Origin of the sequence: Amycolatopsis sp. NPDC026612 (genome assembly GCF_040638285.1) — a bacterium.
Taxonomy (GTDB): domain Bacteria; phylum Actinomycetota; class Actinomycetes; order Mycobacteriales; family Pseudonocardiaceae; genus Amycolatopsis.
The window spans coordinates 1-51,319 of the sequence record NZ_JBEZYB010000001.1; the positions used below are offsets into that span (position 1 = coordinate 1).

69 protein-coding genes and 1 tRNA gene (1 of these 70 cut by a window edge) are annotated in these 51,319 nt (G+C 69.6%); 28 read left to right on the forward strand and 42 right to left on the reverse strand.

Going from position 1 to position 51,319, the window contains the following annotated elements; genetic code table 11:
• Positions 1–131: 131 nt before the first annotated feature.
• Together AB0F15_RS00005 and AB0F15_RS00010 are read right to left on the reverse strand one after the other, a co-directional pair.
• Complete coding sequence (locus AB0F15_RS00005; protein WP_360262773.1) at positions 132–770, reverse strand: nitroreductase family protein; 639 nt, start codon at positions 768–770, stop codon at positions 132–134.
• Positions 771–788: 18 nt separating this feature from the next.
• Positions 789–1,766 (reverse strand): aldo/keto reductase, encoded by a 978-nt coding sequence (locus AB0F15_RS00010; protein ID WP_360262776.1) that lies wholly within the window; start codon positions 1,764–1,766, stop codon positions 789–791.
• 42 nt (positions 1,767–1,808) lie between these two features.
• On the opposite strand from AB0F15_RS00010, the gene AB0F15_RS00015 reads away from it, so the two are divergent.
• Complete coding sequence (locus AB0F15_RS00015) at positions 1,809–2,294, forward strand: MarR family transcriptional regulator (RefSeq protein ID WP_360262778.1); 486 nt, start codon at positions 1,809–1,811, stop codon at positions 2,292–2,294.
• Here AB0F15_RS00015 and AB0F15_RS00020 read toward each other — a convergent pair whose 3' ends face one another.
• From AB0F15_RS00020 to AB0F15_RS00030, 3 genes are read right to left on the reverse strand one after another with little or no spacing between them, the layout of a single operon-like run.
• Positions 2,295–2,714 (reverse strand): ATP-binding protein, encoded by a 420-nt coding sequence (locus AB0F15_RS00020; protein WP_360262780.1) that lies wholly within the window; start codon positions 2,712–2,714, stop codon positions 2,295–2,297.
• A 58-nt stretch (positions 2,715–2,772) separates the two neighbouring features.
• Positions 2,773–3,555 (reverse strand): SigB/SigF/SigG family RNA polymerase sigma factor, encoded by a 783-nt coding sequence (locus tag AB0F15_RS00025; RefSeq protein WP_360262782.1) that lies wholly within the window; start codon positions 3,553–3,555, stop codon positions 2,773–2,775.
• Positions 3,552–3,968, reverse strand: a complete 417-nt coding sequence (locus tag AB0F15_RS00030) for an anti-sigma factor (protein ID WP_360262784.1) — start codon at positions 3,966–3,968, stop codon at positions 3,552–3,554. Before AB0F15_RS00030 ends, AB0F15_RS00025 begins: the two co-directional genes overlap by 4 nt.
• A 163-nt stretch (positions 3,969–4,131) precedes the next feature.
• Here AB0F15_RS00030 and AB0F15_RS00035 point away from each other — a divergent pair, with 163 nt between their 5' ends.
• The 3 genes from AB0F15_RS00035 (at position 4,132) to AB0F15_RS00045 (ending at position 5,872) form a co-directional block, all read left to right on the forward strand.
• Positions 4,132–4,440, forward strand: a complete 309-nt coding sequence (locus tag AB0F15_RS00035) for a WhiB family transcriptional regulator (RefSeq protein WP_360262786.1) — start codon at positions 4,132–4,134, stop codon at positions 4,438–4,440.
• Positions 4,441–4,670: 230 nt separating this feature from the next.
• On the forward strand, positions 4,671–5,024 hold the full coding sequence (locus AB0F15_RS00040) for an STAS domain-containing protein (protein WP_360262788.1): 354 nt from the start codon (positions 4,671–4,673) through the stop codon (positions 5,022–5,024).
• 59 nt (positions 5,025–5,083) lie between these two features.
• The gene (locus tag AB0F15_RS00045) at positions 5,084–5,872 is read left to right on the forward strand and encodes a metal-dependent hydrolase (RefSeq protein ID WP_360263818.1); all 789 of its coding nucleotides are present in this window, start codon (positions 5,084–5,086) and stop codon (positions 5,870–5,872) included.
• Here AB0F15_RS00045 and AB0F15_RS00050 read toward each other — a convergent pair.
• Complete coding sequence (locus tag AB0F15_RS00050; RefSeq protein WP_360262790.1) at positions 5,835–6,608, reverse strand: nuclear transport factor 2 family protein; 774 nt, start codon at positions 6,606–6,608, stop codon at positions 5,835–5,837. The genes AB0F15_RS00045 and AB0F15_RS00050 overlap by 38 nt on opposite strands.
• Positions 6,609–6,703: 95 nt before the next feature.
• Here AB0F15_RS00050 and AB0F15_RS00055 point away from each other — a divergent pair, with 95 nt between their 5' ends.
• The 3 genes from AB0F15_RS00055 to AB0F15_RS00065 all read left to right on the forward strand — a co-directional run bounded on the left by AB0F15_RS00055 (position 6,704) and on the right by AB0F15_RS00065 (position 8,181).
• Entirely contained in the window at positions 6,704–7,261 is a 558-nt protein-coding gene (locus tag AB0F15_RS00055) for a TetR/AcrR family transcriptional regulator (protein ID WP_360262792.1), read from the forward strand.
• 65 nt (positions 7,262–7,326) lie between these two features.
• Entirely contained in the window at positions 7,327–7,659 is a 333-nt protein-coding gene (locus tag AB0F15_RS00060) for a hypothetical protein (RefSeq protein ID WP_360262794.1), read from the forward strand.
• Between the two features lie 39 nt (positions 7,660–7,698).
• Positions 7,699–8,181: a hypothetical protein gene (locus AB0F15_RS00065; protein WP_360262796.1), complete on the forward strand. Its 483-nt coding sequence runs from the start codon at positions 7,699–7,701 to the stop codon at positions 8,179–8,181.
• On the opposite strand, the gene AB0F15_RS00070 is transcribed toward AB0F15_RS00065, so the two are convergent.
• Positions 8,178–9,812 (reverse strand): ABC transporter permease, encoded by a 1,635-nt coding sequence (locus tag AB0F15_RS00070; protein ID WP_360262798.1) that lies wholly within the window; start codon positions 9,810–9,812, stop codon positions 8,178–8,180. The two genes, AB0F15_RS00065 and AB0F15_RS00070, sit on opposite strands and share 4 nt — an antisense overlap.
• On the reverse strand, positions 9,809–10,705 hold the full coding sequence (locus AB0F15_RS00075; RefSeq protein WP_360262800.1) for an ABC transporter ATP-binding protein: 897 nt from the start codon (positions 10,703–10,705) through the stop codon (positions 9,809–9,811). Before AB0F15_RS00075 ends, AB0F15_RS00070 begins: the two co-directional genes overlap by 4 nt.
• Positions 10,706–10,798: 93 nt before the next feature.
• Here AB0F15_RS00075 and AB0F15_RS00080 point away from each other — a divergent pair, with 93 nt between their 5' ends.
• Positions 10,799–11,287 carry a MarR family transcriptional regulator gene (locus AB0F15_RS00080; protein WP_360262802.1) on the forward strand — a complete coding sequence of 163 codons (489 nt, stop codon included), beginning with the start codon at positions 10,799–10,801 and terminating at the stop codon, positions 11,285–11,287.
• On the opposite strand, the gene AB0F15_RS00085 is transcribed toward AB0F15_RS00080, so the two are convergent.
• The gene (locus AB0F15_RS00085) at positions 11,284–11,847 is read right to left on the reverse strand and encodes a TetR/AcrR family transcriptional regulator (RefSeq protein WP_360262804.1); all 564 of its coding nucleotides are present in this window, start codon (positions 11,845–11,847) and stop codon (positions 11,284–11,286) included. The two genes, AB0F15_RS00080 and AB0F15_RS00085, sit on opposite strands and share 4 nt — an antisense overlap.
• Positions 11,848–11,905: 58 nt before the next feature.
• Here AB0F15_RS00085 and AB0F15_RS00090 point away from each other — a divergent pair, with 58 nt between their 5' ends.
• The 4 genes from AB0F15_RS00090 (at position 11,906) to AB0F15_RS00105 (ending at position 14,662) form a co-directional block, all read left to right on the forward strand.
• Entirely contained in the window at positions 11,906–12,427 is a 522-nt protein-coding gene (locus tag AB0F15_RS00090; RefSeq protein ID WP_360262807.1) for an NAD(P)-binding oxidoreductase, read from the forward strand.
• A gap of 63 nt (positions 12,428–12,490) precedes the next feature.
• Positions 12,491–13,156, forward strand: coding sequence for an SGNH/GDSL hydrolase family protein (locus AB0F15_RS00095; protein ID WP_360262809.1), 666 nt, complete (start codon positions 12,491–12,493; stop codon positions 13,154–13,156).
• 421 nt (positions 13,157–13,577) lie between these two features.
• Positions 13,578–14,183 (forward strand): sigma-70 family RNA polymerase sigma factor, encoded by a 606-nt coding sequence (locus AB0F15_RS00100; RefSeq protein WP_360262811.1) that lies wholly within the window; start codon positions 13,578–13,580, stop codon positions 14,181–14,183.
• On the forward strand, positions 14,180–14,662 hold the full coding sequence (locus tag AB0F15_RS00105; protein WP_360262813.1) for a carboxypeptidase regulatory-like domain-containing protein: 483 nt from the start codon (positions 14,180–14,182) through the stop codon (positions 14,660–14,662). Before AB0F15_RS00100 ends, AB0F15_RS00105 begins: the two co-directional genes overlap by 4 nt.
• On the opposite strand, the gene AB0F15_RS00110 is transcribed toward AB0F15_RS00105, so the two are convergent.
• Together AB0F15_RS00110 and AB0F15_RS00115 are read right to left on the reverse strand one after the other, a co-directional pair.
• Positions 14,659–15,426: a polysaccharide deacetylase family protein gene (locus AB0F15_RS00110; protein WP_360262815.1), complete on the reverse strand. Its 768-nt coding sequence runs from the start codon at positions 15,424–15,426 to the stop codon at positions 14,659–14,661. The genes AB0F15_RS00105 and AB0F15_RS00110 overlap by 4 nt on opposite strands.
• Positions 15,427–15,532: 106 nt before the next feature.
• The gene (locus tag AB0F15_RS00115) at positions 15,533–15,982 is read right to left on the reverse strand and encodes an SRPBCC family protein (RefSeq protein ID WP_360262817.1); all 450 of its coding nucleotides are present in this window, start codon (positions 15,980–15,982) and stop codon (positions 15,533–15,535) included.
• A 68-nt stretch (positions 15,983–16,050) separates the two neighbouring features.
• Here AB0F15_RS00115 and AB0F15_RS00120 point away from each other — a divergent pair, with 68 nt between their 5' ends.
• Complete coding sequence (locus AB0F15_RS00120) at positions 16,051–18,018, forward strand: FUSC family protein (RefSeq protein WP_360262819.1); 1,968 nt, start codon at positions 16,051–16,053, stop codon at positions 18,016–18,018.
• A 23-nt stretch (positions 18,019–18,041) separates the two neighbouring features.
• Positions 18,042–18,251, forward strand: coding sequence for an antitoxin (locus tag AB0F15_RS00125; RefSeq protein ID WP_360262821.1), 210 nt, complete (start codon positions 18,042–18,044; stop codon positions 18,249–18,251).
• On the opposite strand, the gene AB0F15_RS00130 is transcribed toward AB0F15_RS00125, so the two are convergent.
• The 3 genes from AB0F15_RS00130 to AB0F15_RS00140 are packed head-to-tail and all read right to left on the reverse strand — an operon-like array spanning position 18,252 to position 21,809.
• Positions 18,252–19,220 carry a prephenate dehydrogenase gene (locus AB0F15_RS00130; RefSeq protein WP_360262823.1) on the reverse strand — a complete coding sequence of 323 codons (969 nt, stop codon included), beginning with the start codon at positions 19,218–19,220 and terminating at the stop codon, positions 18,252–18,254.
• Positions 19,221–19,254: 34 nt separating this feature from the next.
• Positions 19,255–21,267 (reverse strand): NADPH-dependent 2,4-dienoyl-CoA reductase, encoded by a 2,013-nt coding sequence (locus AB0F15_RS00135; protein WP_360262825.1) that lies wholly within the window; start codon positions 21,265–21,267, stop codon positions 19,255–19,257.
• On the reverse strand, positions 21,267–21,809 hold the full coding sequence (locus AB0F15_RS00140; protein ID WP_360262827.1) for a PadR family transcriptional regulator: 543 nt from the start codon (positions 21,807–21,809) through the stop codon (positions 21,267–21,269). Before AB0F15_RS00140 ends, AB0F15_RS00135 begins: the two co-directional genes overlap by 1 nt.
• Positions 21,810–21,924: 115 nt before the next feature.
• On the opposite strand from AB0F15_RS00140, the gene AB0F15_RS00145 reads away from it, so the two are divergent.
• Positions 21,925–22,863: a patatin family protein gene (locus tag AB0F15_RS00145; RefSeq protein WP_360262829.1), complete on the forward strand. Its 939-nt coding sequence runs from the start codon at positions 21,925–21,927 to the stop codon at positions 22,861–22,863.
• Here AB0F15_RS00145 and AB0F15_RS00150 read toward each other — a convergent pair.
• A complete protein-coding gene (locus AB0F15_RS00150) occupies positions 22,860–23,702 on the reverse strand; it encodes an SAM-dependent methyltransferase (protein WP_360263820.1) in 843 nt (280 codons plus the stop codon). The two genes, AB0F15_RS00145 and AB0F15_RS00150, sit on opposite strands and share 4 nt — an antisense overlap.
• A 37-nt stretch (positions 23,703–23,739) precedes the next feature.
• Positions 23,740–24,189 carry a MarR family transcriptional regulator gene (locus tag AB0F15_RS00155; RefSeq protein WP_360262831.1) on the reverse strand — a complete coding sequence of 150 codons (450 nt, stop codon included), beginning with the start codon at positions 24,187–24,189 and terminating at the stop codon, positions 23,740–23,742.
• A gap of 152 nt (positions 24,190–24,341) precedes the next feature.
• Here AB0F15_RS00155 and AB0F15_RS00160 point away from each other — a divergent pair, with 152 nt between their 5' ends.
• Positions 24,342–25,304, forward strand: a complete 963-nt coding sequence (locus AB0F15_RS00160; RefSeq protein ID WP_360262833.1) for an alpha/beta hydrolase — start codon at positions 24,342–24,344, stop codon at positions 25,302–25,304.
• A gap of 144 nt (positions 25,305–25,448) precedes the next feature.
• Positions 25,449–26,657, forward strand: a complete 1,209-nt coding sequence (locus AB0F15_RS00165; protein ID WP_360262835.1) for an alpha/beta hydrolase-fold protein — start codon at positions 25,449–25,451, stop codon at positions 26,655–26,657.
• Positions 26,658–26,662: 5 nt separating this feature from the next.
• Here AB0F15_RS00165 and AB0F15_RS00170 read toward each other — a convergent pair whose 3' ends face one another.
• A complete protein-coding gene (locus AB0F15_RS00170) occupies positions 26,663–27,541 on the reverse strand; it encodes a hypothetical protein (RefSeq protein WP_360262837.1) in 879 nt (292 codons plus the stop codon).
• A gap of 190 nt (positions 27,542–27,731) precedes the next feature.
• Here AB0F15_RS00170 and AB0F15_RS00175 point away from each other — a divergent pair, with 190 nt between their 5' ends.
• Positions 27,732–28,364, forward strand: coding sequence for a DUF4383 domain-containing protein (locus AB0F15_RS00175; protein ID WP_360262839.1), 633 nt, complete (start codon positions 27,732–27,734; stop codon positions 28,362–28,364).
• 15 nt (positions 28,365–28,379) lie between these two features.
• Here the strand turns inward: AB0F15_RS00175 and AB0F15_RS00180 are convergent, their stop codons facing one another.
• Both AB0F15_RS00180 and AB0F15_RS00185 read right to left on the reverse strand, forming a co-directional pair.
• Entirely contained in the window at positions 28,380–29,381 is a 1,002-nt protein-coding gene (locus AB0F15_RS00180) for an SCO0930 family lipoprotein (protein ID WP_360262842.1), read from the reverse strand.
• 263 nt (positions 29,382–29,644) lie between these two features.
• Positions 29,645–31,222 (reverse strand): adenylosuccinate lyase family protein, encoded by a 1,578-nt coding sequence (locus AB0F15_RS00185; protein ID WP_360262844.1) that lies wholly within the window; start codon positions 31,220–31,222, stop codon positions 29,645–29,647.
• A 69-nt stretch (positions 31,223–31,291) separates the two neighbouring features.
• Here AB0F15_RS00185 and AB0F15_RS00190 point away from each other — a divergent pair, with 69 nt between their 5' ends.
• Positions 31,292–31,933, forward strand: coding sequence for a TMEM175 family protein (locus tag AB0F15_RS00190; protein WP_360262847.1), 642 nt, complete (start codon positions 31,292–31,294; stop codon positions 31,931–31,933).
• A gap of 4 nt (positions 31,934–31,937) precedes the next feature.
• Here AB0F15_RS00190 and AB0F15_RS00195 read toward each other — a convergent pair whose 3' ends face one another.
• Positions 31,938–32,480, reverse strand: coding sequence for a DinB family protein (locus tag AB0F15_RS00195; protein WP_360262849.1), 543 nt, complete (start codon positions 32,478–32,480; stop codon positions 31,938–31,940).
• A 212-nt stretch (positions 32,481–32,692) separates the two neighbouring features.
• Between AB0F15_RS00195 and AB0F15_RS00200 the strand changes: the two genes are divergently transcribed.
• Positions 32,693–33,541 (forward strand): hypothetical protein, encoded by an 849-nt coding sequence (locus tag AB0F15_RS00200; protein WP_360262851.1) that lies wholly within the window; start codon positions 32,693–32,695, stop codon positions 33,539–33,541.
• A gap of 51 nt (positions 33,542–33,592) precedes the next feature.
• Here AB0F15_RS00200 and AB0F15_RS00205 read toward each other — a convergent pair whose 3' ends face one another.
• Complete coding sequence (locus AB0F15_RS00205) at positions 33,593–33,979, reverse strand: hypothetical protein (RefSeq protein ID WP_360262853.1); 387 nt, start codon at positions 33,977–33,979, stop codon at positions 33,593–33,595.
• A 205-nt stretch (positions 33,980–34,184) separates the two neighbouring features.
• On the opposite strand from AB0F15_RS00205, the gene AB0F15_RS00210 reads away from it, so the two are divergent.
• Positions 34,185–34,257 (forward strand) — tRNA-Lys (locus AB0F15_RS00210).
• A 66-nt stretch (positions 34,258–34,323) separates the two neighbouring features.
• On the opposite strand, the gene AB0F15_RS00215 is transcribed toward AB0F15_RS00210, so the two are convergent.
• The 18 genes from AB0F15_RS00215 to AB0F15_RS00300 form a co-directional block, all read right to left on the reverse strand.
• Positions 34,324–35,514 carry a site-specific integrase gene (locus AB0F15_RS00215; protein WP_360262855.1) on the reverse strand — a complete coding sequence of 397 codons (1,191 nt, stop codon included), beginning with the start codon at positions 35,512–35,514 and terminating at the stop codon, positions 34,324–34,326.
• Positions 35,514–35,690: a helix-turn-helix domain-containing protein gene (locus AB0F15_RS00220; protein WP_360262857.1), complete on the reverse strand. Its 177-nt coding sequence runs from the start codon at positions 35,688–35,690 to the stop codon at positions 35,514–35,516. The genes AB0F15_RS00215 and AB0F15_RS00220 overlap by 1 nt, the downstream gene beginning before the upstream one ends.
• Positions 35,687–37,042, reverse strand: coding sequence for a replication initiator (locus tag AB0F15_RS00225; RefSeq protein WP_360262859.1), 1,356 nt, complete (start codon positions 37,040–37,042; stop codon positions 35,687–35,689). Before AB0F15_RS00225 ends, AB0F15_RS00220 begins: the two co-directional genes overlap by 4 nt.
• 94 nt (positions 37,043–37,136) lie before the next feature.
• The gene (locus AB0F15_RS00230) at positions 37,137–37,796 is read right to left on the reverse strand and encodes a DUF2637 domain-containing protein (protein WP_360262861.1); all 660 of its coding nucleotides are present in this window, start codon (positions 37,794–37,796) and stop codon (positions 37,137–37,139) included.
• Positions 37,797–37,819: 23 nt separating this feature from the next.
• The gene (locus tag AB0F15_RS00235) at positions 37,820–38,038 is read right to left on the reverse strand and encodes a hypothetical protein (protein WP_360262863.1); all 219 of its coding nucleotides are present in this window, start codon (positions 38,036–38,038) and stop codon (positions 37,820–37,822) included.
• A 148-nt stretch (positions 38,039–38,186) separates the two neighbouring features.
• Positions 38,187–38,405, reverse strand: coding sequence for a hypothetical protein (locus AB0F15_RS00240; RefSeq protein WP_360262865.1), 219 nt, complete (start codon positions 38,403–38,405; stop codon positions 38,187–38,189).
• Positions 38,405–38,662 (reverse strand): hypothetical protein, encoded by a 258-nt coding sequence (locus tag AB0F15_RS00245; RefSeq protein ID WP_360262867.1) that lies wholly within the window; start codon positions 38,660–38,662, stop codon positions 38,405–38,407. The genes AB0F15_RS00240 and AB0F15_RS00245 overlap by 1 nt, the downstream gene beginning before the upstream one ends.
• A gap of 82 nt (positions 38,663–38,744) precedes the next feature.
• A complete protein-coding gene (locus AB0F15_RS00250; RefSeq protein ID WP_360262869.1) occupies positions 38,745–39,005 on the reverse strand; it encodes a hypothetical protein in 261 nt (86 codons plus the stop codon).
• Between the two features lie 6 nt (positions 39,006–39,011).
• Positions 39,012–39,245 (reverse strand): hypothetical protein, encoded by a 234-nt coding sequence (locus AB0F15_RS00255; protein ID WP_360262871.1) that lies wholly within the window; start codon positions 39,243–39,245, stop codon positions 39,012–39,014.
• A complete protein-coding gene (locus tag AB0F15_RS00260) occupies positions 39,242–39,661 on the reverse strand; it encodes a hypothetical protein (RefSeq protein WP_360262873.1) in 420 nt (139 codons plus the stop codon). The genes AB0F15_RS00255 and AB0F15_RS00260 overlap by 4 nt, the downstream gene beginning before the upstream one ends.
• A gap of 22 nt (positions 39,662–39,683) precedes the next feature.
• Entirely contained in the window at positions 39,684–41,135 is a 1,452-nt protein-coding gene (locus AB0F15_RS00265; RefSeq protein ID WP_360262876.1) for an FtsK/SpoIIIE domain-containing protein, read from the reverse strand.
• A gap of 127 nt (positions 41,136–41,262) precedes the next feature.
• Positions 41,263–41,475 carry a hypothetical protein gene (locus AB0F15_RS00270; protein WP_360262878.1) on the reverse strand — a complete coding sequence of 71 codons (213 nt, stop codon included), beginning with the start codon at positions 41,473–41,475 and terminating at the stop codon, positions 41,263–41,265.
• A gap of 32 nt (positions 41,476–41,507) precedes the next feature.
• Entirely contained in the window at positions 41,508–41,675 is a 168-nt protein-coding gene (locus AB0F15_RS00275; RefSeq protein WP_360262880.1) for a hypothetical protein, read from the reverse strand.
• Positions 41,675–41,950: a hypothetical protein gene (locus AB0F15_RS00280; protein WP_360262882.1), complete on the reverse strand. Its 276-nt coding sequence runs from the start codon at positions 41,948–41,950 to the stop codon at positions 41,675–41,677. Before AB0F15_RS00280 ends, AB0F15_RS00275 begins: the two co-directional genes overlap by 1 nt.
• Complete coding sequence (locus AB0F15_RS00285; protein ID WP_360262884.1) at positions 41,950–42,345, reverse strand: hypothetical protein; 396 nt, start codon at positions 42,343–42,345, stop codon at positions 41,950–41,952. Before AB0F15_RS00285 ends, AB0F15_RS00280 begins: the two co-directional genes overlap by 1 nt.
• A complete protein-coding gene (locus AB0F15_RS00290) occupies positions 42,345–42,491 on the reverse strand; it encodes a hypothetical protein (RefSeq protein ID WP_360262886.1) in 147 nt (48 codons plus the stop codon). The genes AB0F15_RS00285 and AB0F15_RS00290 overlap by 1 nt, the downstream gene beginning before the upstream one ends.
• 175 nt (positions 42,492–42,666) lie before the next feature.
• The gene (locus tag AB0F15_RS00295) at positions 42,667–42,891 is read right to left on the reverse strand and encodes a hypothetical protein (RefSeq protein ID WP_360262888.1); all 225 of its coding nucleotides are present in this window, start codon (positions 42,889–42,891) and stop codon (positions 42,667–42,669) included.
• A gap of 262 nt (positions 42,892–43,153) precedes the next feature.
• Positions 43,154–43,495: a hypothetical protein gene (locus AB0F15_RS00300; protein WP_360262890.1), complete on the reverse strand. Its 342-nt coding sequence runs from the start codon at positions 43,493–43,495 to the stop codon at positions 43,154–43,156.
• A gap of 137 nt (positions 43,496–43,632) precedes the next feature.
• On the opposite strand from AB0F15_RS00300, the gene AB0F15_RS00305 reads away from it, so the two are divergent.
• From AB0F15_RS00305 to AB0F15_RS00330, 6 genes are all read left to right on the forward strand, one after another.
• The gene (locus AB0F15_RS00305; protein WP_360262892.1) at positions 43,633–44,463 is read left to right on the forward strand and encodes a hypothetical protein; all 831 of its coding nucleotides are present in this window, start codon (positions 43,633–43,635) and stop codon (positions 44,461–44,463) included.
• Between the two features lie 4 nt (positions 44,464–44,467).
• Positions 44,468–45,262 (forward strand): hypothetical protein, encoded by a 795-nt coding sequence (locus AB0F15_RS00310; RefSeq protein ID WP_360262894.1) that lies wholly within the window; start codon positions 44,468–44,470, stop codon positions 45,260–45,262.
• A 563-nt stretch (positions 45,263–45,825) separates the two neighbouring features.
• Positions 45,826–46,176, forward strand: a complete 351-nt coding sequence (locus AB0F15_RS00315; protein WP_360262896.1) for a type II toxin-antitoxin system RelE/ParE family toxin — start codon at positions 45,826–45,828, stop codon at positions 46,174–46,176.
• Positions 46,177–46,235: 59 nt separating this feature from the next.
• Complete coding sequence (locus AB0F15_RS00320; RefSeq protein WP_360262898.1) at positions 46,236–46,673, forward strand: helix-turn-helix transcriptional regulator; 438 nt, start codon at positions 46,236–46,238, stop codon at positions 46,671–46,673.
• Positions 46,666–47,136 carry a hypothetical protein gene (locus AB0F15_RS00325; RefSeq protein WP_360262900.1) on the forward strand — a complete coding sequence of 157 codons (471 nt, stop codon included), beginning with the start codon at positions 46,666–46,668 and terminating at the stop codon, positions 47,134–47,136. Before AB0F15_RS00320 ends, AB0F15_RS00325 begins: the two co-directional genes overlap by 8 nt.
• Positions 47,137–47,828: 692 nt before the next feature.
• On the forward strand, positions 47,829–48,038 hold the full coding sequence (locus AB0F15_RS00330; RefSeq protein ID WP_360262902.1) for a hypothetical protein: 210 nt from the start codon (positions 47,829–47,831) through the stop codon (positions 48,036–48,038).
• Here AB0F15_RS00330 and AB0F15_RS00335 read toward each other — a convergent pair.
• From AB0F15_RS00335 to AB0F15_RS00345, 3 genes are all read right to left on the reverse strand, one after another.
• The gene (locus AB0F15_RS00335) at positions 48,035–49,015 is read right to left on the reverse strand and encodes a chlorophyllase (protein ID WP_360262905.1); all 981 of its coding nucleotides are present in this window, start codon (positions 49,013–49,015) and stop codon (positions 48,035–48,037) included. The genes AB0F15_RS00330 and AB0F15_RS00335 overlap by 4 nt on opposite strands.
• A gap of 76 nt (positions 49,016–49,091) precedes the next feature.
• Positions 49,092–49,853 (reverse strand): NAD(P)-binding domain-containing protein, encoded by a 762-nt coding sequence (locus AB0F15_RS00340; RefSeq protein WP_360263823.1) that lies wholly within the window; start codon positions 49,851–49,853, stop codon positions 49,092–49,094.
• Positions 49,736–50,467 (reverse strand): SDR family oxidoreductase, encoded by a 732-nt coding sequence (locus AB0F15_RS00345; RefSeq protein ID WP_360262906.1) that lies wholly within the window; start codon positions 50,465–50,467, stop codon positions 49,736–49,738. Before AB0F15_RS00345 ends, AB0F15_RS00340 begins: the two co-directional genes overlap by 118 nt.
• A 106-nt stretch (positions 50,468–50,573) precedes the next feature.
• On the opposite strand from AB0F15_RS00345, the gene AB0F15_RS00350 reads away from it, so the two are divergent.
• Positions 50,574–51,319 carry the 5' portion of a LysR family transcriptional regulator gene (locus AB0F15_RS00350; protein ID WP_360262908.1) on the forward strand. Its footprint extends 103 nt past the window's final position, so 746 of the gene's 849 nt are visible here — the first part of the coding sequence; its start codon is at positions 50,574–50,576; the stop codon falls past the right edge of the window.

The following is a 51,319-nucleotide window of genomic DNA, read 5'->3' on the forward strand; positions in this document are numbered from 1 at the left end:
CGGGCTTCCCCCTCCCCCGGCCCTCACTCCCGTCTTTTCCGTTTTGGCTGCGCGGAGGTTGCCCTGTTGTTTTTTTTTTATTCGGGTCAGAACCCGAATTACCACTCACGACAAGGCTGCGGCAGACCTGGTCACCAGCGGTCGAGGTGCAGGACTTCCTCCAGCGGCTGCCGCGCCGCCGGCTTGAACGTCTCGCCCGTGTAGAACGCCGTCGGGATCAGGGCCGCCTGGTGCACGTTCTTCGGCAGCTCCAGCACCTCCGCCGCCTCCTGCTCGTACTTCAGGTGCAGCGTCGTCCACGCCGTGCCCAACGTCACCGAGCGCGCCGCCAGCATGTAACTCCACACCGCGGGCAGCAGCGACGCCCACAGCCCCGCCTGGTTGCCGGCCGGCAGCTCCGAAGCCGCCGTCTCCAGGCAGGGGACCACCAGTACCGGGACGTCACCCATCCGGTCGGCCAGGTACGCGACGCTGTCGCCGACCCTCTGCTGCACCTGCGCCCGCGACGGGTCGTCCGCGAACAGCTTGCCCGCGGCGGCCGGGGACTCGAGGTACTCGTGGCACGCCCGGCGGTAGATCTCCCCGAGCGCGGCCCGCCGGTCCGCGTCGGTGACGACCAGCCACTGCCACCGCTGCGTGTTCGAACCGCTCGGCGCCTGGAGCGCCACCTGCACGCAGTGTTTCACCAGGTCGAGTGGCACCGGCCGGTCGAGGTCGAGCCGCTTGCGGACGGTCCTGGTGGTGGTAAGCAGCTCTTCGGGCGTCATCATCGGCCCATCATGCCGGGCTCACCAGCGATCGTGCACCAGCGGCCGGATGAGCTCGTCGTAGGTTTCGCGGACGCCGGCGGACGCCTCGGCGGACAGCGGGGGGAGCGCGGCCGCCGCGGTGTTCGCCGCCGCCTGCCCGGCGTTGCGGGCGCCCGGGATCACCGTGCTCACGCCCGGCTGGTCGATGATCCAGCGCAACGCGAACTGGGCGAGCGTCCGACCCGGCGGCACGAGCCCGCGCAGCCGGTCGACGGCCTCCAGCCCGACCTCGTACGGCACGCCGGAGAAGGTCTCGCCGACGTCGAACGCGTCGCCGTTGCGGTTGTAGTTGCGGTGGTCGTTCTCCGCGAACGTCGTCTGCGCGGTGTACCGCCCGGACAGCAGGCCGGACGCCAGCGGCACCCGCGCGATGATCCCGGCGCCCGCTTCCGCCGCCGCGGGCAGGACGCGTTCCAGCGGCTTGAGCCGCAGGCAGTTCAGGATGATCTGCACCGAAGCGACGTTCGGCCGCGCCAACGCCGTCAGCGCCTCTTCGCACGTCTCGACGCTCACGCCGTACGCCTTGATGCGGCCTTCGCCGACCATCGCGTCGAGGGCGTCGTACACCGCGTCGGAGGAGTACACCGGCGTCGGCGGGCAGTGCAGCTGGACCAGGTCGAGCGTGTCCACGCCGAGGTTGCGGCGCGACCGGTCGTTCCACTCCCGGAAGTTTTCGGCGACGTAGTTCTCGGGCACCTGCTCGACCCGGCGCCCCATCTTGGTCGCCACGAAGACGTCGCCGCGTTCGGCGAGGAACCGGCCGACCAGCCGTTCGCTGCGGCCGTCGCCGTAGACGTCCGCGGTGTCGAAGAACGTGACCCCGGCGTCGGCGGCGCCGTGCAGCACGGCCAGCGCGTCGTTTTCGTCGACCTCGCCCCAGTCCGCCCCGAGCTGCCAGCAGCCGAGCCCGACGACGGACACCTCACGGCCGAGGCGGGTGATCTTGCGGTTCTCCATGTCGCGATCCAAGCACACGGCAACCACTTAGGATCGGCCGTCATGGCCATGACATCGGGTCCGGAGGGCCTGGGCACCCGGATGCGGCACGTCCTCGAGGTCCTCGACGGCGACGTCGCGCGGTTCCTCGCCGACATCGGCCTCGACGACTACCGGCCGCGGTACTCGCCGGTGGTGCGGGCCCTGCTGGCGCGCGGCCCGCTGGCCATCCGCGACCTCGCCGCGGAGATGCGCGTGACGCACTCGGCGGCCAGCCAGACCGTCGCGCAGATGGACCGGGCCGGTCTCGTGCGCCTCGAGCCCGGCGCCGACGCGCGGCAGCGGATCGTGTCGCTCACCGCGAAGGCACGTGACCTGCTGCCGCTGATCGAGGCGGAGTGGACGGCGACGACCGAAGCGACGGAGGCGCTGGAAGCCGAGCTGCCGTACTCGCTGCGCGCTCTGCTGGACGCGATCGCCGAAGCCCTGGAGCGCAAGCCGTTCCGGCAGCGGATCGAAGAGACCGCCGCCGCGCGGGAACTGCGCTGATCAGTCGAGGGGGAGCGAGAAGACCGCCCAGACGTACTTGCCGCCGGGGCAGCGTTCGAAGCCCCAGTCCAGCGACAGGGCCTGCACGAGGACGAGCCCGCGGCTGCGCGCTTCGGCCGGAGACGGTGCTCGCAGCTCGGGCAGCCTCCGGCCGGTGTCGTGGACCCGCAGCGTCAGCCGTCCGCCGGAGTGCTCGAGTTCGAGGCGCTGGGGCCGTTCACCGTGCTCGAAGGCGTTGGTGACCAGTTCCGAAATCGCCAGCAGGACGTCGTCGAACTGCTCCTCACGCAGACCGTGCCGGAGCAGGGCCTGCCGGACCTCGTGCCGGGCCCGTGCCGGGGCCGTGACGTCGGCCGGGAGGAGCACCCTGAGCTGGGCGACCGCCGCGGCTGTGCGCTGCGGCATCCTCGACGTCGTCATCCGGTCCCCCTCCCAGTGAGTTCGGTACCGCCCGCCAGGTACCCACGCGCGCGAGCGGCTAATCAGGTGCCGTCGGCCAGTCGGCTTCGTCCAGGCCCGTCCGCAGCTTCTTCAGCGTCGCGGCCAGCAGCCGCGACACCTGCATCTGGGACACCCCGACGCGGCGGGCGATGTCCGACTGGCTCATCCCGGAGCCGAACCGCAGCGCGACGATCTTGCGCTCCCGCTCCGGCAGGCTCTCCAGCATCGGGCGCAGCGCCTCCCGCAGCTCGGCTTGGCCCAGCTCGGCGTCAGGCGCGCCGAAGCGGGTGTGCGCCGCGTTCTCCAGCAAGTGGTCCAGCGAAGCGCCGTAGCGGCCCTGACCGGCGCGGAGTCCCTCGTAGACGTCCTCGATGGGCACCCCCAGCCGGGCGGCGATCTCACTCGGCCGCGGGGCGCGCGAAAGCTGCACGGTGAGCTCTTCGCGCACGGAGGAGATGTTCGCGTTCAGCTCCTTGAGCCGCCGCGGCACCCGCACCGACCAGCTGTTGTCGCGGAAGTGGTGCCGCAGCTCGCCGGAGATGGTGGGCACGGCGAACGCGAGGAAGTCCGTCCCGTGGGTGGGGTCGAACCGGTCGACGGCGTGGATCAGCCCGACCGTGGCGATCTGGACCAGGTCCTCCATCGCCTCGTCGCGGTTGCGGAACTTCCGGGCCAGGTTCCGCGCCAGCTCCAGGTGCGCACGCACGAGGGTGTCGCGGAGGCGTTCGCGCTCCGGCGAGTCCGCCGGCAGGGCAGCGAGTTGGGTGAACAGCGCGCCGACGTCCAGGTCGTCCCCGCTGCTCCCGGCGGGATCGGTCACGAGCCCGCCGCCTGGCTCTCCCGGACGAGGTCCACCCGGGAAAGGTAGCGGCCGTTTTCCGGGGTGATCGTGCGCTCGGCCGTCGTCGCGAGGGCGGTCAGCAGCTGCCAAGACAGGCCGGCGTCGTCCTCGTGGTCGGCGCTGTCGGCCACGACCGACACGGAGACCTCGATCCGCGGCCCGTTCCAGGAGAAGACACAGGTGAGCCGGCCGTCCGCGCTGGCGGGGAGCAGCAGTGAGCAGGCTTCGTCCACCGCCATCCGGAGATCCTCGACGGCGTCGAGGTCGAAGTCCTGGCGCATCGCGATGTCGGCCACGATGGTCCGCAGCGTGGGCACCACGTGCGGGATCGCGGCTGTCCGCACCTCGATGACCTGCGCGCCTTCCTGGACGAGCGGGGCGTTGTCCTCCACGTTTGTTCCTTTCTCCGCACTCGCGCTGCCGGGGATCGGCGGTGTCTTCCACGCCCGGTCAGCGAGATGCCCGTGGTGTGAGCAAACCAAACCCGGGTTTGATCCGCTCCACCGGCGGGCATGTAGCGGTCGACGTGCTGATCCTGGGAAAGGCAGGGACGACATGGCTGACGTGAGCCGGCTGCCCAATGTGGTTGCTGAAGAGTGGGAATGGCAGCTTCACGGCTCGTGCCGGGGTGCGGACAGCAGCCTTTTCTTCCACACGGACAACGAGCGGGGTTCGGCGCGGGAGCGGCGCGAGTCGCGGGCCAAGGCCATCTGCCAGACCTGCCCGGTCCTGGCCCAGTGCCGACAGCACGCGATGACCGTACAGGAGCCGTACGGCATCTGGGGCGGCCTCGGCGAGATCGAGCGGCGGCAGCTCTTCCTGCGCCAGCGCAGGGCGGCGCGGAAGACGATGAGTGCGCACTGAGCAGAGCGCTGAGCAGGCAGGATTTGATCGCTGGTGAGCACGAGACGCGAAAGGGCGGCGGCCGTGGCGGGCACGGCCGCTTCCTGGGTTAGGGTTGGCCCCGGAGTTGCCTTGACCGTGTCCGGCGCGGGGCCCTGCCTCGCGCTGTGGAAGGCACGGTGACACGGTTGCCGCTTGAGACAACAGGCGCGTACCCGGCGCAGGAGCAGCGCCTGACGAGGAGAAACTGCATGCCCGCAGCCGACCAGAACGCCACCCCGCCCGGGTTCGGCATCACGCTGGACACCGACGCGACGGAACCCCGGGTGGTGGTCACCGGCGAGCTCGACCTGCTGACCAGTCCGCAGCTGCAAGAGGCCCTGGCCGGGCTGATCGCGGACAAGCGCGCGCAGCGGGTCGTGGCCGATCTGTCCGGGGTGACCTTCTTCGATTCCTCCGCGCTGAACGTGGTGCTCCGCGCACAACGCCAGGCCGGGGAGCAGGAAGTCGAACTCGCGGTCGTCCCGAGTCCCGCGGTGAGCCGCGTGATCGAGCTCACCGGCGTGGCCGAACACCTGAGCGTGTCGGAGGACCCGCGCGCCTGATCCCCCGCTACGGTCCTGCGGACTGATTTCGGTTCGCGGATCCTGGGGGGCGCAAGATGATGGGGCGCACGCATGCCCTGACCGGGTGGTGTGCGGGCTTGGCGCTGGCGCCCGTCGTCGGGGCGGGTTCGGTGCACCAGGCGGTCGTCTTCGCGGCGACCACGGCGGGGTTCGCCTTGCTGCCCGACCTCGATCACCCCGGCGCGAGCGCGTCCCGCCTGCTCGGCTGGCTGACGGGCGCCCTGTCGTGGGTGCTGCGCCGCGTGTCGGCGGGGTTCTACGCGCTCACGAAGGGCCCGCGCGACGAGAACGTCTCCGGCAAGCACCGCCACCTGTCCCACACCGTCCTGTTCGCGGCCGGTCTCGGCGTGGTGACGTCGTGGGGCACCACGGAGGGCGGCCCGTGGGCGGTCGTCGGCGTGGTGATCTTCGGCCTGATGCTGGCCGAAGGCGCACTGGGCGACTGGCTCCTCCCGGTCAGCGGCGCGGCGGTGGCGTGGTGGTTCTTCACGGCCCCGCCGGACCGCACGGGCGAACTGGCGTCCATCACGGGGTGGCTCGGGATCGCGGTCGCGGCCGGGTGCCTGACGCACTGCCTGGGTGACGCGCTGACCGAAGCCGGCTGCCCGTTCCTCTTCCCGATCCCGATCGCCGGCGAGACGTGGTACGAGATCCGCCCGCCGCGGGTGCTGCGCTTCCGGACCGGCAAGAAGGTCGAAAAGCGGCTGATCTTCCCGGTGTTCGCGCTGCTCGGCGTCCTGCTGGTGCCGGGGGTGTGGGAGCACACGGTGAGCACCTTCGAGCGGCTGTTCATCCCGCCGTCGAGTCAGCAGGCGACCACGCCCTGAGCCGCTCGGCCGCGGCGGCGGTGTCGGTGTAGTCGCGCGAGTGGGTGATCAGGCCGTCGCGGATGGTCAGAACCATGACGTACGATGAGACGAACGCGGTGCCGCCTGCTTCGCCGTGCAGGTCGAACTCGGCCACCAGCACCGACGGGTCGGTGGTCTCGTGGACGACGACGTTCTCGGCCTTGACCAGGCGCCGCACTCGTTCGGCCGCGTGGAAGCGGCGGCGCAGTTCTTCGCGGCCCTTCGTCTCGCGGGGCACGCCGGGCAGCGTGAACGGCATTTCGAGGGTGACGTCCTCGGCGTAGAGGTCGGCGACGTCGTCCCAGCGGTTCTCCACCGACGCGGCGAGGAACCGGTCGAACACCGCCCGGGTGAACCGCGAAGCCGCCGACACGTCGGGGTAGTCGCGGTACGACGTGATCTCGCCGTCCGAGACGGTCACGATCCCCACCGACGACGGGAACTCGGTCCCGGGGCCGGAGACCACCAGCTCCACCACGAATCCCGAGTCGGTGAGGGTGGTGGTGACCTGCGCTTTCGTCAGGCCGACGGCTCGTGCCCGGACACCGCCGGCGTCGAGGGTGGCCACGACGGCGTCGCGGCCTTCGATCCGCTGCCCGAGGAACGGCGCCTCGTACACCGCGTCGGCGGCGAAGAGGCCGGCGAACGGGGCGGCGTCCAAAGCGGACAGCCCCGTGCGGACCTGGGCAGCGATTTCGGGCAGGGTGAGCGGCATCGGAATTCTCCTGGAAGACTGGACGTTGAATCGGAACGGTGGGCCCGCTTAGGACGATACGGAGCGAGCGTTCCGGTTGTCAACGAGGAGACGTGATGGAGAAGATGCGCGCCGACGCGCGACGCAACCGGGCCAAGGTGCTGGCCGCCGCCGAAGAGGCGTTCGCCCTCGACGGCCTGGCCGTGCCGCTCGACGACATCGCGCGGCTGGCCGGCGTCGGTGCCGGCACCGTCTACCGGCACTTCCCCAGCAAGGAAGCGCTGTTCCAAGCCGTCGTCCTCGAACGCATCCAGCAGTTCGCCGAGGAAGCCCGCGCGCTCGCCACCGCCGAGAACCCCGGCGAGGTCTTCGTCGACTACTTCGTCCGCGTCATCAAGCAGGCGTCGCTCAACCGGGCCATCTGTGACGCCCTCGCCGAGTCCGGCGGGCACGCCTTCAAGGCCGGCGCGGGCGAGGAGTTCCGCGCCGCACTGGACGAGCTGCTCACCCGCGCCCAGGCCGCCGGGGCCGTCCGCCCGGACATCGACGGCGACGACCTGCGCGCGCTCATCGCCGGCTGCCTTGCCGTGGAGCGGTACGCGCCGGGCAGCCGGCACCTGGTCCGCGTGGTCGTCGACGGCCTGCGCGGCGTCGCCGAGGTGCAAACCCGGTAACACGACGTAAGATCGACGCGAGTTAGTCCTCGTACCTGCGCTGCGCGTGGCGAGGGGGTGCCCGGATGAGTGGCCGACCTACCTGGGGCTCCGCCGCGGTCACCGGGCTGGCGGGCTTCGCCACCGGATTGCTGATCGCGGCCCTGCTCGTCGCCGGGCGAGCCGTGCCGCACACCGTCGACGACGTCACGCCGCCGACCAGGACCGTTCCGGCCGTGCCCGTGACGGTGACCGCCTCCGTGCTCCCGGCCACCGTCACCTCGATCGAGACGTCGCCGCCCACGACCACCACCAGCATCGTCGAGGTCACCGTGCCGCCGCCGACGTCGGCGTCGGCCACCAGCTCGCCGGCCTCGAGCCTGTCCGCGTCGCCGCTGACCTCCGGCTGGCGCGACTGAACGATGCAACCCGGCGGCCGCCGGTACCGTCTGTCCGGCATGCGAAGGATTCTGTGGATCGCGGTCGTCGCCACCGCCGCCGCCGCCGCCGTCACCGCCGGGTGCGCCGCGCCCGAGGTCGCCTGCCCGGCGATCGGCTCCCTGTCCGGCATCAGCCTCGGCATCCCGGCGCCCGCGGGCATTTCGCGCGCGACGCTCGAGGCGTGCTGGGGCGGGAACTGCGTCACGCGGACCGTCGATCTGGGGCCCGAAACGACCGTCGGCGCGACGACCTGTGCGGGCACCGGCCCGGACAGCGCCTGCGGTGCGGCGATGGTGCCCACCGGCGGCCTCCACGGCTTCGCCGAGATCCCGGGCCTGCCCGCCGAACCAGTCCGCGTCACCGTCCGGTTCGACGACGGCGCACCGCACACCGCCGAGGTGACGCCGGCCTTCAGCGAGCCGAACGGCCCCGCCTGCGGGAAGGCGGGGCCGCAGGCGCAGCTCGTGTTCGGTGCCGATCACGAGCTGCGGCCGCGTTAGCCGACGTCCCGCCGCCGCCAGCCGAACAGGCCGGCGACCAGCGCGACGACGGTGACGGCCAGCAGCCAGGCGAGCGGGGTGGCGGTGAACTCCTGACCGGGGAGCTTCGGCGGGTGCTGGAACGGCGAGACGTCCAGGACTGCCTGCGGCAGGTCGACGATCGGGCCGAACAGGCTGAGCAGCAGCGCCAGCGCGCCGACCGCCCACGCCGCGGCCGAAAAGCCCGGCAGCAGCCCGAAGATCGCCACCGCCAGCGCGATCACCACCCAGGCCGCGGGGAGCTGGACGAGCATCCCGGCGAGCGTGTCCGCGAGCGAGCCGCCGACGTCGCCGGTGCGCAACCCGTTGGCCAGGCCCATGAACACCCCGCCGGACAGCAGCAACACCGCCGTGCCGAAGAAGGCGAACACCAGGTGGCCGCCCGCCCAGCGCAGCCGGCCGACGCTGGTGGCCAGCACCGGCTCGAGCCGGATCGCGGTCTCCTCGCCGCGCATCCGCAGCACCGCCTGGACGCCGTACAGCGACCCGACCATGGCGAACATCCCGGCCATCGCGGCGAGGAACGCCTGCGTCAGCGCGTGGCTGCCGCCCAGCCGCGCCATGATCTGCTGCGCCTGCGGGCTCGAGCCGACCAGGCCGCCGATGCCGCTGGCGATCGAGCCGAACACCGCGCCGACCACGGCCGTGCCGATCGTCCAGCCGAGCAGCGGTCCGCGGTGCAGCCGCCAGGCGAGCGCGAGCGGCGACCGCAGGCTCGCCGCGGCGCGAGCGGGCCCCGGGCGGGGCGGCAGGATGCCGACGCCGACGTCGCGGCGGCGGAGCAGCCGGTAGCCGGCCGCGCCGGCGACGAGCGCCAGGGCCACCGGCAGCAGCAGTACCCACCAGCGTTCCCCGGCGAACGCCCGGACCTGCTGCACCCAGCCGATCGGCGACAGCCAGGACAGCCAGCGAGCGTCCACAGTGGAGTCTCCGGCGCCGCGCAGCAGGAAGGCGGCGCCCACCACGGCGGTGCCGATGCCGTTGGCCGTCCGGGAGTACTCGGCGAGCTGGACGGCGACCGCGGCGACGGCGGTGAAGACCAGCCCGGCCAGCGCCTGCGAGGCGCCGAAGGCGAGTGAACCGGCGGCGGGCAGGCCGGCGCCGATCAGGGTGACCGTCTGGATCAGCCCGGTCAGCACGCTCGCGCCACCGGCCACCAGCAGGGCCGCCGTGAGCGCCGCGTACCGGCCGACGACCGCGGACGCGAGCAGTTCCGCGCGCCCGGTGTCCTCCTCGGCGCGGGTGTGCCGGGTGACCGTGAAGACGACCATCAGGCCGGTGAGCAGGGCCAGGAACCCGCACATGCGCCAGGCGATGAACCCGCCGGCGGTGGTCAGGTCGAACGGCGGCCCGTAGAGCAGCGCGTACGACGGGTTGGCGTTCGCGCCCGCCTGCAGCGCCAGCCGGTCGGCGACCGTCGGGTAGAACTGCGTGAACGAGTTGACGGTGCTCGCCGGCACGATGCTGAGCAGCACGACCCAGATCGGCAGGATCACGCGGTCGCGGCGCAGCGCGAGCCGGGTGAGGTGCCGGGTGCCCGCCAGTTCGTGGGCGGGCGCCACCCCGGCCGGCCGGTCGAGCGTCGCGGTCATTTCGCGCTCGCTTCGGTGGTGTAGTGGCGCAGGAAGAGCTCTTCGAGCGTCGGCGGCCGGCTGACCAGGCTGCGCACGCCCACCTCGGTGAGCTGCCGCAGGGCTTCGTCGAGCGAGCGCGTTTCGACGTCGAACCGCACGCGGTTGCCCTCGACCTTGAGGTCGTGGATGTTCGCCAGGTTCGCGAGCCCGTTCGGCGGCCCGGCGAGCTCGGCGGTGATCGACGTCCGGGTCAGGTGCCGCAGCTCGGCGAGCGTCCCGGACTCCACCGTGCGGCCGTTGCGGATGATGCTGACCTTGTCGCACAGCGCCTCGACCTCGGCGAGGATGTGGCTGGAGAGCAGCACGGTCCGCCCCTGCTCGCGTTCCTCCTGGATGGCGTCCTGGAACGTCGCTTCCATCAGCGGGTCGAGGCCGGACGTCGGCTCGTCGAGGATCAGCAGGTCGACCCGGGAGGCGAGCGCGGCGACGATGGCGACCTTCTGCCGGTTGCCCTTCGAGTACGTCCGGCCCTTCTTCTTCGGGTCGAGGTCGAACCGCTCGACGAGGTCGGCGCGCCGCTGCTCGTCCAGCCCGCCGCGCAGGCGCCCGAGCAGGTCGATGACCTCGCCGCCGGAGAGGTTGGGCCAGAGGTTGACGTCGCCGGGCACGTAGGCGAGCCGGCGGTGCAGGCTCGCGGCGTCCTTCCACGGGTCGCCGCCGAGCAGCCGGACGTCCCCCGAGTCCGCGTGGAGCAGGCCGAGCAGGACCCGGACGGTGGTCGACTTCCCGGCGCCGTTCGGGCCGAGGAAGCCGTGCACCTCCCCAGCGGGCACCTGCAGGTCGAGGCCGTCGAGGGCCTTCGTCCGGCCGAACGACTTGTGCAGGTCGACGACCGAAATGGCATTTTCCATGATTCGGAAGCTACACTCGCTTCATGAAGTTGTGAAGTTAAGAAAATGTCTAGATTGAGTGATCTTGGCGAAGGGGTACGGGAGGATGAGCCGATGACGACGCCTGACACGAAGAAAGACGAGGACGCCGTCCGCCGGTACGTCGAGAACCTCGGGCTCGTGCTCTCGCAGATCGGGATGCAGCGCATGCCGGCGCGGGTGTTCGCCGCGCTGATGACCACCGACGAAGGCCGGTTGACCGCCGCCGACCTGGCCTCGCAGCTGCAGGTCAGCCCGGCCGCCGTGTCGGGCGCGGTGCGCTACCTCGAACAGATCGGCCTGGTCGCCAAGGAGCGCGAGCCCGGAGAGCGGCGTGACCACTACCGCCTCTACGACGACCTCTGGTACGCCACGTTCCTCAAGCGCGACCGCCTGATCACCATGTGGCGCGACGCGGCCGAGAACGGCATCGACGCCCTCGGCGGGGACACCCCCGCGGGCAAGCGGCTGGCCGAGATGCGCGACTTCCTGTCGTTCATGCTCGAGGAGCTCAACGGCATGTACGAGCGCTGGCACCAGCTCCGCGACGAAAAGAACGGCTAAAGCCCGGCGAGCAGGACGTCCGCGAGCCGCTCGGCGTGGTCGGCAGGCTCGGTCTCTTCGAAGGTGGCCAGGAAGGCCTGCTGGAAGCACGCGCCGAGGAGCAGGGCCGCGGCCGCTTCGACGTCGGTGTCCGCCTTGAGCCTGCCCAGTGCCCGCTCGGCGCGCAGGTAGTCGGCGACACCGTTCAGCGGCAGCCGCGGGCCGTGCCCGCGCAACTGTGCCCGGTGTGAGCGCAGCAGCTCCCGTGACGAGAACATCGAGACGGCGATCGGGAAGCTGTCGGCGTAGAACGCCAGGCCGAGCCGGGCCACGCGGACGAGGTTGTGCCGAAGCGGCGCCTGTCCGGGGTCGGCGGTCAGTTCGCCCAGCGTGGCGCCCAGCGCGGGCAGCTCCTCGGCCAGCACGCTGCGGAACAGGTCGCTCTTGTCGCGGAAGTGCTTGTAGAGCATCGCCTCCGAGTAACCGGCGGTCTGCGCGATGACCTTGGTCGTCGCGTGGGCGTAGCCCTGCTCGCGCATCACCTTCGCGGCCGCGGCGACGATCTCTTCGCGGCTTCCCATAACGGCTCCCTGAGTGCGTTCTCAGCGTGGTTAGGACCGCGGCTGGGACGTCACGGCCGTGGTCCGCGACCCCGCCCGGCTGAAGCTGCCGGCCCGCGTCGTGGTCGCCGGGCTGACGGACCACGAGAAGCTGGCGGCCGCCGTCGAAGGTCGTGACGCGGTGATCTCGGCCGTCGGCTCCCGCGACCGCGGGCCGGCCACCGTCTGCGTGGACGGGGCCCGCGCGGCGATCGAGGCCGGGGCGAAGCGCCTGCTGGTCGTCAGCGCCGGCGGAATGCACACCGAAGGAGACGGCTTCTTCACCAAAACGCTCGTGAAGCCGCTGCTCAACACCTTCCTGAAGCACGGCTGGGCGGACATGCTCGCGATGGAGGCCCTGGTGACGGCCACCGACCTGGACTGGACGATCGTCCGCCCGCCGATGCTGCTCGACGGGCCGCGCACGGGCAAGGTCGCGAGCCGGCTCGACGGGAACGTCCGCACGTTCACCATCCGGCGGGCCGACGTCGCCGCGTACCTGCTCGACGCCGTGGCGGAGCCCACGCTGATCAGGGCGAAAGTCTCGATCGCCCACGGCTGATCCGCCTTCCTCCCCGCCACCACCCTCAACGGAGGCGCTTCGCGCCGCTGTTCTAATTCGGGCATGGTGCTGCTCGCTCAAGCTGTCTACGTCAAGCGCAAGACCCCGCGGCTGCCCGGCGCGGCCGGTCCCACCGAAGGGCTCGTGCCGGGTGACGGCGAACCGTTCCGGCTGGCGGTGCTCGGTGAGTCCACGGTGGATGGCGTCGGTGCGGCGGACCACGAGGAAGCGCTCACCGGCTGCCTCGCCCGCGAGCTGGCCCGCGACGGCCGGGCGGTGCGCTGGCAGGCCGTCGGCCGCACCGGCGCCAACGCCCGGGTCGTGCGCGCCGACCTCGTCCCGCTGGTCCGGCCGGCCGACCTGGTGGTGATCGCCCTTGGCGTCAACGACACCATCGAACTCCGGACGGCCGCGGCCTATCGTCGCGACCTGCTGAACCTGGTGATCGACCTGCGCCGGCGGCTCGGCCCGGTCGACGTCCTGCTGGCCGGGGTGCCGCCGATGTCCCGCTTCCCGGCGCTGCCGCGCCCCTTGCGTGACGTCCTTTCCCTCCGCTCCGCCGCTCTCGACAAGGCAGCCGCGACCCTCGGCCGCCTCCCCGGCGTTCGGCACCTCCCGATGGACCCCACCCTGCTCGACCCGGCGGCCTTCGCGTCCGACCGGTTCCACCCGGGGCCCGCCGGATACGCGCGCTGGGCGCGCACTTTGGCACTCGCTGTGATCAGTTAGCCGCCCTGCGTCGATCTTGAAAAAACTTCGCCGGATCCGGTATCTGGCGGTGCCCCCACTGCGTCCTGTGGAGCAGCCGAGTACGGAGGAACACGACAGGGGGTGTCGCGTTCGTAAGGAACGCGGTGGCCGGGAGCCGAGGGGGCTGCCGGACACCGTCGGCCGGGTGCCCTTCGGGGGAGGGGACATCCGGCGGGGCCCGTTGGGGAGCGGGCCCTTGAGGGAGGGGAGTATCGGCCGGCGCGGGTTCACCCGCTCGCGTCGGCCGGTACCTCACGCCATCGCCATTGACCGGTAGTGCACGACCGACGAAGTAAGTGACTTGATGTATCCGAGATCCACCTGCACGCTCCTACCCCCCGAAGGACCCGCGATACTGCCATTGCCGACTGGAAGATTCTTCCGAAGAGGGGCAGATACGGTGACCGACGTGCAAACCACAGAGGTGGACCCGCCGTGGGAGGGCCTGACCGGCGCCGAACTGCACGCTGCGTGCATGCAGGCCGCGCGGGAGGGTGACCGCCGGGCGATGGCCCGCCTCGTCCAGGAACTGACCCCGCTCGTCTGGCACGTCGCCCGGGCCAACGGGCTCGACCGCGCGGTCGCCGAAGACGTCGTCCAGACCGTCTGGCTGGCGCTGTTCAGCCAGCTCGGCAAGCTCCGCGACCCCAAAGCCCTCGCCGCGTGGCTGATCACCACCACCCGCCGCGAGGCCACCCACCCGTTCGGCCGTCGCATGCAGCCGGTGCCGCTGAGCGACGAGGTCGCCGAGGCCATGCCGAGCACCCAACCGGCACCCGAAGACGAAGCCATCCGCGCCGACCGCGACCGCCGGGTCTGGCGCGCCTTCGTCCGGCTGCCCCACCGCTGTCAGGAACTGCTCCGGCTGACCGTGCTCGCGGGTCGCGCGGAATACCAGCTCGTCGCCGAGGCCCTGCGCATGCCGCGGGGCAGTGTCGGCCCGACCAGGGGTCGCTGCCTCGACCAGATGCGCGATCTCCTCGCCAGTGAAGGGGGAAGCCGATGAACGACCTCGGGACACCGGGGGGCCAAGCCTCCTTCGGTGATGACGTGCTGCTGCTGGCCGACATCGGCCGGTGCCTCGACGAACTCGACCCGCCACCGGGCGACCTGGTGCAGCGGGTCCAATTCGCGCTCGCCCTCGAAGACCTCGACGTCGAGGTCGCGCGGTGGGAGCGGCTGGACAACCTCGCCGGCGTCCGCGGCGGTGGCACCGGCACGATCACGTTCACCGTCAGCGACCTGACGGTGATGATCAACCTGACCAAGATGGGCAAGCTGCACCGGATCGACGGCTGGCTGGTGCCGGCCGGGCAGTACGGCGTCGAGGTGCGGGTCGCCGAACACGGCACGTCGTCGACGACCGCGGACGAAGGCGGCCGGTTCGTGCTCGACAACGTGCCGTGCGGGACGACGCAGATCCTCGTGCACCTCGGCGACGTGTCGTGCCGCCGGACCGTCGTGACGCCGACGGTCGTGCTTTAACCCAGGAAGTCGGCCAGGGGGACGGGTGTGAGCCCGTCCTTCTTCGCCTGCTCGACGAACGCCGTGTAGTCCTCGGCGAAGGTCTTGCGGAAGTGCATCAGCACGATGTCGCCCGGCTTGAGCTTGTCGCCGGACTGGAACTGGACGTGCCCGTCGTTGACCGCGGCCGTCCACAGCACGGCGGCGCGCATCCCGCACGCGGCCGCGGCGCGCAGCGTGTTCTGGTCGTAGTTGCCGAACGGCGGCCGGAACAGTGCCGGGCGCACGCCGAACCCGCGCTGGAAGTCGTCGGCGTCGTCGCAGATCTCCTTGCGCTGGAACTCGTACGGCTTGCCCTTGAGGTTCGGGTGGTCGACCGTGTGGTCGCCCAGCGTGGCTCCGGTGGCGTCGAGGATCTGCTTGAAGTAGGCCTCGTGGCCCTGCACGTACTTCTGGTTCAGGAACAGCACCGGGTGGGTGGCGTTCTGCTGCATCAGCTTCAGCGCGCTCGGGTCCTTGACCGCGCCGTCGTCCATGGTGAGGAAGACGTACGGCTTGTCGGTGGTGATCCGGCGGATGAGCGGGACCTGGCCGTTCGCGACCGGGGGCACCTTCTGCTGGACCGTGCCGAACGGGTAGGGCGCCGACGTCCGCGTGCCCGGGCTCACCCCGCCCGGCGCCGGGTTCGGCTGGCTCGTGCCGAACTCCCGCTGGTCCGGCTCGTGCGCCGAACACGCCGTGAGCACCAGTGCCGCCGCGGCCACCACCGCCGCCAGTCGCTTCATCCCGCGTCCCCTCTCCCCAGTGGTCGCAAAGACCACCCGAAAGAGTGACGTGGCGGGGGTGGGGGAAGTTGCTTCGGACGATCTTCTGTGGCCCGGCGCACCCAGGTCAGCGTCCGGTTTCGGCCGCCTTGACCAGCTTCGCCGAGAACAGCCGGATCACGTTCCGGAGCGTGGCAGCCACGACCGGCCCGCTGCCCGTGACCGGCTCGGTGAACGAACCGGTCCACCGCAGGTGGGTACCGCCGCCGGCCATCGGCGTGAAGAGCACTTCGGCGCGGTAGTCCTTGAGCGGACGGCCGCCGGCGAAGGTGTAGACGTGCTTCCGGCCGAGCTCGTACTCGAGGGTCTCCTCGCGGATCAGCACCGGCCACAGGCCGACCTCGCGGACGGCGCCGACGCCGTCCGGATCCCCGGTGCCCCGGCGCGCCCAGCGGGCCTGGACGATGAGTGGCCTTCCCCACTCCGCCCACCGCGGGCCGTCCGCTTCGAGCGCGAACAGCGCTTCCGGCGAGGCCGTGCTGGTGCGGTTGACCTCGAAGGAGTACTTGCGGCCCACCCGAACCTCCCGAGTTGTTGACAGAACGATAATTAATCGTCCCGCGCAGCGTAGGTCAAGATGAGGGGGTGAGCACGCCGCGTCCCGACCTCGCCGCGCCGCACTGGCTGGTCCAGCTCCTGCGCAGCAAGCCGGTCCCGGTGCCGTGGAACATGGTCGCCCGAGCCGTCTTCGCGCTGGCCGTCCCGCTCGCGGTGGCGTACGCGGCGGGGAACATCGCCGTCGGGGCGCTCATCTCGACCGGCGCCCTGCCCGCCGTGCTGTCCGAATCAGCCGGGCCGTACCGCTACCGCGCCCGCCGGCTCGGCGGCGCGAGCCTGGCGGCGACCGCCGGCTACCTCGTCGGCCTGCTCACCGGCGGCACCCCAGCGCTGTCCGTGCCCGCGGTGATCCTGGTCGCCGCGGTGTCCGCGCTGATCAGCGCGGCGGGCAGCAACGCCTCCGTCGCCGGGCTGCAGATGTTCGTGTTCTGCGTGCTCGGCACCGGGCAGCACGCGACCGGCGTCCGGGTCGAGGTCCTGTTCGGCTTCTTCTGCCTCGGTGCCGCCTGGAGCTTCCTGGTCGCCCTCGTCACCTGGACCGTCCGGGCGACCAGCTCCGAGCGCACCGCCGTCGCGCACGTCTACGTCGAGCTGGCCGCGATGCTGTCCGCGACCGACGAAGCCGTCTCCCGGGTGGCCCGCCACCGGCTGACCACGGCGATGAACACCGCCTACGACCAGCTGCTCACCGCCCGGTCCTGGCTGTCCGGCCGCGACGCCGCCTACCGGCAGCTGCTCAACCTGCTTTCCGCCACCACACCCGCCGTCGAGGCGTCGGTGGCGATGGTCAACGCGGGCCGCCGCACGCCGCAGGAGGTCATCGACCACTTCGCCGCGCTCGCGGCGTCGGTGCTGGCCAGCCAGCCGCTGCCGGAGCCGCCGCCGATGCCCGGCGACGACACCGAACCGGTGCTGACCGCGCTCTACGCGGGGCTCGTCCGGATCGGGAAGGGCGACGACCGCAAGCGCCGGGAGCCCACGCCCTGGTACCGGCGCCTGCGGACGTGGGCCGGTTCGCTCGCGTCCGGCCCGCTGACCTGGATCGCCGCACTGCGGCTGACCCTGTGCGTCGCGATCGCCGAGGTCGTCGGCCTGCTCGTGCCGCTGGAGCGGTCGTACTGGATCACCCTGACCGTCGGCATCGTGCTCAAGCCCGACTTCGGCTCGGTCTTCGGCCGCGCGGTGCTGCGCGGGATCGGCACGGTCGCCGGCGTCGGGATCGGCGCGGTGGTGCTCGTCGCGGGCGGCCGCGGCTGGATCCTGGTGGCGCTGATCGCGATCTTCGCCGGCGGGGTGGCGGTCGGGAAGGTGCGCAACTACGCCATCCTCAGCGCGTTCGTGACACCGCTGATCATCCTGCAGATGGACCTGGCGAACACCGGGAGCTGGGACGTCGTCGTGGCGCGGCTGGTCGACACCGTGCTGGGCTGCGTGATCGTGCTCGTCTTCGGTTACCTGCTGTGGCCCGGCAGCCGGCGGCCCCAGGTCGGTGGCCGGCTCGCCGACGGGCTGGACGCCGTCGCGAAGTACGTCTCGTGCGCGCTGGTGGAAGCGTCGTCGGGGGAGTCGCGGCTGGCGCGGTCACGGGCGCGGCGCGGGGCCTACCGTGCCCTGGCCGACCTGCGGACGGCGTTCCAGCAGGCCGTCGTCGAGCCGTCCGCGAACGGCCGCCAGGCGGTGGCGTGGTGGCCGGTGATCGCCGCGCAGGAGCGCGTCGCGGACGCCGTCACCGAGGTCGGCGTGACGATCGGGCGGGGCGTGCCGCCGCCGGACCCGGCCGGCATCGAGCTGCTCACGGCCGCGTTGGGGGAACTCGCGTCGGCCGTCCGGGAACAGCGGGAGCCGCGGTCGGTGCCGCTGCCGGACGCCCCGCAGCTGTCCGGCGTGGTCGACCAGCTGGAGTCGGCGTTCGACGCCGTCCGCGGTCCCGACCTGGCGGAACGCACGCCGCTGTGGCTCGTCCGGCGGTTTCTGCCCTACCACCGGCGCACCTGAGGATCGTGCTGTTCAATGCACCCATGGGAATCGACTTCGAAGCGTTGAAGGGCAAGGCCGAAGAGGCCCTGCGCGAGCACAACGACAAGATCGAGGAAGGCCTGGACAAGGCCGCCGACTTCGCGAAGTCGAAGTTCGCCGGGCACGACGGCCAGATCGACACCGGTGTCGAGAAGGCGAAGGACTTCCTCAACAAGTTCGACGACACGCGGGACAACCCGCCGGCGCGGTAGCTACTGGACTTCGCCGGTCGCGATCCCGTCGGACAGCCCGGTGATCCGGCCCCCGCGCTCGCCGAGCGCGATCAGGCCCTGCCGGGCGTCCGGCGCGGTCAAGCTGATCCGGACACCGGCCCGGTCGACGTCCAAGGTGGCCGTAAGCGCTTGCGCGCCTTCGTATCCCGCGTTGATCGTGGCCGCGAGGCCGCCGGTCGACGCCAGCGAGCCGCGGGCGGCGCCGAGCCTGCCGAGAGCCTCGTCGACGATCGGCAGCAGCGCGTCCCGGTTGCCTTCGGTCATCGCGCGGACGAGCTGCGGGTTCGAGCCCGCGACGCGCGTGCCGTCGCGGTAGGACCCGGCCGCCAGCGACATCGCCAGCGGGCCGCCCTCGGCGCCGATGGTGGCCAGGATCGCCGCCAGCAGGTGCGGCAGGTGCGAGATGCGGGCGACGGCCTCGTCGTGCGACTCCGCGGGCAGCGGGACCACGTGCGCCCCGACGTCCAGCACCAGCTTCGCCACCTCGGCCCAGGCTTCGAGGTCGGTGTCTTCCTCGACGGCGACCACCCACGCGGCGCCCCGGAACAGCAGGGCGTCGCCGGCCAGCCAGCCGGAGCTCGACGTCCCGGCCATCGGGTGCCCGCCGACGTACCGCGTGTACGGCACGCGACGGCGGACCGCGTCCAGTACCGGCGCTTTCACGCTGGTCACGTCGGTGAGCAGGCAGTGCGACGCGTGCTGGTTGACCAGGCGCAGCAGGTCCTCGACGGCCGGGAGCGGCACGGCGAGCACGACCATCGCGTCCTCGGCCGCGGCGCGGTGCAGGGCCGCTTCGACGTTCGTCGTGACGTCGAAGCCCGCTCTGCTCGCCGCGTCGGCGTCCACTTCGGAAACCGCGGCACCCCACGCCGTCCGGCCGCTCGCGGCCGCCGCGCGCAGCAGTGACCCGCCGATCAGCCCGAGCCCGATCACGCATACGTCTCGCACGGGCCCATCCTGCCAGTGCCGGGCCTGTCACGGGCTACAGCGCGGCGGCGAGCCTCGTCCCCTGATCGATCGCGCGCTTGGCGTCGAGTTCCGCGGCGACGTCGGCCCCGCCGATCAGGTGCACCGGCAGCCCGGCCGCCCGCAGCTCGTCGGCGAGGTCCCGCACCGGCTCCTGACCGGCGCAGACGACGACCGTGTCGACTTCCAGGAGCCGTGGCTCGCCGTCGACGGTGAGGTGCAGGCCGTCGTCGTCGATCCGCTCGTACGTGACGCCGGTGAGCTGTTCGACGCGCTTGGCCTTGAGCGCGGCCCGGTGCACCCAGCCGGACGTCTTGCCGAGCCCGGCCCCGATCCCGGACTTCTTGCGCTGCAGCAGGAAAACCTGCCGCGGTGACGGCTCCGGCTTCGGCTCGGTGAGGCCGCCCGTCGCCTGTTCCGGGTCCGTGACACCCCATTCGGCCATCCACGCGTCGAGATCGAGCGCGGGCGAACTCGTGTGCGTGAGGAACTCGCTCACGTCGACGCCGATGCCGCCGGCCCCGATCACCGCGACCCGCGCGCCGACCGGCTTGCCGTGCCTGACGACGTCGACGTAGGACAGCACCTTCGGGTGGTCGATCCCGGGCAGCGACAGCACGCGCGGCGCGACCCCGGTGGCCAGCACGACTTCGTCGAAGCCGGTGAGTTCGGCCGCGGCCACGCGCTTTCCGAGGTGCAGCTTCACCCCGGTCACCTCGAGCCGCCGCTGGTAGTAGCGGATGGTCTCGGCGAACTCCTCCTTGCCGGGGATCTTCCGCGCGATGCCGAACTGGCCGCCGATCTCGTCGTCGGCTTCGAACAGCTCGACGTGGTGCCCGCGTTCGGCCAGCGCGGTCGCTGCGGCCAGTCCGGCAGGCCCGGCTCCGACGACGGCGACGTGCTTCGACCGCCGAGTCGGCGCGAGCGTCAACGTCGTCTCGTGGCCGGCCCGCGGATTCACCATGCAGGACACGAGCTTGCGCTTGAAGGCGTGGTCGAGGCAGGCCTGGTTGCACGCGATGCAGGTGTTGATCTCGTCCTCGCGGCCGGTCTCGGCCTTCCGGATCCACTCGGGATCGGCGAGGAACGGCCGGGCCATCGACACGAGATCGGCGTCGCCGCTGCTCAGCGCTTCCTCGGCCACCTGCGGCATGCTGATCCGGTTCGACGTGACGACCGGGATTTGCACGTGCGGCTTGAGCTTCCCGGTCACCCAGGTGAAGGCGGCGCGCGGCACCGACGTCACGATCGTCGGCACGCGTGCCTCGTGCCAGCCGATGCCGGTGTTGATGATCGTGGCGCCGGCCGCCTCGACGTCCTTCGCGAGCGCGACGACGTCCTCCCAGCGCTGGCCGCCCGAGACGAGGTCGAGCATGGACAGCCGGTAGATGATGATGAAGTCGTCGCCGATCTTTTCCCTGGTGCGCTTGACGATCTCGACGGCGAACCGGCGCCGCTTCTCCGCCGTGCCGCCCCAGGCGTCGGTGCGCTTGTTGGTGCGCTCGGCCAGGAACTGGTTGATCAGGTAGCCCTCGGAGCCCATGATCTCGACGCCGTCGTAGCCGGCTTCGCGCGCGAGAGCGGCGCAGTCGGCGAAGGCACGGATCTGCTGACGCACGCCGTAGCCGGTCAGCGCGCGCGGCCGGAACGGGTTGATCGGCGCCTTGATGCTCGACGCCGACACGCTCAGCGGGTGGTAGGCGTACCGGCCCGCGTGCAGCACCTGCAGCGCGATCTTGCCGCCGGCCTCGTGCACCGGTGCGGTGAGCTGCCGGTGCTGCCGGGCTTCCGCGGACGTCGTCAGCTTCGACGCGAGCGGCAGCAGCCAGCCGGTGCGGTTCGGCGCGAACCCGCCGGTGACGATGAGCCCGACGCCGCCGCGGGCGCGTTCGGCGTAGTACTCGGCGAGTTCGGGGAAGTGCGAAGCCCGGTCTTCGAGGCCGGTGTGCATCGACCCCATCAGCACGCGATTGCGCAGCGTCGTGAAGCCGAGGTCCAGTGGGGCGAGCAAGTTCGGGTACGGGCTCATCAGGCGTCCTTGGGGTGGTGGAGGGCGGCGAGCACTTCGTCGAACCACTCGACCTGGCCCTCTTCGACGCGGATGCCGCCGCGCAGGACCAGGTACTGGTGCAGCTTCCGGCCGTGGAGGGCCGCGGGCGCCGGGAAGTCGCGCTTCTCGATCTGGCGGTAGACGTCGAGGCGTTCGGCGTGGGCCGACCGGTGCCGGACGATCTCCTCCGCGACCTTCGCCGGGTCGCCGAAGGTGGCACCGCGGATCTTCACGGCCAGTTCGACCGGCCCGGCGGCCGGGTCCGGCTCGGCCAGCCAGCGGACCAGTTCGGCCCGGCCGCCGTCGCTGACGGTGTAGACCTTCTTGTCCGGCCGGCCCGACTGCGCGACGACGTCGACGGCCACCCAGCCGGCCTCTTCCATCCGCTTCAGCACGCGGTAGATCTGCTGGTGGGTGGCCCTCCAGAAGAGTCCGATCGACTTCTCGAAGCGGCGCGTGAGCTCGTAGCCCGAACCGGCGCGCTCGGACAGCGAGACGAGGATCGCGTGCTCCAGTGCCATGCGCCCAGTTTCATATGCAACCAGGTGCAGTGCAACGAGGTGACCGTCACTTTCACGTGAAAGCTACGGCTCAGGTGGCACAAAACGGGTCGACGAATGGGCGGAAAAGACCAGGATGGGAGGAGTGCACCCGGTACTCGAACTGATCTCCGAACGAATGGCGGCGGGCAGTGTCCCGGGAGAACGCGCCGACGGCCGGAGTCTCGCGCTCGCCGTCGAGGGCGGCAGCAGCCGCGGTACGTATTCGAGCGGAATGGTCCTGGCACTGGACGAACTCGGCGTCACGCCGGCGTTCGACGCCGTCTACGGCTCCTCGGCCGGCGCGCTGAACGGCGCCTGGCTGCTCTGCGGCCGGTCGTCGACCGGCGTCCGCACCTGGTGGAACCCGGTCGTCATGCGCCGGATCATCAACCCGCTGCACACCCTGCGCGGCCGCGCCGTGATCGACCTCGAGTACCTCGTCCACCAGGTCTATTCGGTACTGGAACCGATGGACTTCCCGGCGATCCTGGCCAACCCGGTCACCTTCCACCCGCTGGCCACCGACGCCGACACCGGCGAGTCCACCGACCTGCACCCCTTCCTCGACGACGTCGACGCGGTCAAGGTCGCGCTCGCCGCGTCGTCGTGCATGCCGGTGCTGGCGGGGCCGCCGATCCCGATGGCAGGCCGCCGGTTCGTCGACGCCGGGGTGGCCGAGCCGATCCCGTACCGCACCGCGCTCGCCCAGGGCGCGACCGACGTCCTGGTGCTGCGCACCCGCCGCGCCGACGAGCTGCCGGTGCGGCCGCCGCGGGTGCACGACGTCGTCGTGCCGCGGTTCCTGCGCCGCCAGGCACCCGGCGCGATCCCGGCCTGGCAGGACACCTACCGGCGGGACGTCGAGGACGAAGAGGTCCTGGCGGCCGACCCGCGCATCCTGAGCATCCGCCCGCCGGCCGGGGCGCCGGACGTGGCGGTGCTGGAGCGGGACCCTTCGGTGCTGCGTCAGGCCGTCGACCTGGGGAAGAGCGCCGTCATCGACGTGCTGGAAAGCCTGCGCGAAGCGTCTTAAGGCTTGCGCGCGACGCCGCCGATCACGCGCGACTCGGACGGCGAACCGGCGAACACGGTGTGCTCGTCCGGATGCCACGCCGGGGCGTAGACCAGCCCGGGCTCCAGCATCGGCCAGCCGCCGAAGAAGCGTTCGAACTCGGCCATCGTCCGCAGGAAGCCCGGGTTCGTCGTCGTCTCGTAGTACTCGAGGAGGTCGAGCAGCGCCTGCCGCTCCTCTTCGTTCACCGGGTTCTCGTTGGTCATCTGCGACAGCACCAGCAGTGAGCCGGGAGCCAGCCGGTCGCGGTAGAACGCGAGCAGCTCGTCCGGCTTCTGCTCGTCCTTGACGAAGTGCATGACCGCGTTGATCACCAGCACGACCGGCTCACGCACGTTGATGATCGCCGAGGCCTTCACCCGTTGCCAGAGATCGTCCGCCTGCAGGAAGTCCGCGGCGATGGCGTGGTGGCGTTCCGGGTCGGCCGTGTCGGCGAGCAGCAGCGTCGAGTGGGCGAGCGCGATGGGCTCGTTGTCGATGTAGAGCACCCGCGTGTCCAGCTCGGGGCGTGCCTCGTCGGCGACCTCGTGCACGTTGCCCGCGGTCGGCAGGCCGGAGCCGACGTCGACGAACTGCCGCAGCCCGGCGCGCACGCACTCGCGGACCGCGCGGCCGAGGAACTGGCGGCTCGTCAGGCAGTACTCGCCCATGAGCGGCAGCCGGGCGCGGACCTTTTCGGCGAAGTCGCGATCGATCGCGTAGTGGGTGTTCCCGCCGATGAAGTAGTCGTAGATCCGGGCGGCCGAGGGCCGGTCGAGGCTGCTTGCGACGGCCTTCAGCGCGTCGTCGTGGTTGATCATGATCACCCCTTCGCGGCCCATGCTGCCAGGGGAACGATCACGCCGGGGACAACGCCTCCCGATAGGCGTTCACGGACTCCGTCAACCGGTCCAGCTCAGCGCGCATCCGGGCCACTCCCGTTTCGTCCAGGCTCATCGCCGCGCCGATCACGTCAGGAATGCCGCGCGCCTTCTCCCGCAACGCCGTCCCGGCGTCGCTCAGGCTGACCCGCACCGAGCGCTCGTCGTCGGCCTGCCGGTTCCGGACCACCAGTCCGGCGGTCTGCAGCCGCTTGAGCAGCGGGGAAAGCGTGCCCGAATCGAGGTTCAGCTCGGCGCCGAGTTCCTTCACCAGGCGATGGTCCTTCTCCCAGAGCGCCAGCATGACCAGGTACTGGGGGTAGGTCAGGTCGAGGTCTTCCAGGACCGCCCGGTACAGCGACGTCACCGCACGCGATGCCGAGTACAGCCCGAAGCAGAGCTGGTCGTCCAGCCGCAGCGATGCCATGGCGTCCTCCTCTTCTCGTAGCTCTCCATGGTCCTCGGCCACGGGCTGGGTGGCAACTTAAGTGCCCTGCATCTCATTGAGGTAGAGCTAGTTGTGCACAACTGAGTTGCGAGCTACCTTCATGACATCAGCTTGCGACCCAGGAGGACGACATGACCGCCAACCCGCACAACCTGGCTCTCGAACCGGCCGCGCAGGCGTTCGCGGAGGCCACCGACCAGCCGCCGTACCTGTTCCAGCTGCCGCCGGAGGAGGGACGCAAGGCCGTCGACGGCGTCCAGGACGGCGAAATCGCCATGGCCGCCGCCGAAATCGAGGTGCTCACCGTCCCGGGCGGCCCGAACGGCGACGTCGAGACGCGGATCGTCCGCCCGGCCGGGGTCGCGGGCCCGCTGCCGGTGATCGTCTACATCCACGGCGCCGGCTGGGTCTTCGGTGACTTCCACACCCACGAGCGGCTGGTGCGCGAACTGGCTGCGGGCGTCGGCGCCGCTGTCGTCTTCCCCGAATACAGCCGTTCGCCCGAGGCGCGCTACCCGGTCGCCATCGAGGAGAACTACGCGGTGGCGAAGTGGGTGGCCCAGCACGGCGCGGAGAAGGGGCTCGACACCTCGCGCATCGCGATCGCCGGCGACTCCGTCGGCGGGAACATGACCGCGGCGCTGACCATCCTGGCCAAGCAGCGCGGCGACGTCACCTTCAAGCAGCAGGTGCTCTTCTACCCGGTCACCGACGCGAACTTCGACACCGGGTCGTACCTGGAGTTCGCCGAGGGCTACTTCCTCGGCCGCGAGGGCATGAAGTGGTTCTGGGACCAGTACACGACCGACCGCGCCCAGCGCGCGGAGATCACGGCGTCGCCGCTGCGCGCGTCGCTCGACGAACTCGCCGGGCTGCCGCCGGCCCTGGTGATCACCGGCGAAGCCGACGTGCTCCGCGACGAAGGTGAGGCGTACGCGGCGAAGCTGCGTCAGGCCGGTGTGCCCGTCACCGCCGTGCGCTACCAGGGGATCATCCACGACTTCGTGATGGTCAACGCGCTCCGCGAGACCCACGCGGCCGAGGCTGCGATCACCCAGGCCGTCACGGTGCTGTCGGGCGCTTTCGCCAAATAACTGAGAAAACGCTGAGTGCACCGCACGTTGCGGCTCTATGACGGAGCTCACAGGGCCGCAACGTGCGAGGGGGCCCAAACGTGATATATGTGCGGCTCCCGCCATCCGGGCGCGCATTTCTGCCCGCTTGGAAGGACCGTTGCCATGCACCTGAGCAGCATCCGGCTCGACTCGCCGGTCAACATGATCGTCGTGGTCGTGCTGGCGTTGCTCGCGATCATCGCGGTCCCGTGGTTCTGGGACCGGTGGAAGCGCAAACGGCTGTGGCGCAGCGCCACGATCCTGCTCGCCGTCGTCCTGGTCGTGCTCAGCACCGCCATGGGGGGCAACATGATCGGCGGGTTCTTCCCGACGGTCGGCTCGCTGATCGGCACCGGCGCCTATTCGGGGCAGGGGACTGACGCCGAAGCGGCGCAAAACGGCGAGGACCTCGAAAAGCTGCGTGACACCGGGGTCGTGCACGCCCGCGAGGGCAAGGGCACCATCGTCCACATGAAGGTTTCCGGACGGCGCACGAAGCTCACCCGCGACGTCACGGTCTACCTGCCGCCGCAGTACTTCGATGCGTCGTTCAAGGATCTGCGCTTCCCGGCGATCGAGTGGATCCCCAACTACCCGTCCGGCCCCGAGGTCGTGACCGGTGGCTACCACTTGCCCGAGCAGCTCGACGCGGCGATCGCCAAGCACGTCCTGCCGCCGACGGTGGTGATCGTCCCGGACCCCTCCGGCATCCCGAAGGTCGGCCACGACACGGAATGCGTCGACGAGGTCAACGGCACCGCGAACGACACGTACCTGTCGGCGGACCTGCGTGACTGGGCGCTGCAGCGGCTCGGCGTCGCGGCGAACCGGCGGTCGTGGACGATCGCGGGCTGGTCGTCCGGCGGGTACTGCGCGATGAACTTGGTGACCCGCCACCCCCAGTGGTACGGCCAGGCGGTCAGCGTCAGCGGCTACGACAAGGCACAGATCGACGCGGAGACCGAGGACCTCTTCCACGGCCGCCAGGACATCAACGACGCCAACAACGTCCGGCTCAACGTGCGCCTGCACCCGGCGCCGGTGGAGATCCTGGCGATCTCGGGGGACAAGGAAAGCTACGAGAGCTTCGCGATCGACCAGATCCGCGCGGCGGCCCGGCCGCCGATCCAGTTCTCCTCGTGGCGGATCCCCGACGCGGGGCACAACATGAACACGTTCAAGTCGCAGCTCCCGGATGTCCTGACGTGGATCGGCGCCCACACGACGGGAACGTCCCCCGCCGTCCGGCAGCTGGAAACCACCGGCGGCGTGCTGCCGTGGCCGCTGCCGCGCTCCGGCGCGCACGGCGCACTGGCCGACACCGACCAGTAGGCCGCTCAACCGAGCAGCGTCGAGACGATGTCCGTGACCCGCTTCGACGCCGTCGCGTAGTCGACCCTGGCGGGGTGCTCGGTCAGCACCACCACGATGTAGCGGCTGTCCTCGCCGACCACGCCCGAGGTGTGCAGCGTCCGCGTCGGCCGGCAGCACGACCAGCCCTGCTTCACCGCCCACGCGCGCCCGTCGGTGGCGTCGGGAATGCCGAAGTACTGCCGGAACCCGTCGGATCCCCGCTCGGTCGCACCGCGCAGCGCGCTCATGATCGCGCTCGGCCCGTGGGCCACCAGGTACTGGTAGATCCGCACGACGTCCGCCGCGGTGATGCTCGTGTCGCCCCAGCGGCCCGGATCCGACGGCGGCCGGGTGCCGGTGAGATGCAGCTTCGCGGCCCAGCGCGTGACGATCGACGGCCCGCCGTAGTCCGCCCAGAACCGGCTCGCGAGCTCGTCGTCGCTGCGGGACAGCATCCGCTGCACGTCCGCCACGGGACCGTTCTGCTGGAGCACGGAAAGGGCGATGAGCAGCTTCACGAGCGACGCGGAGGTGTACTGGCGATCGGCGTGCACCGAGACGGTCGCCGCGCCGCGCTGCCGGTCGAACACGACGGCGCTGACCTCGCCGCCGTGCACCAGCCCGTCCAGCGTGCCGGCGTCCACCTTGACGGGCGCCGGGCCGGCCTTGGGCGCCGGCGTCGGCGTGGCCTCCGGTGCCGGTTCCCCGGTTGGCGAACCCGGCGCTGCGGTGATCGTCGTCACGGGCTCGGTGACCGCGATCGGCTCGGACGCCGCGGAAGTGGTGTGGCTCGCCGTCACCACCACCGCGCCGATCGCCCCCAGGCACAGCCCCACCAGGAAGATGCCGCTCAGCTTGCGCATGATCCGGATTGCCGGGAAGGCCGTGCGGTGTTCGCTCGAACGGGTCGACTTGTGGGATAGCTCTCGAAGAGGGCCGCATTCGGGAACGCCCGGCCGTCCTGCGGGCAAGCACCATCGTTTCGCTCACCGTGGTCGCGGGGTACCTGAGGGCGGTGACGGTCGTCACCACCCGCTGGGAAGGACTGGAGTCATGGTTCACGCGAAAGGCGCACGCATCCGGGTCCGAGGCCTGCAGCCGGCGCAGGTGCTGGCCGGACTGGCCGGGATCGCGTTCCTCGTCGTCGGCATCATCGGATTCACCAGGACCGGCTTCGGCAACTTCGCCGGCCACAACGACGCCGGGTTCTGGCGGTTCTCCGGCAACCCGCTCATGAGCCTGGTCCGCGTCGTGACCGGCGTGATCGGCTTGCTGCTGGCCTTCGGCTCGGGCCGCGCACGGACGTTCGGCTGGCTGCTGTTCATCGGCTACGGCCTGCTGTTCGTGTGGGGCCTGATGATCGACGGCCTCATTTCCACCAACCCCTTCGCCAACGCCGGCAACCCGATGGACCTCGGGCCCGCCGACACGTGGCTGCACCTCGGCGTCGCCGCGCTCGGTCTGCTGATCGCGGTCCTGCCGGCCCGCCGCACCATTCTGCTGCCCGAGGACGAGACGGCCGACGAGCCGACGGTGGTCGAGCACCGCACCGACCGCACCGACGTCATCGACCGCACCGACCGCGTCACCGACGAACCGCGCCGCCGGTCGTTCCTGCGTCGTGACCACAAGGAGCGAGGCCCGGAGGTCACTCGTGAAGAGCGTCCGCCGGGCCTCGCCCACTAGGGAGTTCGGGGTGGTTCAGTAGGTGGTGCCGGTACCACCCGAGGAGTCGTTGGTGCTGCTCCCAGCACCGCTGTCGGCCGCCGGAGCCTGGCTGGCGGTGGCGCTGGGAGTGGTACCGACCTTGCAGCCGTTGGGCTCGATGACGAACCAGGTGCCGTTGACGCCCATGCCGTTCGCGTCACCCGGCTTCAGGTCCTTCGAGAAGGTGTAGATCGGCCAGCCACCGATGGTGACCTGCTCGCTGCCGTCCTGACGCTTGATGCTGCCGAGCAGCTTCGAGTCGATGCCCTGCAGTTCGACCTTGCCGTTGCCGGAGAGCACCGCAGGCCAGGTCTTGGCGCAGTCACCGTTGCAGGCGGACGTCTTGGCCTTCTTGGTGTCCTTGGTGAACAGGTAGACGGTCATCCCGTTCTGGTCGACGATCGCGTCGCCGAGGCCGTCGATCTTGCTGGCGCTGAGCTTGACGGCGCCGGATGCGGCCGCGGCCTGCCCGGCCTTGCCGCCCTTGGCGTTCGCCGCGTACCAGGCACCACCGACGCCCTGGCCGGTCGCGTCGCCGGGCTTGGTGTCCTTGGCGTAGCGGTAGAGCGCCCACCCGCCGACGGTGACCTGCTCGGTGCCGTCGGAGCGCGTCACCTTCCCGACGTTGTTCTTGTCGACACCTTGGACTTGAACGTCCCCGGTGGACAGCAGCGGCGGCCAGGCCTTGGCGCAGTCACCGTCGCAGTTGGACTTCGGCGGCTTCGCCGTGTCCTTGTCGAACCGGTAGAGGGTCATGCCGTTCTGGTCGGTGAGCACCTGCCCGACGTCAGCGACGTCGGCGACGACCAGTTTGGATTCGTTCGACGCCGGAGCGGCGTTGCCCACCTGGCCGTTGGCGGCTTGACCGCCACCATTGCCACCTGCCGCTGCAGGAGCGACAACCGGCTGTGCAGTCTCGACACCCGAGCAAGCGGTGAGCACTGCCAGCCCGGCTGCCGCCGCGGCGACGGAGACGGCGATGCGCGTGCGAAGCATGGAAGTTCTCCCTTGTGTCCGTTGGGTTTTCCCGCCGCTCGGTGCGGCTGTCTGATACCCACTACACGGACACTCGGCGAAGACGGTTCAAAGAATTTTCGCCGGAGTCGGAGACGGGCCGGGGCAGGGTCGACAGACCAGCCGTCGCGCGGCCGCTCTTCGCGCTATTGCCTGTGCGCCCGGCCCGGCCTCGCCCGCCTCTGCGTCGGTTCGCCTCCGGCCCAGCTCGGCGGCCCGACCCGCCCGGACGTGGTGGCGCACTGTTACTCCGAAGCGCTTGTGCCCGGCTCGCCGAGGGCGCGGTCGACCAGGGCGGCCGCCGCACCGGTGTAGCCGTCGGGGTCGAGCAGCTCGTCCAGCGCCGCCGAGGTCAGCACGTCGGTGACGGCGGGCAGCTCGGCCAGCACGTCCCGGAGCGGCCGGTCTTCGCGCACCGCCCGCCGGGACGCCTCGCCAAGCAGGTCCTTGGCCGTCGCCTTCCCGAGCAGCGGCGCGAGCACGGCAGCCAGCCGTTCGGAGACGATCAGCCCGTGCGTCGACCCCAGGTTCGCCCGCATCCGCCCGGGCTCCGCGGTGAGCCCGCGCGCCAGTTCGGCGGCGGTGCGCGCGGCGCCGCCGGTCAGCCGGAGGCACTCGCGGACCAATTGCCACTCGGCGTGCCAGACCCCGGCCGACCGCTCGTCCTCGGCGAGCATCGACTGCGTGACGCCCGCAGCCAGCACCGGCACCTGCAGCGCTGCCGACCGGATCAGCGTCGCGAGCACCGGGTTCCTTTTGTGCGGCATCGCCGAGGAACCGCCCCGCCCATCGGCGGCCGGTTCGACGACCTCGCCCAGTTCGGTCCGGCTGAGCGTCTCGACATCGACGGCCAGCTTCCCCAGCGCCCCGGCGGTGAACGCGAGCGCACCGGCGAGGTCCGCGACGGGCGTCCGCAGCGCGTGCCACGGCAGCACCGGCGCGGCCAGCCCGATCTCCTCGGCGAACGCAGCGGTCAGCCGTTCCGCGTAGGTGCCGACGTCCGCGTCCCGAGGCGTTCCCGGGTTGGCGAGGTCCGCGGCGGATGTGCTGGCATGGCCCCCGCCCCCGCCCCCGCCCCCGCCCCCGCCCGTCCCGCCCTGGCCCACTCGCCCCTGGCCGTCGTCCGCCCCACCCTGGGCCGTCCCACCCTGGGCCGCCTCAGCCCGGCCGCCACCCACCTCGCCGGCGAGGCGTGCGTACTCGACGTACGCCGCCAGCGTCCCGGCCGCTCCGCCCAGCGACACCGGCAGCCCGCCGTCCAGCACGCGCCGGATGCGGACGGCCGCGTCCAGCACCAGCTGCCGCCAGCCCGCGGCCTTGAGCCCGAACGTCGTCGGCACCGCGTGCGCCGTCAGCGTCCGCCCGGCCATGGTCGTGTCCCGGTGCGCGCGTGCCAGCCCGGCCAGCGCCTCGGCGGTGGCGTCGAGGTCGGCGGCGAGCGGCCGCAGTGTCCGGTCGGCGACCAGCATCATCGCGGTGTCGAAGATGTCCTGGCTGGTCGAGCCGCGGTGCACGTACTCGGCGGCACCGGGCGCGATCTCGCCGACAGCCGACGTCAGCGCCTTCACCAGGCCGACGACCGGGTTCGCGGTCGCCCGCGCCCCGCGCGCCAGCTCGACGACGTCGATCCGCGCACTGCGCGCGGCTTCGGTGATCGCGTCCGCGGCCTCCGGCGGCACCGTCCCGAGCCGCGCCTGCGCCCTCGCGAGCGCTGCCTCGGCGTCGAGCATCGCGCGCAACCAGGCCTCGTCTCCGGTCGACGCTTCGGCCGGCGTACCGGCTCGCACCGGGGACAGGAGCCCGCAATCGGGGTCGACGGTCATGGCGTCAGCATCGCACGCGACCGACCTCGGCGGCGGCCGCACAACCGGGGTCTGGCACGCTCACCAGCCATGACCAGCGCCCCGCCCGCCGAGGACACCGCAGGCTTCGAAACCCGGGCACTCGCCGCCGAGCGGCTGACCTTCTTCTCGGACGCCGTCGTCGCCATCGCGATCACGTTGCTCGCGCTCGAGCTGCCGCTGCCGGAGGGCGCCACCAGCGCCGAACTGCTGCGGTCACTCGGTCATCATCGGTCCGAATACATCTCCTTCCTGATCAGCTTCGTCGTGATCGGCGGACACTGGCGCGCCCACCACCGCCTGTTCACCTACGTCACCACGCTGGGCGGCGGGCTCGCCCGGCTCACGTTCGGCTGGCTCCTCATGCAGGTGATCATGCCTTTCGCCACGAAGGTGATCGCCGAGGACGGCGGCTTCGAATTCCGCTTCGTCTTCTACTCGCTCGTGCAGGTCATCGCACTGACGCTGTTCCTCCTCATGGCCGTGCAGATCCAGCGGAACCACCTCTACCGCGCGGACACCCCGCCGGAGCTCTTCGGCGCGATCTACCGCGGGATCGGCACGATGGTCACCGCTTTCGCCGTCTCGATCCCGGTCGCCTTCTTCACGCACTGGGCCTATGCGTGCTGGATCGTCATTCCGTTCGCGGGCACCCTCCTCTTCCGCTTCCGCCGCCGGACCACAGCCGCCTGAGCCGTCATTCGCCGGTCTCGCCGTCGATCCGCTCCCGGACCAGGTCGGCCTGGCCGATGTGGCGCGCGTACTCGCCGATCATCCGCAGCATCAGCCAGCGCAGGGTGAACGGTTCGCCGGTGCTGCGGCGAGTGCCGGTCTGCTCCAGCGACCCGGCCGCGACGATCTCGCGGGAGCGCGCACATTCGGCGTGCCACAACGAGAACGCCTCGTCGACATCACCCCCCAGGTCCGTGAAGTCCTGCTCCGGGTCGTCGTCGGAGTAGTAGAGGTTCGGGATGTCCTCGCCCGCGAACTGGATCCGGAACCACCAGCGTTCGCAGCCCGTGAGGTGCCGGAGCAGTCCGTGCAGGGTCAGCGTCGACGGTGGTACCGAGCGTTCCGACAGCTGTCCGGGGTCCAGACCGGCGCACTTCAGCTCGAAGGTGCGCCGGTAGTAGTCGAGGCTCTCGGTGAGAGCTTGGCGCTCGTCCGCAACCGGCGCCGGGTCGATCCTGGGGCCGGTCAAGCGGGGCGGAGCCGCCACCGGGGTGGTGTGTTCGGTCATGTGCGGAGCGTGCCACGGGGGTCCGACAATTTCGGTTCGCCGGGGTGATCGGTGACCGGGCAACCGCGGCGAAAGCCCAGTTCAGGCACGGTTTGACGAACCCGGTAACGAATCTTCGGGAGCACCGATCTGATCTTCGTCACCCCTGCTGCGCACGCCAGCCCCACCGGTCGGAGCGGCAACCCTCGGTTCGGAACCAGGAGATCACCCATATGCAGCGAACCGGACGAAGAGCCGCTGTTCTGGCGGCGCTGACGACCGCGGTCCTGTGCACGGCCCCCGCCGTCGCAACAGCGGCAGCGCCAGCGAGCACGATCGACGTCAGCGCGACCACCGTGCGCGCGGGCGTCACGTTCACGGTCACGGAGCAGCTGTCCAACCCGACGGACTTCACGGTCACGGGCGCAAAGGCGGCGCTGTACGTCAAGGAAAAGCCGATCGCCGACGTGGTGGACCTGGTGTCGTGCACCGGGGCGATCGCGCCGTGCGCGCCGTACCTCAGCAGCTTCCGCGGCGGCGTCGGCGACGTCGGCGCGGGTGAGAGCCGGACGGTGACGTTCACCTTGCGCGTCAAGGACGACGTCCAGCCCGGCGAGTTCACGCTCCAGCACCAGTTCGCCGGCGACAACTACGCGTTCGGCGTCGAGGACGGCCCGGTCGTCACGATCGCCCCGCCGGACGAGGCCGACGTCAAGGTCGCGCTGACCGCGACCCCGCGCGCCGGCCTGGTCGCCCGCGTCGACTACGTGATCAAGGTGTCGAACACCGGCCCGGCCACCGCGACCGGCGTCAGCGTGACAGCGAACCCGGGTTCGGGCCGCACGATCGCCTCGATGACCGGGTGCACCCGCTCGGGAGCGACCCTGACCTGCGCAATCGGCACCCTGGCGTCCGGTGCCTCGGCCACGGCGAAGTTCACGTCCGAGGGCGGCTTCTTCGCCTGGGGCGCGTTCACGGCCACGGCCCAGCGAGCGGCGAGCACGCCGGCCGACCCGGAGGCGGCGAACGACAAGGCGTCGAAGAAGTGCACGGCCTACACGGGCCTGTTCGTCCAGTGCTGATGGCGTGACGCACGGGGCCCGGCCGGGCCCCGTGCGTTCGTCCAAAGAGCATCACAGTGCGAAGACCGCCGAGCACGCCCGGCGACGCACCGCGTCGGCGGTCTCTTCGACGGTTTGCTCCGTCGTGTCCATGACGTGCCGTTCCAGCTCACCGAGCCTCGCGAACGCGGCATGCATCCCCGGCAGCGCCGTCACCTCGGTGAGTTTCGCCGTCTCGCGGGCGGTCCCCCGCGCGAGGGTGACGTCGAGGCTCGGCCGGAGCACGACGTGGAAGAGGTCCAGACCGTCGCGCTTCGCAGCGTCCCGGAACGGCTGCAGCGCCCACGGCCCGACGACACCATCGAGCACGACGTCGTTCTGCCGCGCGGCCTCGGGCAGGTACGGCGCCACGAACCCGGTCCGGATCCAGACGTAGAAGCTGTCGGTGTGCAGGTGCACGGTAGGCCGCGACGCCCCTTCGGCGACGATCCGCGCAACGGTCGACTTCCCCGGCACCGGGCGGCCCGGTGAGGATCAGCAGCGAACCTGGCATGGGGGCATCATGACCAGCCGACCAGTGCAGAACCAGTCTTGACCTCCGCCAAAGCCTCAGCCGGGCCCGGCGTGCAAGCGGCAGACCGGGGCCTGGCTAGACTGGGCGCGCGGGCCGTTAGCTCAATTGGTAGAGCTGCGGACTTTTAATCCGTAGGTTCTGGGTTCGAGCCCCAGGCGGCCCACTTAAAGCCCAGGTCAGAGGCTTGTGCTCGATCAAGCCAAGATCATCCGGCCGGAATACACCCGGTTTACTGGCCTGGCCCCAGGCTTGATCCGAGCGCATCCGCACCGCGACGGCTGGCCGTCCCGCGCCCCATGTACACGTCCTGAGTCATCGACGGGTGCGCGTGCCCGAGGATGTCCGCGATCTGACGAGCGGTCAGGCCGGCGTCGTCGAGCAGGGTGGCGACGGTCTTGCGGAAGGTCCGGAAGGTCACCCACTCGTAGCCGGCGCGAACAACGAACGGGCGCCAGGCGCGGTTGCGCACGTTGGACGCTTCGCGGACCGTGCCGGTGCTGCTGGGGAAGATCGGTCCAGTGAGGTTCTTCGCGGACGCCCGGCGCTGAACCAGCATCGCAACGCACCAGTCCGGCAAGGGGATGTCGCGGTCCGCGTTCAGGGTCTTGCCGCGGTTGAGGACTTTGCCGCGGCCCTTCGCGCGAATGACGTTCCCGGCCATGACCAGCAATCGGCGTTCCTCGTCGAAGTCCGGCCAGTGCGCCGCGAGCCCTTCGCCGGTCCGTTCGCCCGTGGCGAGGAACAAACGCGCCAGGTCCGGCAGGTCGTCCGCAATGGCCGATTGGTCGGTGTCCAGCTTGCTCAGCAAGTCGATCGCCTCGTCGGCGGTGAGAGCCCGGGGCTTCGCGCGTTGGTGCTTGGCCTTCTTGCTCTCCAAGCGGCCGATCTCCCGTACGGGGTTCGAGTCCAGGGCGCCCTGGCGGACGGCGAACGCTGAGAGCCCAGACAGGATGGCGCGAACCGTCTTCGCTGAGCTGATGCTGGACTCGTCGCGGACGCGCCGACACAGGCGGTCGAACGCCGGCACGCCCACCTTCGGGTTGTCAACCTCCCGCATCCGCAACTCGCCAACAGCCGGCACGACGATCGTCTCGAACCGGTTCCGGTAGGTATCGATCGTGCCCCAGCTCTTGTAGTTCTTCTCGGCATCCTTTTCGAGTTCGAGAAGCCACTTCCGTCCGACTTCGGTCAGCCTGGTCTCCGAGGTGACTTCCTGCTTGGCGTCTACCGGGGCTACCCAGTCGCGAATGGCTTCCTTTAGCCGGATCTCCGCTTTCGTGGCGGTCGAGCCGAATCGTGCGACCTCGTACGTCTTGCCGTCGAAGTCGCGGTAGAGGCACCGAGCGCGGAAGCTCCCCGGAGCCTCCTCGGTGGTGCGGATCTTGCCGTGGGTACCGATCGGCAGAGGTGGGCGGCCCATCAGGCGGTGCCCTGGGCTTCGATCCAGGCGTCGACGTCCTCGGGGCGGTAGCGGACGTACTTGCCGACACGGCGGCCGGCGGGGCCGTAGCCCTTGGTGCGCCACTTGTAGAGGGTGTTGATCGGGACTCCGAGGTGAGTGGACAGGTCCTCAATGGACATCAGGCGGGTGCTCATTGCTGTACCTCCGTGGTGAGTTTTTCCTTGCGTTGCTGGCGTTTTCCTTCGTAGATGGCTTCGGCGATCTCGCGTTCTTCGTGGTGGCGGTAGCCGTTGCCGGTGTAGGCCCAGTGGTTGACCACGAGCACGGCGTCGGGGTGGGTGCCGGCGGCTTCGAGGGTGGCCAGGTGCTGGTGGGTACGGCGGTCCCCGCGCAGGGCGGTGAAGGTGATCGAGTAGCGCTGTGACTTGGTGAGGAAGTGGCCACGGAACCCGAGCATGTGCGCCCACTTGCGCAGGAACGCCAGGTCGCCGTTGCCCCCGAGATCCCATGCAGTGGTGATCATGCGCCGGTGGTGCGGGTGGACGTCGAGCGCAGCGATGGCGAGTTCGGACCGGACGGGTCGGTCAGGGACTTCGCTGGTGGACGTGCCCTTGGTGGCGTACTTGGCGATATACCCGGCGAGGGCGCGGTCGGAGATCTCGCCGTCGTCTTCGATGGCCACGGCGTGCGCGGGGCGGATAGGACGGACGTCGACCTGTTTGCCCCAGGTGAAGGTGTGCTGGCCGATGACCTTGTCGATCATGTAGTGGCGGGTAAGGCGGGTGTGCGCGGCGGCGGCACGGACGGCGCGTTCGAGGAACCGGTTGTCGGCCCACCCGGGTGCGGGGTCGTGAGGCCCGTCGGGGCCGTCCAGGCGGATGACGGCGTGGAAGTGGATGAGGCCGCGTCGCTGGTATTCGGCGACCTTGGCGTAGGACAGCCGAGCGATGGCGGGGAAGTCTTTGGCGCGGTAGCCGGCGGCGGTGGCGATCTCCCGGCGCAGGCGGACGGTGAAGGCGTGCCACAGGTCCCCGGCGTTGCCCTGCCACAGCACCGCCCCGCGGTAGTCGTAGGTTTCCGGGTTCAGTGCGGTCCCCACGCGGGTGTCTGCCTCGTGGTGGTGCTCTCCGCAGGCGCAGGGGATGCGGCGGCCAGTCCGGGTGGTGCGGCGGGAGTGGACGGGGCCGAAGCTGGGTGCGGTGAGGGTGAGGAACAGGCGGGGCCGGTTGGCGACGGTCTCGGGGATGGTTTTGCCGCCGGTCATGCCGGCGCGGATGAGGTGGAAGGCGTCCGCGGCGTAGCGGTCGGAGCAGGCCGGGCATACCGACTCGCGGCGGTTGCCGCACGGGGCGTAGACGACGCCGGCGGTGCGGTCGAGGATCCGGCCGGTGGTGCGGTCGGTGATGGTGCGGTGGCCGGTGAGGTGAACGGGTTGGAGGCATCCGCCGGTGGCTTCGGCGCGAGCGCGGATGGCGCGGATGTCGGGGCGGGCGAGGTGGGTGGTGATGCGGGTAGCCAGTGAGGACCCGTCGTGCTCGGTGATCATGCTGGCCTCTTTCGTGCGGGCACCACGAGGCCGGGCCACCCCGGTGCAGCTCGTGGGGTGGCCCGGCGAAGGTGCGGTGTCGTGCAGGTAGCGGTCAGGCGGTGACCGGGTGGTGGTTGACGGTGGTGTTCAGCTCGTCTACCAGGGCGGTGAGCATGGCGTCGGGGAGGGCGACCCGGGCGGATAGGTCGTCGGCGGTGACCTGGCGGCCGGCCGCGTGGACGTCGGCGGTGGTGGCCGTGATGGTGTCGCGGATGCCGGCGGGGAGCTTCCCGAGCACCTTCCCTCGTGGCGGGGCTGGACGTGCCGGAGTCGCCGGCTCAGGGGCGGCGGGGGTCGGTTCCGGCGCTGTGGTGGTGACGGGTGCCGGAGTGGGTTCGAGGGTGCGGCGCATGAGGAGCTTGACGACCACGAGGAACCCGAGGGCGGGCATGGCGGCCACGAGCCAGCCGGCGGGGCTGGGTTCGGCGAGGGCAACCTGTGCGGCCATCTGGACCCCGAGGGCCGCGACGAGGACGACGAGGGGGAAGGTGATGCGGCGGGTGGTGCCGCGGTGGTGGTCGCGGGCGACTTCGAAGCCGGCGACGATGGCGAGGCATTCGATGACCACGGCGTCGGCCCAGGCGAGCCAGCCGTGTTGTCCGTGGTGGATGGCCCAGTCGTGGGTGTGGGTGAAGCCGGCGGCCCCGCCGATGCCACCGAGTGCCACGGTGATCAGCACGCGCAGGGCCGCGGTCAGCTTGTCGATGATCATGGCGGGGCATCCTTTCCGGGGTGTCAGTTGTGGCCGGTGCGGAAGCGCGTGGCGTTGCGGCGGAAGACCTCCATGTAGAACTCGAACCACTTGGCGATCTCATCGGACATGTCCGCCAGTTCTTCGTGCTGGAACCACATCTCTCCGTTGCGCTTGGCCTGTTCGCGTCGGTGCAGGTCGAAGAACTCGTTGACGAGCGGGCGGGCGTTCGTGGTGAAGGAGTTGAAGTCCAATTCGGACATAATCATTCCTTTGTGGTCAGGCCGCGATCGAGGGTGGCGGGGAAGTCGGACGAGCAGAGGGGGCCAAGAGGACACGCGGGGCGCGCGTGGCACGGCGGAGATCTCGGCCAACGGAGCGTCACGAGGACTCCACACATGCCGATCGGTGCTACTTGGTCATGGCCAGGTCATAGGCCGCGTTGGCCAACCGACACATCTCCGCTGATCCCTCCTCGCAGATGCGGACGATTTCGCTGGCCAGGTCGGAGAGTTCGAGCAAAACTTGACGGTTGCGGGTCCCGTCCGGGTTAAACACCTTCCGGGCTTGCGCGTCGACCTCGTCCTGTAAGCGGGCGAGTGCGGTCAGCTTGAGCGTGGGGGCACGCATCAGCGTGTTCCTTCCGGTGCGGTTTGGATGTAGCGGGCGTGGGCGTCCAGGGCGGCGGCGAGGTAGCGAGCGAACGCCGGCGGCATAGAGATCTCCCAGGACTGGAGACCGCGGCCGGGGATGGTGCGGGTGACGCGCAGCAGCACATTGGTGGCGGTACCGGACACCGCGGTGTTGTCCACAGTGGCCCGGCAGAACCGCACCCCGTCCAGGGAGCCGAGCGGGTAGATCCCGAGTCCGTCTTCCAGAGTGGACACTGCGGAGTGCCAGACGTCGGCACCGGGAGACGGAATCGGGGCCGGTGTGGTTGCGTGTCCCTCCATTCGATGGTTCTCCTGTTCACTGGTGGTGGTAGCGGTGAGCGAGGACGTACACGTCGGCTTCGGACTCGAAGTTTTGAAGGGTTTTGACTGCCTCGCTCGTCGCTACGTTGGCTTTCGTCATCGCGGTCCGCATCCGGGTGATGTAGTCGTCCCAGAAGGCGGGCGGGATACCGTCCGGGCAGGTGGCCCGGGTGACGTGGTGCGTGCCGAGAAGGGTCATGGCGGTGTCGAGGTGGTCCAGTGCCTCGTCGAAGAGGTCTTCCAGGGGAGTCGACATAGCCGACTATTCGTCGCGGGTGAAGTGGATGTACTGGTAGCTGTAGGCGCCGTCACCGCGGCGGATGGCCGCCCATTCGCGCCACAACGCAGTACTGAGTCCGAGGTAGACCAAGGCGATCGCGAGCGTGGCGATGAGGTGCCACAGCGGGCCGGTGAGGAACACCGCCTGCACGATGAAGGCGAGCACGGCCAGGCCGGTGATCTTGAGCCAGGTGCCGAGGAACTTGAGCGTGATCATTTGGTCTGTCCTTTGCGGAGTTCGAGGGCGAGCCGGTACAGCTCGTCCGGGGTGACGGATTCACGGGCGCTGGCGGCGAGGGCGACGTGCCGGCGGGCGGTGCGGTAGGGGATCGAGCTGTAGACGAGGAAGGAGACTCCGCACGGGCCGCGACCGGTGAGGGTGATGTGGAGCTCGCCACCGGGGGTGTGCCACCACTCGCCGGTGACGCCGGTGAGCCGGTGCGTCCAGATCAGCAGCGCCCCGAGCACACCGACCGGGTCGGCCCGGGGGATGTCCGGCTGAACGTCGACCCGGTGAAAACCGGGGTCGAGGGAGAGATGGACCGGTTCGGGGGCGGGGGTGTCGCGGACGTAGGCGACGGCGACCGCGGCGAGCTTGGCGACCCCGGTTAGCGGAACGAGCGCAGCAGTCATGATCGGGTCCTTTCGGGAGGGTTCAGGCGGGGATGGCGTAGAGGGCGGGGCCGTCCTGGTCTCCGGGGTGGCGCGGGCTGCACAGGGTGACGAGTTCGTCGATGTCCTCGTCGTCGCTGTAGCCGGCGCGGACCCGGATCGGCTGGCGGGACTTCTCCGAGGTGCGGTAGCCGATGCCTTCGCATTCGGTTTCGGGGATCTCGTCAGCCAGTCCGCCGCGTTCGCGGGCGGCTTCCCCGAGCACCATGTCGACGTAGGCCGCGGATCCGATGCGTAGGCAGAACCGGCGGGTGAACAGGTCCCGGACCGGGACGATGTCCTTGGTGGGTTCCTGGACGAACGCCATCACCGAGTAGCCCGGGGCGCGGCCCTGGGTGAGGATCTCGGCCAAGACCTTGTTGACCGCCATCAGCGTGGCGCGTCGGCCCCCGAGCGCGGTAAGCATCGCGAGTTCGTCGATCACGAGCACCTCGAACGGGGTCTCGGTCGACGGGGTGAACTTGCGCTTGCCCTCACTGCGCAGCAGTTCCTGGCGAGCTTTCATCTCGTCGCGGAACCCGTACAGCAGCCCGAGCATCGCGTCGACGTCTTCGGGGCCGTCGCCGTCGGGGTCGTACTCGGTGTCCTCGTCGGCGGAGGTGGCGTAGCGGTGGAACAGCGGCTTGCCGCGTTCGGTTTCCATGCCGCCCTTGGGGTCGATCACCCACAGTCGGACGACGCCGTCACGGATGGCCGGTCCCATTGCCCGCAGTGGGTTCCACAACAGCGATCCTTTGCCCGACCCGGTCGCGCCGGCGATCAGCCAGTGCTGTCCGAGCAGGGGTTCGGTCCACACCCGCCCGTACTCGTCGTCCCCGAGTTCGATGGCGGTCAGGTCGACCTCCTCGACGTCGCCGGGGATCTCCGCCGGCGGGACGACGCCGTCGAACGGGTTGCCGTGCACGAGGGTGATGGTCAGGACGCGGGGCTTGGTCTTCTCGATCGCGATCACGTCGGCCCCGAGCGCGGACGCCAGTTCTTCCTGTGCGTTGCGGAAGGTGGTCAGGGACTGGCCCTTGCGGATCACCACGCGCAGGACGTCGATCGACGGGGTGGGCGAGTACACCTTCGCCAGGCGCGGCACCAGGAGTTCGCCGGTGCGGCGGTGCTGGACGGTCAGGCCGCAGTGGTCCAGCGAGTCTCGCCAGGACCGGCCGATGTAGCGGGTCCAGCGGCGACGGAACGCGCGGATCCGCGGGGATGCGATCCGGGAGAAGCTATCGGGGTGAGCGCGGTACCAGCCGGCCCCGGCGGCGAGCAGCCCGCTGGCGATGCTGCCCGTGGTGATCGGTCCCAGCTCGATCAGGCTCGTGGTGACGGCGGTCGGGGTGGCCAGGACGCCGGGGTGGCGGGCCAGCCACAGCGCTACCTTCTTCTCGGGCCGGGTCTTGTGGACACCCGGGCGGGTCGTGGTGGTCTTGTTCTTGCGTGCCATGGGGGTCGTCTCCGTGATTTGGGGACGTCCCGGGCCGTGGCCCTGCGCACGCGTCTGGACGGTGGGGCCACGGCCCAACAACGTCCAGGTGCGGTGTCACTCAGCGGGTGTTACAGGTGTGTGCCGGTCAGCGGCGGGCTTTCGGCCGGCGGCGGTCGGTGTCGAACAGCGGGCGGGCGGCCTCCACTGTGGTGATCATGGTGGCGACCTTGCGGGCGGCGTCGGTGTGTTGCTTGCCGAAGCCCCCGAGTCGGTTGGGCAGGGCGAGCATGGCCTCCCGCATCTTCTTCATCGCCTTGTCCAACTCGGTGATCTTGGCGTCGATCTGGTTGGTGCTCACGGATGTCTCCTTCGGACAGCGGGGCCAGTGGGTCAGTGGTCGTCGCGGATGCGTCGACATTCCGGGCACAACGGCCCGACCGGGAACAGGTAGAACATGTCGTAGTCGCCGTATTCGGCAGTCGCGCCACACAGGGCGGTGACCTGCCCCGTCCACACCGACCGTTCCGCAGTGATGTGGGCTTCGGCGGCGTCCGACATCAGGGCCGCCAGCCCCGGGAGATCAACTCGGCCTTGCGCTTGGTGGCGGCGGTGCGCAGTTCGTCCAGCGCCATGGACGCTCCGGTGACCGCGGACTTGACCTCGGTTTTGCTCGGGACCTGCCAGCCCTCGAACCGCTCACCGGTCGTCTTGCCCTCGTTGAGGCCCTTGGCGAGTTTGCCGATCTCGTCGAAGGCCACGCGGACCTGATCGAGGGCGAACTCGAACTCGGTGTACTTGGCCCTGTTGTGGTTGTTGATCGTCTGGGAAGTCATCAGCTCACCTTTCGCCGGTTGGTAGTGGTCGGGCGGCTCGCGAGGGACCGCCACATGCGGGCCTTGTTCTTCGTCGTCTTCGGCACGAGGACCGAGTTACCAGGGCCGGAGTGCCCGTAGCAGGTGTAGGTGTGGGTGCCTCCTTTCGTCAGCCACTTCGAGTCGAGCAGTTGGTGCACCGCGTCCGCCTCAACCATGGGGGCGGTCTCGATCGTCTTGTTCGCCACCAGCCGGTAGACCCGCTCCGCGGGGCCGACCAGCACGTATCCGGTGTTCTCGGCAACCTGGAGCACCTTTTCGATCAAGTCCATGTCGTTCACCGTCGGCCGGCCAGTCTCTACGGGAACGGGCGTGGCTAGCTCGTTGCCGAACAGGTCGAGCGGTTCGGCGGTCATCACGCGCTCTGCCGGGTCCGGGTGCCGACCATGGCGGCCAAGCCGAGCAGCAGCGCGGCACCCGCGGCGAGCGGGCTGGCGAGGGCCAGGCAGCCGACGAGGGTCAGCCACAGGGGGTAAAACGTCAGCGTTGCGACATTCGACATTCGGCGTACCTCACATTTGCCATTGGTGACCGCAGACAGTGCAGGTCGCGATACGGGTGGGGGAAAGCCAGAAACTCGCGGAACACACGTGCTTGGTCTCAGGAACCCCGCTTCGGGCCGTGAGGGTCGTACGAGGAAAGGCCTTTGATCTGCGTGATGTGCATTCCGATTTCTCCTACTCGTTTGTTTCGGGCTGGTAGACGTCCTGTTGCATGAAGTCGAGCGATTTCAAAGCCCCGGCTTCGGTGAACAGTGCGCGCACCACGCTGCGAAGACGTCCGTCGACTTCCGCGAATTCGTCCGTCCTGAGGGCGTTCACCCTGGTGGCGGCTGCCCGGAGAGCGTCCACGATCGCGTCCACCTCGCGGGAGAACGCTGCGCTTACCGTGCTCGAATCCATGATTTTTCTTCCCTTCACTCGGAGAGGTGCAGCCACGGCCAGGCGCTGAGCTGGGCCGCGTAGAACTCGTCCTCGTCCATGGGTGTGCTCCGTTTCGTCGGTGACGGATATGCCCGGCGACTTCCGGCGAAATGGGGCCGGAAATCACCGTCGCGTAGCCGTGACAGGCGTGATTTGGGCATGGTTGGGCTCACTATGCATTTGTCAATGAACAGGATTGCGTGCCCGAACGGGCGGGAGTGGTTGTGCTAGTGGAGGGTGATCAGGCGACGAGCGGCTTCATGCCGGCCGCGCCCCAGGCGACGCCCGAGACGGTCTCGCCCCGCTCGTTCTTGAACGAGTACGGCGTTACCCGCGGGTCGATCAGCTCGACCCGGGTCATCTCGTCCTCCGAGAAGCCCTCGCCCGGGTCGGAGTCCAGCGTCACGCGGATCTCCTCGCCCTTCTGGCCCTTGGCCTTCACCATCAGCGCCACCGTGTACTTGGTGACGCCGTCGCGGTCGGTGACGACGGTGTCGACGCCGTTCTCCTTACGCGTCTTCATCTCGGGGTTCTCCGAGACGGTGAGGCGGTAGCCCGACAGGTTCACCGGGATGTTCTTCATGTCGATCCGATCCGTCCGCCGGGTGTATATACCCCCTAAACACCTTGGGCGAACTCTTCCGTTGGCTGTCGTTTAGTGGGGGTAAACATCAACGTACGCCCCCCTCGCCAGACCTGTCAAGGGGGTCTAAACTCTTCATGGTGGCGAGCGAAGACGAGTTCGAAAGCGTCCGGCGGGACCCCGACCCCCTGCGGCGCGGCAAGCGCGCATCTTCCCTGCTCACGGTGTACCAGCAGCGCGCGACAGAACTTGCCCGCCTGCGCAAGGCAGCCATCGAGGAAGCCCACCAACAACTCGGATTGAGCTACACCGAGATCGCCGCTTCGCTCGGGATCACCAAGGGACGGGTGACGCAGATTCGAAGTTCTGCGCCGCGACCGGAGCGCGCGTTCTTCGGGGTTGGGCCGGTCAGCATCGGTGTGCCGTACCGCTACCAGACGACAGACCGTGAGAGGCCCTTGATCGCCGCGGAGGACGCCCAGACAGGTGAGCAACTTGAACTGCTGCTCGGGAACCTCTCCCTGACGGTCAGTCGGTTTCAGATCGAACCTGACCTTGAGAAAGTGCCCGCCGGCGACGCGATCGTCGTCTGTGGCCCGAAGTCGGCGCCTATCGGTGCGGCGCTGCTCGACGCTGACCCGACCCTGAGCATGGTCGAAGCTGATGGACGCTGGTGGATCACGCACGAGGCGTCAGGGGAACGGTTTGGTTCACCAGCGGACGAGGTAGACCGCCAAGATGGGGACATCGCGTACGTCAGCCGTCACGTTATCGACGGTCGAGTCATCGTTCACATTGCCGGCATTCATGGCATCGGCTCGCTCGGTGCTACGCACTTCCTGACCGGCCACCTCGGCGAGATCTTTGCCAGTGCCGGCACGGAAGGTTGCTCGTTGATCGTTCGGGCAACCTACAAGGGGTTGACGATCACAGCCAGTGAGCTCGTAGCAGGCCCGTTCAAGTGGTGATTCAGTGAAGCTAGCGACAGCTCAACTTTCAGGCGGCCGCCGCGGCGACGATCGGATCTTTAGCAGTGACAACGCCCTGATCATGTTGGACGGGGCTTCGGCTTTCAAGCCGGTTCCTGTGCCAGCCGCGGTCTACGCGGAGACGTTAGGCAGCCATCTTCGGGAAGAACTGGCCGACCAGCCGGCCGCGGACCTCGTGAAGCTGCTCGAAGAGGCGATCGCGTGGTCGGCAAAGTCCCTAGACCTACGTGCTGGAAACGCTCCGTCCAGCACGGTCAGCATCGTCCGACAGTCTGGCGAGAGCGTCGACTTGCTCGTACTTGGCGACAACCTCATTGCGAGCCCGGCGGGCGAAGTGTGTGACACACGCCTGGATGCGCTCGGACTCGAGCCGCGAACACGCTACCGAGATCGACTCGCCGCAGGCGGAGGTTACGACGACCACCATAAGGCGCTCCTTCGGGAGCTGCAGGAGCAGCAAGCGGAGTGGAGAAATCGCGACGGTGGCTACTGGATCGCGGAGGCCGACCCTGCGGCGGCGCACCATGCCATCACGCGAAGTCTGCCGATCGGCATGGCGTCGTGGGTGATCACCGCGACCGATGGCGCATACGAGCCGCTCGAAGCAGTCGACCCGGGGGAGTGGAGCCGTTTTGCGGATTGGACCTCAGTCGAGCTTGCCGAGCTGCTGCGGCGCCTCCACCGTTGGGAGCACGAAGTTGATCCCGAGGGCCGAAGCCTTCCACGTGCCAAACGGCACGATGACAAGTCGATCGCCGTCGTCCACTTCGACGTCTGAGCGTCGCGAGTCCCGTCGCCACGGACGCCGTGTTCAGAGTTTCCTTACTTGTTCAAGGCGGCCCCTCCGGGGCCGCTGAGCACGGTGTTTGACCCGCGGGCAAGCCCCCGCCGGGGCGTGCGGGCTGGCGCCCGGTCCCCGGCGGTCGCCCGCGGAAAAGCAGCCCAGCGACCACCCGCCGGAGGGGCCGCGAACAGGTTCACTGATCAAGGGATGTCCTCGCCGGACGGGCAGGTCTCCGAGATGGCCGGCTGGGAGCGGAGCTTGCGGTCCGTGTGCGGCCAAACGGCATCTCGTCGACCTCCCCGAGGGCTATCACGTCACGTCAAGGGGGCGGACTCGCGGAATGCTGCGGTTGGGTAGTGCAAGCCCCCTTGACGTGACGTGATCGGGCTTCGCCAGGTCGACGAGATGCCGTAAGGCCCCCCACTTCTTGACAAAAAAAGGACAGGTTTCGGTCAACTTGTCTGCGCGCCCGGCTTCACCGTTTTGGCGTGTTCCCCTCGCATATCTCGTAACGTAGGGTTACGGCCTCGGCCACTGAACTGCGGCATGGAGGCAGCGTGCAAGAGCCCGAGTGGGCGTACTACACCACGCCGGGTGGCGGAGAGGTTGTTCTGGGGGAGATTGCGTCGGAGCTGGGGCACGACGTGAACCTTGCAACGAAGTTAGACGCCCTCCAGGAGCGCATACGAACCGGGAACACCCTGCCTCGCGACGTCAAGTACCTCGGCGACGGCCTGTACGAAGCCAGGCTCAGTGTTCAACACAACGAGTGGCGGCTCTTCTTCACCAAGCGTGACGGAGGTCTAGTCCTGCTGGCCTTGCACTTCGCCCAGAAGAAGGATCGGACGATACCCCGAGCGATCAAGAAGGCGCGTAAGCGTCTCGCTGACTGGGATGCCAGGATGTAACGATATGCGCGCCTGTTGCGATATCGGTCTGCGCCGATACACAATACAGGCATCGACAAGTGGAAGAGGATGACATGGCCGGCGACTTGCTCAGACTCCTCGGCATCGATCCAGACGCCCCTGAGGTCGGTGCGGCGCGCGAAGACGACGCCAACCTCGCCAACTTCATGCGCTGCCTGTATCAGCTCCGCAAGGACAACAACATCAGCCAGGCTGAGGTGGCTAAGAGCATGGGGACCACCCAGTCGGCTGTGTCCGATCTTGAGCGAACTTCGACAGATCCACATGTGACTACACTCCAGCGTTACGCGCGTGCGGTCGGTGCCTCGCTTCGCCTGATGGCCGTGGCTGCACCGAGCAACCAGGGCTGGGAAGAGACTGCGCACGTTCGCGCACGTAGTACCACCTCTCCTGTAACGGTGCATCAGGCTCGATCTGATAATCGGCGTTTACGAGTGATCAAGTGGGATCAGGGGAGCGAGACGCGCAGTGCCTGAAGATGTGGTTGACGATTTTCCTAGAATGCTGGAAGAGGTCGATCTGACGAGTGTTCGCTGTTACGAGATAAGTGCGCGTGCTCGGGACGGCTTCAAGCTCAAGGAGGTCGACGAATCCGAAGATCGCCCTGTCGATATGCGAATTCGCGTGCAGGTGAAAAGTGAAACCCTCGGTGTGCGAACAAGAACTGAATTGACCTCAAGTGAAGTTGAGGTGCGCGCTGATATTGCAGTATTTTTCAAAAAACCGGAGGGCGTTCGCTACTCGCATGAGCTGGTGAATCGTTTTGTTAAGGAAGTGGCTCTATTTGCGCTGTTTCCCTTTGCGAGAGAAGCAATTGCAGACGCCACTAGGCGTGTAGGAGTCGAGCCGCACGTGCTAGGTCTCCTGCATATGAAGGATGTCGAGTTTGCCGACGATCTTCCGGTGGAGAATGCATCGTCGGGGAGTGTTCGGGTCTGACTCCTCTTCGTCTCTGGAGGCATGTGACCATGCCTGACTGTCTGGTATCAGCGAGTTGACGACGCTAGTTCGGTGCTGACTGCGGCATCAGGTGTTGCACTTCATCGGTCCTGTCGGACGACGGATGACGGGGCGCAGGAGATTGGCTAGACTCGACGGCGGCAAGATCATCCGGCCGGTTTACTCCCGGAATTCAATGATCATAAATGGCAAAAGTCCACAGACCACGCAAATTTGCACTCGTTAAGTTTGCAGATGAAGACAGGCGACGGCCGGTGTTCCTGGAGGACGCAATTGCCTGACGGCTGAACCGTAGGTTCTGGGTTCGAGCCCCAGGCGGCCCACTTGATCAACATCCTCGCTGACCTGCGGGGATGTCCTTGCTTGTCGATCTTGCAAGCCTCGATTTGATCTTGGGTGGGCTCCCGGTAAGCCCGGGATGGGCTCGGGGGCCATAGCGGCCACGCCGAGCGAGTGTCTCAGCGGGCGGGAAACGGCTTTTGGGCAGGTCACAGCCAGGGCAGGTCGCCGGCTGACCTGTCCTTCGCCGGGTCGGTGACCGTCCTTTCGGGGGTTCTGCGGACTACCCAGGGGTGGAGTCGCTGCTTGCCGTCCTGGGTGGTCGAGCGAGTGCACGGGGCCGGCGAAGTGACATTGACCTCGGTGGACATCCCGGCACTTGGAGGCGGGCGGTGCTGGGACCGTCGCCGTCGGAGACGTTCGGTTTCCTCACCTGCGACACTGAAGCGGAAGCGCTGGGGGAGACGCGGTCGCTGGCCCAGGTCCGGCCAGGCGTCCTCGAATCCGTAGCCGAGCTGGCCGCCGCTGTGGTGGCCGACGACACGCTCGCGCCGTTACTGGCCGCCGAAGGCGACGAGCTTTGCGCCGGCGGCGCATGCTAGTTGACGACGTCGTTCCTGGTCTGGATGCGGCCCGCGGCCGCGGGCTGTGCGGCCAGGGCAGCTGCGGCATCGGCCCAGGCCGGGTCGCCTGGGTTCAGGGCACTGCGCAGGTAGGCCCAGATGAGGGCGCGGACGGCGGCGACGCGTTCGGGGTTCTCGTCGGTGGTTTCGCCGGCGTCGTACCCGGAGACCCCGCCGAGCATGTGTCCGGCACCCTGCAGGGTGAGTAGCGTCTTGTTCCGTCCCGGGCTGCGGTGGTACGCGTCCGCACGCCAATCCTGCCGGTCGCTGAACATCGGGTTGTGGTCCTCGTTGCCGACGACGACGAGGGCCTGTGTGGTCATCGTGGTGAAGCTGGTGGTCGTGAGGGCGGGGAACCGTTCGGCGGCCGTCCTCGCGAGACCGTCGCCGGTGCCGGGGCCGGCCATGATGACGCCGGCGGCGATACGGTCGTCGCGCAAATCGAGGACGGTCCCGTCGAGGGGGTCGGTGACCGCCATGCCGCACAGCATGCCGACGGTGTGACCGCCCAGCGAATGGCCCACCGCTGCGATCCGGGTCCGGTCCAGCCGTCCGGCCAGTCCGGGCACGATCGTCTCGATGTCGTCGAGGTGGTCGAGGACGAAGCGCATGTCTTCCACGCGGGAACGCCAGAACAGCGGGCCACCTGCGGTGACGTCGTCGCGCAGGCCCAGGCCGGGGAAGTCCAGGTGGGTGGGTTGCAGGACGACGAATCCGTGCGCAGCCCAGAAGTTCGCGAGGGGTCCGTACCCGTGGAACGAGGCGAGGAAGTTCGAGGCGCCGTGGCCGTGGGACAGCAGGATGACGGGCAGGCCCTCCCCGCCGACCGGTGCGGAGACCTTGATCTCCAACGGCGCGGGCCGGCCGGGAACGGTCAATGTCACGGGGGTGAAGGTGACGACCGGCTGGGCGGCGTTGACGGGCAGGCCGGCGGCTTCGGTGAAGGGGGTGTTCACGGTGACTCTCCTGGATGTGGCGTGTTGAGGAGGCGCTCGCCCGGCTCCCGCAGCCGCTGAGCCGGCTGCGGGTCGGTCATCGGGAGAGGGAGATGTTGAACTTGGGGCTGCCCAGGACCCTGACGGTCGCGAAGAACAGCGGGGCGACGTGCTCGGTGGCCAGCGCGGTGTCGACGCCGCCCAGGTCGAAGATGCCGTCGCCGGACCAGCCAAGATCGTTGAGCAGAGCCGTGACCTCGGTCTTGGCCGCGCGGTCGTCGCCACTGATGAAGACAGTCGCGTGCGGTAGCGAGGCGAGCGGGTCGACCATGATGGTGACGTTCATGGTGTTGAGCGCCTTCACGACCCGTGCTCGCGGGAATCGCGCCTGGAGCTGCCGGGCGACGCTGTCGCCGGGGTAGGCCATCGTCATCTGCGGTGTGAAGGCGGCCGAGGGGTCGAGCACGATCTTGTCGCCCAGGACCTCTTCGCCGATCTCTTCCAGAGTGCTGAGCACGGCGGTGCCGGGAATGGCGGTGATGACCACGTCGGCGGAGGCGACGGCCTCGCGCTGACCGGCTATTCCTGGCTCACCGGCGCGGGTGCGCGACCCGTAGGTCACGTGGTGACCGGCAGCCGCCAGCCGTGACCCGAGTGCAGAGCCGACCTTGCCGGTGCCGAGGATCGCGATTTTCATGTTTTTCTTTCTTTCAGGGGGTACTGGATGACGGGTCGCGTGGCCTACCAGGAGACGACGCCGGCGTCCTCGAAGAACCCGCCCGTGGGGCCGCCGTCGGGCAGGGTGGCCAGGCGGATCGCGGTCGCCGCGCCCTGCTGCGGGGTGCGGATGCCGCGGAATCCGTTGAGGTCGGTGGCGACGAAGCCCGGGCACGCGCAGTTGATGAGGATGTTCGTGCCGGCCAGTTCCTTCACGTACTGCAGGGTGACCGCGTTCAGGAACGTCTTGGACGGTGCGTAGGCGACCGCGACCGGGCCGGTGGTGGTCTCACTGCCGGGGCCGGACTGGCGGGTCAGGGACCCGACGCTGCTGGACATGTTCACGATCCGCGGCGACGGCGAGCGGCGCAGCAGCGGCAGCATCGCGTTGGTGACCCGGACGACGCCGATGACGTTGGTCTCCACGACCGTGCGGATCACGGCCGGATCGACGCTGCTCGGCTGCTGTGGGTGGCCGCCGGTGATGCCCGCGTTGTTGACCAGGGCGTCCAGACGTCCGCCGTGGTGGGCGATCAGTTCCGCGGCTGTGGAGACGCTGTGGTCGTCGGTGACGTCCAGTGGGACACCGAAGGCGTCGACGCCGCTGTCACGCAGCCGAGCCACCGCGTCGTCCCGCCGGTTCTTGTCGCGGGCACCGACACCCACGCGGTAGCCCAGCGCTCCCAGGCCGGCGGTGATCTCGTACCCGATGCCCTTGTTCGCCCCGGTGACCAGGGCGATCTTCGCTTCACTCATGTCATCGATCATGCGATCAGCGGGTCGGCAGGTCCAAGACCATCCGGGTCAGCGGCGATACCTCAGCAGTATTGATGAGTGATCTCCCGTGCGTACACTCGGGGATGTGGAGACCCGGGAGCTGCGGTACTTCGTCGCCGTCGCGGAGGAGTTGCATTTCGGCCGGGCAGCACAGCGCCTGGGCATGGCGCAGCCACCGCTGTCACGCGCGATCAGTCAACTCGAACGCCGCCTGGGCGTAGCGCTGTTGCAGCGCACCAGCCGCTCGGTGACGCTGACCGAGGCCGGCGAGGTCATGCTCCACGAAGCACGGGTGGCTTTGGACGCGGTCGAGGCCACCGAGCATCGCACTCGGCGCGCGGCCCACGCCACCGTCGACCATCCCAGCATCGTCCTGGCCACCAAAGCCGGCGCCTCCAGCGAGCTGCTGGCGAAACTGCTCGACGCCTATGCCGCCGAACCTGGGTCGATCCGCGTCGACGTGACGCTCTGCGGCCCGGGAGAGCAGACACGGCTGCTGCGCACCGGCCGCGCGGATGTGGCGATACTGCACCAGCCGTACGACGACACGGCACACTTCGACATCGAGGAGCTCCGCACCGAAGGACAGGTCGCGATCCTCCCGGCCGGGCATGTCCTGACCACCCGCGAGCACCTGACGCTCAATGACCTGGCCGACGTACCGGACCTGCCCCTACCTCGCTGGCCACGGCCCGACGGCAGCTACCCTGCCGGTCCCGGCCCCGAGGTCCAGAACCACACCCAGCTCCTGCAGCTGATCTCTCTCGGCCGGAGCTTGATGGTGTCGCCCGACTCCTGCCGCTCCCAGCTGCGCGACGACGTGGTCGCCGT

What these genes read in the sequence shown, in the direction of transcription:
- AB0F15_RS00110 (WP_360262815.1), bottom strand. Translation starts at nt 15,426, where the DNA reads ATGAAGCGACTGGCGGCGGTGGTGGCCGCGGCGGCACTGGTGCTCACG.
- AB0F15_RS00160 (WP_360262833.1), top strand. Translation starts at nt 24,342, where the DNA reads ATGACCGCCAACCCGCACAACCTGGCTCTCGAACCGGCCGCGCAGGCG.
- AB0F15_RS00015 (WP_360262778.1), top strand. Translation starts at nt 1,809, where the DNA reads ATGGCCATGACATCGGGTCCGGAGGGCCTGGGCACCCGGATGCGGCAC.
- AB0F15_RS00170 (WP_360262837.1), bottom strand. Translation starts at nt 27,541, where the DNA reads ATGCGCAAGCTGAGCGGCATCTTCCTGGTGGGGCTGTGCCTGGGGGCG.
- AB0F15_RS00185 (WP_360262844.1), bottom strand. Translation starts at nt 31,222, where the DNA reads ATGACCGTCGACCCCGATTGCGGGCTCCTGTCCCCGGTGCGAGCCGGT.
- AB0F15_RS00050 (WP_360262790.1), bottom strand. Translation starts at nt 6,608, where the DNA reads ATGCCGCTCACCCTGCCCGAAATCGCTGCCCAGGTCCGCACGGGGCTG.
- AB0F15_RS00215 (WP_360262855.1), bottom strand. Translation starts at nt 35,514, where the DNA reads ATGGGCCGCCCACCTCTGCCGATCGGTACCCACGGCAAGATCCGCACC.
- AB0F15_RS00070 (WP_360262798.1), bottom strand. Translation starts at nt 9,812, where the DNA reads ATGACCGCGACGCTCGACCGGCCGGCCGGGGTGGCGCCCGCCCACGAA.
- AB0F15_RS00150 (WP_360263820.1), bottom strand. Translation starts at nt 23,702, where the DNA reads ATGATCAACCACGACGACGCGCTGAAGGCCGTCGCAAGCAGCCTCGAC.
- AB0F15_RS00045 (WP_360263818.1), top strand. Translation starts at nt 5,084, where the DNA reads ATGGGGCGCACGCATGCCCTGACCGGGTGGTGTGCGGGCTTGGCGCTG.
- AB0F15_RS00240 (WP_360262865.1), bottom strand. Translation starts at nt 38,405, where the DNA reads ATGCGTGCCCCCACGCTCAAGCTGACCGCACTCGCCCGCTTACAGGAC.
- AB0F15_RS00200 (WP_360262851.1), top strand. Translation starts at nt 32,693, where the DNA reads ATGCAGCGAACCGGACGAAGAGCCGCTGTTCTGGCGGCGCTGACGACC.
- AB0F15_RS00300 (WP_360262890.1), bottom strand. Translation starts at nt 43,495, where the DNA reads ATGAAGAACATCCCGGTGAACCTGTCGGGCTACCGCCTCACCGTCTCG.
- AB0F15_RS00190 (WP_360262847.1), top strand. Translation starts at nt 31,292, where the DNA reads ATGACCAGCGCCCCGCCCGCCGAGGACACCGCAGGCTTCGAAACCCGG.
- AB0F15_RS00005 (WP_360262773.1), bottom strand. Translation starts at nt 770, where the DNA reads ATGATGACGCCCGAAGAGCTGCTTACCACCACCAGGACCGTCCGCAAG.
- AB0F15_RS00255 (WP_360262871.1), bottom strand. Translation starts at nt 39,245, where the DNA reads ATGATCACGCTCAAGTTCCTCGGCACCTGGCTCAAGATCACCGGCCTG.
- AB0F15_RS00055 (WP_360262792.1), top strand. Translation starts at nt 6,704, where the DNA reads ATGGAGAAGATGCGCGCCGACGCGCGACGCAACCGGGCCAAGGTGCTG.
- AB0F15_RS00010 (WP_360262776.1), bottom strand. Translation starts at nt 1,766, where the DNA reads ATGGAGAACCGCAAGATCACCCGCCTCGGCCGTGAGGTGTCCGTCGTC.
- AB0F15_RS00060 (WP_360262794.1), top strand. Translation starts at nt 7,327, where the DNA reads ATGAGTGGCCGACCTACCTGGGGCTCCGCCGCGGTCACCGGGCTGGCG.
- AB0F15_RS00080 (WP_360262802.1), top strand. Translation starts at nt 10,799, where the DNA reads ATGACGACGCCTGACACGAAGAAAGACGAGGACGCCGTCCGCCGGTAC.
- AB0F15_RS00140 (WP_360262827.1), bottom strand. Translation starts at nt 21,809, where the DNA reads ATGGCACTGGAGCACGCGATCCTCGTCTCGCTGTCCGAGCGCGCCGGT.
- AB0F15_RS00285 (WP_360262884.1), bottom strand. Translation starts at nt 42,345, where the DNA reads ATGACCGCCGAACCGCTCGACCTGTTCGGCAACGAGCTAGCCACGCCC.
- AB0F15_RS00220 (WP_360262857.1), bottom strand. Translation starts at nt 35,690, where the DNA reads ATGAGCACCCGCCTGATGTCCATTGAGGACCTGTCCACTCACCTCGGA.
- AB0F15_RS00235 (WP_360262863.1), bottom strand. Translation starts at nt 38,038, where the DNA reads ATGTCCGAATTGGACTTCAACTCCTTCACCACGAACGCCCGCCCGCTC.
- AB0F15_RS00145 (WP_360262829.1), top strand. Translation starts at nt 21,925, where the DNA reads ATGGGAGGAGTGCACCCGGTACTCGAACTGATCTCCGAACGAATGGCG.
- AB0F15_RS00265 (WP_360262876.1), bottom strand. Translation starts at nt 41,135, where the DNA reads ATGGCACGCAAGAACAAGACCACCACGACCCGCCCGGGTGTCCACAAG.
- AB0F15_RS00105 (WP_360262813.1), top strand. Translation starts at nt 14,180, where the DNA reads ATGAACGACCTCGGGACACCGGGGGGCCAAGCCTCCTTCGGTGATGAC.
- AB0F15_RS00295 (WP_360262888.1), bottom strand. Translation starts at nt 42,891, where the DNA reads ATGGATTCGAGCACGGTAAGCGCAGCGTTCTCCCGCGAGGTGGACGCG.
- AB0F15_RS00290 (WP_360262886.1), bottom strand. Translation starts at nt 42,491, where the DNA reads ATGTCGAATGTCGCAACGCTGACGTTTTACCCCCTGTGGCTGACCCTC.
- AB0F15_RS00275 (WP_360262880.1), bottom strand. Translation starts at nt 41,675, where the DNA reads ATGTCGGACGCCGCCGAAGCCCACATCACTGCGGAACGGTCGGTGTGG.
- AB0F15_RS00075 (WP_360262800.1), bottom strand. Translation starts at nt 10,705, where the DNA reads ATGGAAAATGCCATTTCGGTCGTCGACCTGCACAAGTCGTTCGGCCGG.
- AB0F15_RS00020 (WP_360262780.1), bottom strand. Translation starts at nt 2,714, where the DNA reads ATGACGACGTCGAGGATGCCGCAGCGCACAGCCGCGGCGGTCGCCCAG.
- AB0F15_RS00165 (WP_360262835.1), top strand. Translation starts at nt 25,449, where the DNA reads ATGCACCTGAGCAGCATCCGGCTCGACTCGCCGGTCAACATGATCGTC.
- AB0F15_RS00305 (WP_360262892.1), top strand. Translation starts at nt 43,633, where the DNA reads ATGGTGGCGAGCGAAGACGAGTTCGAAAGCGTCCGGCGGGACCCCGAC.
- AB0F15_RS00280 (WP_360262882.1), bottom strand. Translation starts at nt 41,950, where the DNA reads ATGACTTCCCAGACGATCAACAACCACAACAGGGCCAAGTACACCGAG.
- AB0F15_RS00345 (WP_360262906.1), bottom strand. Translation starts at nt 50,467, where the DNA reads ATGAGTGAAGCGAAGATCGCCCTGGTCACCGGGGCGAACAAGGGCATC.
- AB0F15_RS00135 (WP_360262825.1), bottom strand. Translation starts at nt 21,267, where the DNA reads ATGAGCCCGTACCCGAACTTGCTCGCCCCACTGGACCTCGGCTTCACG.
- AB0F15_RS00230 (WP_360262861.1), bottom strand. Translation starts at nt 37,796, where the DNA reads ATGATCATCGACAAGCTGACCGCGGCCCTGCGCGTGCTGATCACCGTG.
- AB0F15_RS00085 (WP_360262804.1), bottom strand. Translation starts at nt 11,847, where the DNA reads ATGGGAAGCCGCGAAGAGATCGTCGCCGCGGCCGCGAAGGTGATGCGC.
- AB0F15_RS00180 (WP_360262842.1), bottom strand. Translation starts at nt 29,381, where the DNA reads ATGCTTCGCACGCGCATCGCCGTCTCCGTCGCCGCGGCGGCAGCCGGG.
- AB0F15_RS00225 (WP_360262859.1), bottom strand. Translation starts at nt 37,042, where the DNA reads ATGATCACCGAGCACGACGGGTCCTCACTGGCTACCCGCATCACCACC.
- AB0F15_RS00175 (WP_360262839.1), top strand. Translation starts at nt 27,732, where the DNA reads ATGGTTCACGCGAAAGGCGCACGCATCCGGGTCCGAGGCCTGCAGCCG.
- AB0F15_RS00125 (WP_360262821.1), top strand. Translation starts at nt 18,042, where the DNA reads ATGGGAATCGACTTCGAAGCGTTGAAGGGCAAGGCCGAAGAGGCCCTG.
- AB0F15_RS00155 (WP_360262831.1), bottom strand. Translation starts at nt 24,189, where the DNA reads ATGGCATCGCTGCGGCTGGACGACCAGCTCTGCTTCGGGCTGTACTCG.
- AB0F15_RS00250 (WP_360262869.1), bottom strand. Translation starts at nt 39,005, where the DNA reads ATGTCGACTCCCCTGGAAGACCTCTTCGACGAGGCACTGGACCACCTC.
- AB0F15_RS00065 (WP_360262796.1), top strand. Translation starts at nt 7,699, where the DNA reads ATGCGAAGGATTCTGTGGATCGCGGTCGTCGCCACCGCCGCCGCCGCC.
- AB0F15_RS00095 (WP_360262809.1), top strand. Translation starts at nt 12,491, where the DNA reads ATGGTGCTGCTCGCTCAAGCTGTCTACGTCAAGCGCAAGACCCCGCGG.
- AB0F15_RS00040 (WP_360262788.1), top strand. Translation starts at nt 4,671, where the DNA reads ATGCCCGCAGCCGACCAGAACGCCACCCCGCCCGGGTTCGGCATCACG.
- AB0F15_RS00195 (WP_360262849.1), bottom strand. Translation starts at nt 32,480, where the DNA reads ATGACCGAACACACCACCCCGGTGGCGGCTCCGCCCCGCTTGACCGGC.
- AB0F15_RS00035 (WP_360262786.1), top strand. Translation starts at nt 4,132, where the DNA reads ATGGCTGACGTGAGCCGGCTGCCCAATGTGGTTGCTGAAGAGTGGGAA.
- AB0F15_RS00260 (WP_360262873.1), bottom strand. Translation starts at nt 39,661, where the DNA reads ATGACTGCTGCGCTCGTTCCGCTAACCGGGGTCGCCAAGCTCGCCGCG.